Origin of the sequence: Tsukamurella asaccharolytica (assembly GCF_007858435.1) — a bacterium.
Classification (GTDB): Bacteria; Actinomycetota; Actinomycetes; order Mycobacteriales; family Mycobacteriaceae; genus Tsukamurella; species Tsukamurella asaccharolytica.
Genome location: NZ_VIGW01000002.1, coordinates 110,527 through 166,519, shown reverse-complemented (window position 1 = coordinate 166,519; position 55,993 = coordinate 110,527). Strand labels below are relative to the sequence as shown.

Annotated in this window: 58 protein-coding genes and 1 riboswitch (1 of these 59 cut by a window edge); of the genes, 44 read left to right on the top strand and 14 right to left on the bottom strand. The window is 69.1% G+C overall.

Annotation, left to right across the window (positions count from 1 at the left end):
* A protein-coding gene (locus tag FK529_RS04000) for a pirin family protein (RefSeq protein ID WP_146559737.1) crosses the window boundary here: on the bottom strand, positions 1–776 show its 5' portion. The gene continues 196 nt to the left of window position 1, outside the view; 776 of the gene's 972 nt are visible here — the first part of the coding sequence; the start codon lies at positions 774–776; its stop codon lies beyond the left edge, outside the window.
* Between the two features lie 265 nt (positions 777–1,041).
* Between FK529_RS04000 and FK529_RS03995 the strand changes: the two genes are divergently transcribed.
* From FK529_RS03995 to FK529_RS03985, 3 genes are read left to right on the top strand one after another with little or no spacing between them, the layout of a single operon-like run.
* Positions 1,042–1,911 carry an alpha/beta fold hydrolase gene (locus tag FK529_RS03995; protein ID WP_158635043.1) on the top strand — a complete coding sequence of 290 codons (870 nt, stop codon included), beginning with the start codon at positions 1,042–1,044 and terminating at the stop codon, positions 1,909–1,911.
* Positions 1,912–1,921: 10 nt separating this feature from the next.
* Positions 1,922–3,235, top strand: coding sequence for a D-inositol-3-phosphate glycosyltransferase (gene mshA / locus FK529_RS03990; protein WP_146559735.1), 1,314 nt, complete (start codon positions 1,922–1,924; stop codon positions 3,233–3,235).
* Positions 3,236–3,240: 5 nt separating this feature from the next.
* Positions 3,241–3,747 (top strand): type III secretion system chaperone family protein, encoded by a 507-nt coding sequence (locus FK529_RS03985; RefSeq protein ID WP_438947173.1) that lies wholly within the window; start codon positions 3,241–3,243, stop codon positions 3,745–3,747.
* Here FK529_RS03985 and FK529_RS03980 read toward each other — a convergent pair.
* Positions 3,695–5,182 carry an MFS transporter gene (locus tag FK529_RS03980; protein ID WP_231702911.1) on the bottom strand — a complete coding sequence of 496 codons (1,488 nt, stop codon included), beginning with the start codon at positions 5,180–5,182 and terminating at the stop codon, positions 3,695–3,697. The genes FK529_RS03985 and FK529_RS03980 overlap by 53 nt on opposite strands.
* A gap of 141 nt (positions 5,183–5,323) precedes the next feature.
* Here FK529_RS03980 and FK529_RS03975 point away from each other — a divergent pair, with 141 nt between their 5' ends.
* The 3 genes from FK529_RS03975 to FK529_RS03965 all read left to right on the top strand — a co-directional run bounded on the left by FK529_RS03975 (position 5,324) and on the right by FK529_RS03965 (position 7,841).
* Positions 5,324–5,824 (top strand): hypothetical protein, encoded by a 501-nt coding sequence (locus tag FK529_RS03975; protein ID WP_146559732.1) that lies wholly within the window; start codon positions 5,324–5,326, stop codon positions 5,822–5,824.
* Positions 5,825–5,888: 64 nt separating this feature from the next.
* Positions 5,889–6,668 (top strand): glucosamine-6-phosphate deaminase, encoded by a 780-nt coding sequence (gene nagB / locus FK529_RS03970; protein WP_146559731.1) that lies wholly within the window; start codon positions 5,889–5,891, stop codon positions 6,666–6,668.
* Between the two features lie 42 nt (positions 6,669–6,710).
* Entirely contained in the window at positions 6,711–7,841 is a 1,131-nt protein-coding gene (locus FK529_RS03965) for a YbfB/YjiJ family MFS transporter (RefSeq protein WP_146559730.1), read from the top strand.
* A 277-nt stretch (positions 7,842–8,118) separates the two neighbouring features.
* On the opposite strand, the gene FK529_RS03960 is transcribed toward FK529_RS03965, so the two are convergent.
* Positions 8,119–9,102 (bottom strand): aldo/keto reductase, encoded by a 984-nt coding sequence (locus FK529_RS03960; protein ID WP_146559729.1) that lies wholly within the window; start codon positions 9,100–9,102, stop codon positions 8,119–8,121.
* 244 nt (positions 9,103–9,346) lie between these two features.
* Between FK529_RS03960 and FK529_RS03955 the strand changes: the two genes are divergently transcribed.
* The 3 genes from FK529_RS03955 (at position 9,347) to FK529_RS03945 (ending at position 12,489) form a co-directional block, all read left to right on the top strand.
* On the top strand, positions 9,347–9,994 hold the full coding sequence (locus tag FK529_RS03955; protein WP_146560136.1) for an LGFP repeat-containing protein: 648 nt from the start codon (positions 9,347–9,349) through the stop codon (positions 9,992–9,994).
* A gap of 226 nt (positions 9,995–10,220) precedes the next feature.
* Positions 10,221–10,430, top strand: coding sequence for a CsbD family protein (locus FK529_RS03950; protein ID WP_146559728.1), 210 nt, complete (start codon positions 10,221–10,223; stop codon positions 10,428–10,430).
* A gap of 766 nt (positions 10,431–11,196) precedes the next feature.
* Complete coding sequence (locus tag FK529_RS03945; RefSeq protein ID WP_158635042.1) at positions 11,197–12,489, top strand: PucR family transcriptional regulator; 1,293 nt, start codon at positions 11,197–11,199, stop codon at positions 12,487–12,489.
* Here FK529_RS03945 and FK529_RS03940 read toward each other — a convergent pair.
* Positions 12,480–14,165 carry a DUF885 domain-containing protein gene (locus FK529_RS03940; RefSeq protein WP_146559726.1) on the bottom strand — a complete coding sequence of 562 codons (1,686 nt, stop codon included), beginning with the start codon at positions 14,163–14,165 and terminating at the stop codon, positions 12,480–12,482. The genes FK529_RS03945 and FK529_RS03940 overlap by 10 nt on opposite strands.
* Positions 14,166–14,400: 235 nt before the next feature.
* On the opposite strand from FK529_RS03940, the gene FK529_RS03935 reads away from it, so the two are divergent.
* Together FK529_RS03935 and FK529_RS03930 are read left to right on the top strand one after the other, a co-directional pair.
* The gene (locus tag FK529_RS03935) at positions 14,401–15,816 is read left to right on the top strand and encodes a serine hydrolase domain-containing protein (protein ID WP_158635041.1); all 1,416 of its coding nucleotides are present in this window, start codon (positions 14,401–14,403) and stop codon (positions 15,814–15,816) included.
* A gap of 38 nt (positions 15,817–15,854) precedes the next feature.
* Positions 15,855–17,102 carry a metal-dependent hydrolase family protein gene (locus FK529_RS03930; RefSeq protein ID WP_146559724.1) on the top strand — a complete coding sequence of 416 codons (1,248 nt, stop codon included), beginning with the start codon at positions 15,855–15,857 and terminating at the stop codon, positions 17,100–17,102.
* A 46-nt stretch (positions 17,103–17,148) separates the two neighbouring features.
* Here the strand turns inward: FK529_RS03930 and FK529_RS03925 are convergent, their stop codons facing one another.
* On the bottom strand, positions 17,149–17,787 hold the full coding sequence (locus FK529_RS03925; protein WP_158635040.1) for a DUF1345 domain-containing protein: 639 nt from the start codon (positions 17,785–17,787) through the stop codon (positions 17,149–17,151).
* 181 nt (positions 17,788–17,968) lie between these two features.
* Entirely contained in the window at positions 17,969–18,568 is a 600-nt protein-coding gene (locus FK529_RS03920; RefSeq protein WP_146559722.1) for a DUF1269 domain-containing protein, read from the bottom strand.
* Between the two features lie 845 nt (positions 18,569–19,413).
* Between FK529_RS03920 and FK529_RS03915 the strand changes: the two genes are divergently transcribed.
* The 3 genes from FK529_RS03915 (at position 19,414) to FK529_RS03905 (ending at position 21,529) form a co-directional block, all read left to right on the top strand.
* Positions 19,414–19,665, top strand: coding sequence for a hypothetical protein (locus FK529_RS03915; protein WP_146559721.1), 252 nt, complete (start codon positions 19,414–19,416; stop codon positions 19,663–19,665).
* Positions 19,666–19,729: 64 nt separating this feature from the next.
* A riboswitch (guanidine-III (ykkC-III) riboswitch) is annotated at positions 19,730–19,794 on the top strand.
* Positions 19,795–19,813: 19 nt separating this feature from the next.
* A complete protein-coding gene (locus FK529_RS03910) occupies positions 19,814–20,128 on the top strand; it encodes a DMT family transporter (RefSeq protein WP_146559720.1) in 315 nt (104 codons plus the stop codon).
* Positions 20,129–20,317: 189 nt separating this feature from the next.
* Positions 20,318–21,529, top strand: a complete 1,212-nt coding sequence (locus tag FK529_RS03905) for a DUF418 domain-containing protein (RefSeq protein ID WP_146559719.1) — start codon at positions 20,318–20,320, stop codon at positions 21,527–21,529.
* Between the two features lie 29 nt (positions 21,530–21,558).
* Here FK529_RS03905 and FK529_RS03900 read toward each other — a convergent pair whose 3' ends face one another.
* From FK529_RS03900 to FK529_RS03890, 3 genes are all read right to left on the bottom strand, one after another.
* Positions 21,559–22,857, bottom strand: coding sequence for an alpha/beta hydrolase (locus FK529_RS03900; RefSeq protein ID WP_146559718.1), 1,299 nt, complete (start codon positions 22,855–22,857; stop codon positions 21,559–21,561).
* A gap of 145 nt (positions 22,858–23,002) precedes the next feature.
* Entirely contained in the window at positions 23,003–24,235 is a 1,233-nt protein-coding gene (locus FK529_RS03895) for a sensor histidine kinase (RefSeq protein WP_205124353.1), read from the bottom strand.
* Positions 24,232–24,900 carry a response regulator gene (locus tag FK529_RS03890; RefSeq protein WP_146559717.1) on the bottom strand — a complete coding sequence of 223 codons (669 nt, stop codon included), beginning with the start codon at positions 24,898–24,900 and terminating at the stop codon, positions 24,232–24,234. Before FK529_RS03890 ends, FK529_RS03895 begins: the two co-directional genes overlap by 4 nt.
* Before the next feature lie 231 nt (positions 24,901–25,131).
* Here FK529_RS03890 and FK529_RS03885 point away from each other — a divergent pair, with 231 nt between their 5' ends.
* Positions 25,132–26,127: an alpha/beta hydrolase family protein gene (locus tag FK529_RS03885; RefSeq protein ID WP_146559716.1), complete on the top strand. Its 996-nt coding sequence runs from the start codon at positions 25,132–25,134 to the stop codon at positions 26,125–26,127.
* A gap of 12 nt (positions 26,128–26,139) precedes the next feature.
* Positions 26,140–26,913: a methyltransferase domain-containing protein gene (locus FK529_RS03880; RefSeq protein WP_146559715.1), complete on the top strand. Its 774-nt coding sequence runs from the start codon at positions 26,140–26,142 to the stop codon at positions 26,911–26,913.
* Here the strand turns inward: FK529_RS03880 and FK529_RS03875 are convergent.
* The gene (locus FK529_RS03875; RefSeq protein ID WP_146559714.1) at positions 26,895–27,794 is read right to left on the bottom strand and encodes a LysR family transcriptional regulator; all 900 of its coding nucleotides are present in this window, start codon (positions 27,792–27,794) and stop codon (positions 26,895–26,897) included. The genes FK529_RS03880 and FK529_RS03875 overlap by 19 nt on opposite strands.
* A gap of 71 nt (positions 27,795–27,865) precedes the next feature.
* Between FK529_RS03875 and FK529_RS03870 the strand changes: the two genes are divergently transcribed.
* Both FK529_RS03870 and FK529_RS03865 read left to right on the top strand, forming a co-directional pair.
* A complete protein-coding gene (locus FK529_RS03870) occupies positions 27,866–29,092 on the top strand; it encodes an MFS transporter (RefSeq protein WP_166436374.1) in 1,227 nt (408 codons plus the stop codon).
* A 14-nt stretch (positions 29,093–29,106) separates the two neighbouring features.
* Positions 29,107–29,883: an LLM class F420-dependent oxidoreductase gene (locus tag FK529_RS03865; protein ID WP_146559712.1), complete on the top strand. Its 777-nt coding sequence runs from the start codon at positions 29,107–29,109 to the stop codon at positions 29,881–29,883.
* 46 nt (positions 29,884–29,929) lie between these two features.
* Here the strand turns inward: FK529_RS03865 and FK529_RS03860 are convergent, their stop codons facing one another.
* On the bottom strand, positions 29,930–30,283 hold the full coding sequence (locus FK529_RS03860; protein ID WP_146559711.1) for a hypothetical protein: 354 nt from the start codon (positions 30,281–30,283) through the stop codon (positions 29,930–29,932).
* 41 nt (positions 30,284–30,324) lie between these two features.
* Here FK529_RS03860 and FK529_RS03855 point away from each other — a divergent pair, with 41 nt between their 5' ends.
* The 6 genes from FK529_RS03855 to FK529_RS03830 all read left to right on the top strand — a co-directional run bounded on the left by FK529_RS03855 (position 30,325) and on the right by FK529_RS03830 (position 35,029).
* Complete coding sequence (locus FK529_RS03855; RefSeq protein ID WP_146559710.1) at positions 30,325–30,504, top strand: hypothetical protein; 180 nt, start codon at positions 30,325–30,327, stop codon at positions 30,502–30,504.
* Positions 30,501–31,247 (top strand): phosphoglyceromutase, encoded by a 747-nt coding sequence (locus FK529_RS03850; protein ID WP_146559709.1) that lies wholly within the window; start codon positions 30,501–30,503, stop codon positions 31,245–31,247. Before FK529_RS03855 ends, FK529_RS03850 begins: the two co-directional genes overlap by 4 nt.
* A gap of 97 nt (positions 31,248–31,344) precedes the next feature.
* On the top strand, positions 31,345–31,641 hold the full coding sequence (locus FK529_RS03845) for a GNAT family N-acetyltransferase (protein WP_146559708.1): 297 nt from the start codon (positions 31,345–31,347) through the stop codon (positions 31,639–31,641).
* A 63-nt stretch (positions 31,642–31,704) separates the two neighbouring features.
* Entirely contained in the window at positions 31,705–32,901 is a 1,197-nt protein-coding gene (locus FK529_RS03840; protein WP_146559707.1) for a sensor histidine kinase, read from the top strand.
* Complete coding sequence (locus FK529_RS03835) at positions 32,898–33,587, top strand: response regulator (RefSeq protein ID WP_146559706.1); 690 nt, start codon at positions 32,898–32,900, stop codon at positions 33,585–33,587. Before FK529_RS03840 ends, FK529_RS03835 begins: the two co-directional genes overlap by 4 nt.
* A gap of 197 nt (positions 33,588–33,784) precedes the next feature.
* A complete protein-coding gene (locus FK529_RS03830; protein ID WP_500482045.1) occupies positions 33,785–35,029 on the top strand; it encodes a hypothetical protein in 1,245 nt (414 codons plus the stop codon).
* A gap of 16 nt (positions 35,030–35,045) precedes the next feature.
* On the opposite strand, the gene FK529_RS03825 is transcribed toward FK529_RS03830, so the two are convergent.
* On the bottom strand, positions 35,046–35,861 hold the full coding sequence (locus FK529_RS03825; protein WP_146560134.1) for a DUF3109 family protein: 816 nt from the start codon (positions 35,859–35,861) through the stop codon (positions 35,046–35,048).
* A gap of 48 nt (positions 35,862–35,909) precedes the next feature.
* On the opposite strand from FK529_RS03825, the gene FK529_RS03820 reads away from it, so the two are divergent.
* The 9 genes from FK529_RS03820 to FK529_RS03780 all read left to right on the top strand — a co-directional run bounded on the left by FK529_RS03820 (position 35,910) and on the right by FK529_RS03780 (position 43,741).
* Entirely contained in the window at positions 35,910–36,881 is a 972-nt protein-coding gene (locus FK529_RS03820) for a Ppx/GppA family phosphatase (RefSeq protein ID WP_146559704.1), read from the top strand.
* A 148-nt stretch (positions 36,882–37,029) separates the two neighbouring features.
* Complete coding sequence (locus FK529_RS03815; RefSeq protein ID WP_146559703.1) at positions 37,030–38,280, top strand: Rv0497 family membrane protein; 1,251 nt, start codon at positions 37,030–37,032, stop codon at positions 38,278–38,280.
* Positions 38,281–38,294: 14 nt separating this feature from the next.
* On the top strand, positions 38,295–39,146 hold the full coding sequence (locus tag FK529_RS03810) for a sugar phosphate isomerase/epimerase family protein (protein WP_231702910.1): 852 nt from the start codon (positions 38,295–38,297) through the stop codon (positions 39,144–39,146).
* A 43-nt stretch (positions 39,147–39,189) separates the two neighbouring features.
* Positions 39,190–40,017, top strand: a complete 828-nt coding sequence (locus FK529_RS03805) for a thioesterase family protein (protein WP_146559702.1) — start codon at positions 39,190–39,192, stop codon at positions 40,015–40,017.
* A gap of 46 nt (positions 40,018–40,063) precedes the next feature.
* A complete protein-coding gene (gene proC, locus FK529_RS03800) occupies positions 40,064–40,873 on the top strand; it encodes a pyrroline-5-carboxylate reductase (RefSeq protein ID WP_146559701.1) in 810 nt (269 codons plus the stop codon).
* A 128-nt stretch (positions 40,874–41,001) separates the two neighbouring features.
* The gene (locus FK529_RS03795) at positions 41,002–41,247 is read left to right on the top strand and encodes a helix-turn-helix domain-containing protein (RefSeq protein ID WP_068523814.1); all 246 of its coding nucleotides are present in this window, start codon (positions 41,002–41,004) and stop codon (positions 41,245–41,247) included.
* Positions 41,248–41,408: 161 nt separating this feature from the next.
* Positions 41,409–41,510, top strand: a complete 102-nt coding sequence (locus FK529_RS03790; RefSeq protein WP_003402602.1) for a 30S ribosomal protein bS22 — start codon at positions 41,409–41,411, stop codon at positions 41,508–41,510.
* Between the two features lie 75 nt (positions 41,511–41,585).
* Positions 41,586–42,647, top strand: coding sequence for an NAD-dependent epimerase/dehydratase family protein (locus tag FK529_RS03785; protein WP_146559700.1), 1,062 nt, complete (start codon positions 41,586–41,588; stop codon positions 42,645–42,647).
* Positions 42,648–42,673: 26 nt separating this feature from the next.
* The gene (locus FK529_RS03780) at positions 42,674–43,741 is read left to right on the top strand and encodes a lysophospholipid acyltransferase family protein (RefSeq protein WP_146559699.1); all 1,068 of its coding nucleotides are present in this window, start codon (positions 42,674–42,676) and stop codon (positions 43,739–43,741) included.
* Between the two features lie 40 nt (positions 43,742–43,781).
* On the opposite strand, the gene FK529_RS03775 is transcribed toward FK529_RS03780, so the two are convergent.
* On the bottom strand, positions 43,782–44,669 hold the full coding sequence (locus FK529_RS03775) for an HAD family hydrolase (protein ID WP_146560132.1): 888 nt from the start codon (positions 44,667–44,669) through the stop codon (positions 43,782–43,784).
* A gap of 89 nt (positions 44,670–44,758) precedes the next feature.
* Here FK529_RS03775 and FK529_RS03770 point away from each other — a divergent pair, with 89 nt between their 5' ends.
* The 7 genes from FK529_RS03770 (at position 44,759) to mce1N (ending at position 51,373) form a co-directional block, all read left to right on the top strand.
* Complete coding sequence (locus tag FK529_RS03770) at positions 44,759–45,016, top strand: glutaredoxin family protein (RefSeq protein WP_146559698.1); 258 nt, start codon at positions 44,759–44,761, stop codon at positions 45,014–45,016.
* A gap of 206 nt (positions 45,017–45,222) precedes the next feature.
* Positions 45,223–46,560 (top strand): glutamyl-tRNA reductase, encoded by a 1,338-nt coding sequence (locus FK529_RS03765; RefSeq protein WP_146559697.1) that lies wholly within the window; start codon positions 45,223–45,225, stop codon positions 46,558–46,560.
* Between the two features lies 1 nt (position 46,561).
* Positions 46,562–47,503, top strand: a complete 942-nt coding sequence (hemC, locus tag FK529_RS03760; protein WP_193559659.1) for a hydroxymethylbilane synthase — start codon at positions 46,562–46,564, stop codon at positions 47,501–47,503.
* A gap of 26 nt (positions 47,504–47,529) precedes the next feature.
* Positions 47,530–49,227, top strand: coding sequence for a bifunctional uroporphyrinogen-III C-methyltransferase/uroporphyrinogen-III synthase (locus FK529_RS03755; protein WP_146559696.1), 1,698 nt, complete (start codon positions 47,530–47,532; stop codon positions 49,225–49,227).
* Positions 49,228–49,273: 46 nt separating this feature from the next.
* Entirely contained in the window at positions 49,274–50,266 is a 993-nt protein-coding gene (gene hemB / locus FK529_RS03750; RefSeq protein ID WP_146559695.1) for a porphobilinogen synthase, read from the top strand.
* Positions 50,267–50,324: 58 nt separating this feature from the next.
* Positions 50,325–50,903 carry a hypothetical protein gene (locus FK529_RS03745; protein WP_146559694.1) on the top strand — a complete coding sequence of 193 codons (579 nt, stop codon included), beginning with the start codon at positions 50,325–50,327 and terminating at the stop codon, positions 50,901–50,903.
* Positions 50,900–51,373, top strand: coding sequence for a transport-regulating membrane protein Mce1N (mce1N, locus tag FK529_RS03740; protein WP_146559693.1), 474 nt, complete (start codon positions 50,900–50,902; stop codon positions 51,371–51,373). Before FK529_RS03745 ends, mce1N begins: the two co-directional genes overlap by 4 nt.
* On the opposite strand, the gene FK529_RS03735 is transcribed toward mce1N, so the two are convergent.
* The gene (locus tag FK529_RS03735) at positions 51,370–51,900 is read right to left on the bottom strand and encodes an NUDIX hydrolase (RefSeq protein WP_146559692.1); all 531 of its coding nucleotides are present in this window, start codon (positions 51,898–51,900) and stop codon (positions 51,370–51,372) included. The genes mce1N and FK529_RS03735 overlap by 4 nt on opposite strands.
* A gap of 160 nt (positions 51,901–52,060) precedes the next feature.
* On the opposite strand from FK529_RS03735, the gene FK529_RS03730 reads away from it, so the two are divergent.
* From FK529_RS03730 to FK529_RS03715, 4 genes are all read left to right on the top strand, one after another.
* Positions 52,061–52,267, top strand: a complete 207-nt coding sequence (locus tag FK529_RS03730) for a heavy-metal-associated domain-containing protein (RefSeq protein ID WP_146559691.1) — start codon at positions 52,061–52,063, stop codon at positions 52,265–52,267.
* 48 nt (positions 52,268–52,315) lie between these two features.
* Positions 52,316–52,939, top strand: coding sequence for a CYTH domain-containing protein (locus FK529_RS03725; RefSeq protein WP_146559690.1), 624 nt, complete (start codon positions 52,316–52,318; stop codon positions 52,937–52,939).
* A gap of 108 nt (positions 52,940–53,047) precedes the next feature.
* On the top strand, positions 53,048–55,213 hold the full coding sequence (locus FK529_RS03720; protein WP_146559689.1) for an MMPL family transporter: 2,166 nt from the start codon (positions 53,048–53,050) through the stop codon (positions 55,211–55,213).
* A 4-nt stretch (positions 55,214–55,217) separates the two neighbouring features.
* Positions 55,218–55,934 (top strand): TetR/AcrR family transcriptional regulator, encoded by a 717-nt coding sequence (locus tag FK529_RS03715; RefSeq protein ID WP_146559688.1) that lies wholly within the window; start codon positions 55,218–55,220, stop codon positions 55,932–55,934.
* Positions 55,935–55,993: the final 59 nt, after the last annotated feature.

The following is a 55,993-nucleotide window of genomic DNA, read 5'->3' as shown; positions in this document are numbered from 1 at the left end:
TCGGCGGCCACGGTGATCCGGTCGCCGGGGCCGAGCTGCGCGAGCTGCCCCTGGTGGATCGGGTGCCCCGCGGGCCCGACGGAGCCCTTGCCGCTGAGGACGTACACGAGTGCGTTGAAGTCGCGGTTCCAGGGCACTGAGGCCTCGGCGCCGGGCGCGATGGTCGCGTGTACGAAGTTGATCGGCGTGCGGGTGGATCCGGGGCCGGCGTGACCGTCGACCTCCCCTGCGACGATGCGGAGCAGCGCGCCGCCGTCCGGGGTGGTCACGAGCGTGGTCTGGCCGCCCTCGAGGTTCTGGTAGGCGGGCGTCGTGAACTTCTCCGCGGCGGGCAGGTTCACCCATAGCTGGATGCCGTGGAAGGTGCCGCCCGATTCGACCAACTCGGCCGGCGGGGTCTCGATGTGCAGAATGCCGGAGCCGGCGGTCATCCACTGGGTGGCGCCGTCCTGGATGAGGCCTCCGCCTCCGTGGCTGTCCTGGTGCTGGAACAGGCCGTCGATCATGTAGGTCACGGTCTCGAAGCCGCGGTGCGGGTGCCAGCTGGTGCCCTTGGGTTCGCCCGGCTCGTACTCGACCTCGCCCATCTGGTCCATGTGGATGAACGGGTCGAGGTCGCGGGGGTGCACCCCGGCGAAGGCGCGGACGACGGGGAAGCCCTCGCCCTCGTAGCCGCGGGGGCCGGTGGTGATCCTCCGGACCGGGCGCTGGGTGTCCGACGGTGCCGCCGCGGCGATCCGCGGCAGGGTCAGAGTGTCTGCGGTGACGGCGGGCATGTCGTCCTCCTCGGTTGGCTGGTGGCGCTGACAATACCATCAACCGGACTGCAGTCCGATTAATTCCGGACGCGGGGCGTACGGCCGGTTCCGCCGCCGCGCGGCAATGCGGCGGGTCGCCGTTCGATGCACTCTCGAATCCTGTCCGAGTCGGACAGCGCGTCCATCTCGGTCAGAATCCGAGAGCCGTTGGAATAACAATGACCGAAGTGCGGCGCCGCTGTGGCCGTCCCTCGGGCGGGATGTGGGCGCTAGGGTCGGAGCCGTGACTCGATCAGTGGGCTTGGCCGTCTCGTACGACGGTACGGAGATCTTCTACGCCGACTACGCGCCGAACGGCGACGACCCGTCGAAGCCGGCGTTCCTGCTGGTCCACGGCTGGTCGGCGAGCTCGGATTCGTGGGGTGCGCCGTTCATCGGTGCGCTGACCGCCGCCGGGCACCGCGTGGTGGCCGTGGACAACCGCGGCCACGGTCGCAGCTCGGTCCCGGACTCCGAGCATCCCTATTCCACCGAGCGGTTCGCCGACGACCTCGCGGTGATCCGTCGCGATCTGGACCTGTCCGACGTGATCCCGGTGGGCTGGTCCTACGGCGGCCTGATCATCGCCGACCACCTTGCGACCCACGGCACCGACGGTGTGCGCGCCGTCGGCCTCATCGGCGCCATCACCTCCATCGGCGGCTCCCAGGAGACCGGGCCCTTCGCCGGCGGCGTCACCGGCGAGGGCATGAACGCGGCCCTCCCGGCCGCCCTGTCCGCGCACCCCGGCAAAGCCATCACCGCGCTCGCGAAGCTGCGGATGCTGCCGCGCGGCTTCGACCAGGACGCGCTCGGCCCCGTCGCCCAGCAGCAGTTCGGCATCGCCCTGGCCACCGCCCCGGCCGTGCGCGGCGGCCTGTTCCGGCGCACCGTCGACCACGACGCGGACCTGGCGGCCTGGACCTTCCCCGTCCTGGTGCAGCACGGCCGCGACGACGAGGTGGTGGCGCCGTCGACCGCTGAGCACCACGCGCGCATCCTGCCGAACGCGACCCTGTCCTGGTGGGACGGCGGCGGGCACGCCCCCTTCGTCGTGGACCCGGCCCGCAGCGCCCGCGAACTCCTGGCCCTGGCCGCTTCGCGACGGGGTTAAGCTGGACGACGTGCCTACTGGGAAGTCCGCGGCCTCCGTGCCGCGCCGGATCGCGGTGCTATCGGTGCACACGTCGCCCCTGGCCCAGCCGGGTACGGGCGACGCGGGCGGAATGAACGTCTACATCTGGCAGACCTCCCTCGAGCTCGCGAAGCGCGGCATCGAGGTCGAGATCTTCACTCGCGCCACGTCGTCCGCCGATCAGCCGGTCGTGGAGGCCGCGCCGGGGATCCGAGTGCGCAACATCGTCGCGGGACCCTTCGAGGGCCTGGACAAAACGGACCTGCCCGCGCAGTTGTGCGCCTTCGCGGCGGGCGTGCAGCGCGCCGAGGCGCGCGAGCAACCCGGTTATTTCGACCTCATCCACTCGCACTACTGGCTCTCGGGGCAGGTCGGCTGGCTCGCCCGCGACCGCTGGGGGGTGCCGCTGGTGCACACCGCGCACACTCTCGCCGCCGTGAAGAACGACGCCCTCGCGGTCGGCGACACCGCGGAGCCGCAGGCCCGCCTCATCGGCGAGCAACAGGTCTCCGACGAGGCGGACCGGCTCATCGTCAACACCGAGGTCGAGGCCGGTCAGCTGACGCGGATCCACGGCGTGCCACCCGGCCGCATCGACATCGTCCACCCGGGCGCCGACCTGGGCACCTACACCCCCGGCGACGGCGCCGCGACCCGCGCCGAGCTCGGCATCTCCCCCGACGAGCTGGTGCTCACCTTCGTCGGGCGCATCCAGCCGCACAAGGCGCCCGACTTGCTGCTCCGCGCCGCCGCGCCACTGATCCACGCGCATCCTGAGCGCCGCATCCGCGTGCTGGTCGTCGGCGGACCGTCGGGCACGGGCCTCGAACGCCCCGACGCGCTGATCGCGCTGGCTCGCGAACTCGGCATCGAGCACGCGGTCACTTTCGGGCCGCCGCGCCCGCCCGCGGGCCTCGCCGAGGTCTACCGCGCCTCCGACGTGGTCGTCGTGCCCAGTTACTCCGAGTCCTTCGGCCTCGTCGCCGTCGAGGCGCAGGCGTGCGGCACGCCCGTCGTGGCCGCGCGGGTCGGCGGGCTCCCGGTCGCCGTCGCCGACGGTGTCTCGGGGCGGCTCGTCGACGGGCACGAGCCGCAGGTGTGGACCGCTGTCCTCGACGAGATCACCGCGGATCCCGGTCTGCGGCAGCGGCTTTCCGACGGTGCCGCCGCGCACGCCCAGCGGTTCTCGTGGGCGCGCACGGCCGACGGCCTGCTCGACAGTTACGGGAAGGCCATCGCGGCACGGAACGTCGCAGTGCGGACAGTGCGCCGGCGCCGGCGCAGGACGGGAGCGAGGGTATGACCAGAATGACCCCCGAGCAGATCGAGAATGCGCTCACCGAGCGGGAGATCGAGTTCACGCGCAAGGAGGAGGCGGGCAAGGACGTCGCGCACTTCGTCATCGAGCTGCCCGGCGAGAAGAAACTCAAGACCACCACCCTGCTGACGCTGGGTGCGCACGGCGCGCGAGTGGAGGCCTTCGTTTGCAGGCACGTCGACGAGAACTTCGAGGGCGTGTATCGCTATCTGCTGCAGCGCAATCGGCGCCTGTACGGGGTGGCGTACACCCTTGACAAGGCGGGTGACATCTACCTGACCGGTAAGTTCGCCGAGCTGACGGAGGAGGAGTTGGACCGGATCCTCGGGCAGGTTCTCGAGGCCGCCGACGGCGACTTCAACACCCTGCTGGAGATGGGCTTCTCCACCGCGATCCGCCGCGAGTTCGACTGGCGCGTCTCCCGCGGCGAACCGCTGTGGAACCTCAAGCCTTTCGAGCACCTACTTCCGGAGTTTCCGGAAGATCTTCCGCAGTAGCGGTTCCGCTCGCTCCGGCGCGAGCGCGCGGGATGGCCAGGGCCACCGCGGCGGCGACCGCGGCGACGACCCCGGCGATGACGAACGAGCTGGTGAACGCGGACTCGGCGGGCAGCTCGACGGCGCGCGGGGTCCCGGCGCCCACGGTGATGGTGGTGCGGGTGAGCACCGTCGCCATGACGGCGGAGGCGACCGCGGTGCCCATGGAGCGCATGAGCGAGTTGAGGCCGTTCGCGGCAGCGGACTCGGTCTCGGGAACGTTGCCCATGATGAGCGCCGGCATCGCCGAGTACGCCACGCCCACACCGCCGAAGACGATCATGGAGCCGAGCGACATCTTCCACGTCGCGTCGGTGAGGCCGAGCAGCGCGAAGTAGCCAACGGCCGACAGGGTGGCACCGATCGCCAGTGTGAGTCGCGCGCCGATCCGCTTGGTGAGCAGCGCGGAAACAGGGGAGAGAGCCATCATCACCAGACCGCCCGGCACCATCCACAGCCCGGCGTTCAGCATCGTCAGGCCCAGCCCGTAGCCGGTGGCCTCGGGGATCTGCAGCAGTTGCGGCATCGTCAGCATGAGCGAGAACATCGCGAAGCCGACCATGACTGAAGCGAGGTTGGTCAGCAGGATCGGGCGGCGCGCCGAGATCCGCAGGTCCACCAGGGATTCACGGGTGCGCAGCTCCCACCATCCCCACAGGATCAGGACGCCGGCTCCGCCCAGGGCGCAGCCGAGCGTGGCCGCCGAGGTCCAGCCCCAGTTCTGCCCCTTGGTGATCGAGAGCAGCACGGAGACGAGGCCGATGCTGAGCCCGACGGTGCCGACCACGTCGAACCTACCCGGGTTGAGGTTGGTCGATTCCGGGACCACGACGTACACCAGGCCGAGGGTGATGACGCCCAGCGCGAGCGAGAACCAGAACAGGGTGTGGTAGTCGAAGTGCTCGGAGATGTAGGCGCCGAACGGAATACCGATCGCGCCGCCCACGCCGAGCATCGCGGACATGAGCGCGACGGCGCCGGGGATCTTGCGCGCGTGCAGCTCGTCGCGCATGAGCGAGATGCCCACGGGCACCAGGCCCATCGCGAAGCCCTGGAACGAGCGTCCCACCACGGTGAGCAGCAGCGTGTGCGAGAGCGCGCAGATCAGCGAGCCCGCGATGAGGCTCAGCAGGCTGGTGAGCAGGATGAGCCGCTTGCCGTACATGTCGCCGAGGCGGCCGGCGATCGGCATCGCGACCGACGACGCGAGCAGCGTGGAGGTGATGACCCACGAGGCGTTGTCGGCGGAGGTGTTCAGCAGGTGCGGTAGCTGGCCGACGAGCGGCACCACCAGCGACTGCATGAGGGAGGCGAGGAGTCCGCCGAGGCACAGGACGGCGATGAGGATCCCGTCCGACGGGGCCCCGGCACGGGTCTTTCGGAGCATGTCTGTCATGCCGTCAGACCGTAGTTGCAAGTTACAACTCTACGCAACCGGATGCGTCGGGCATCACCACCGCCGGGGGTACTGTGACGTGCGTTAATGTGGCGCCGCGAACCGCCCGACGCGGGACTCTCCGCCCGTAGGGTCGGCGGAGTGAACCCTGCGACGAAGCTCCGAGTCGGCGCCGCAATGATCGTTGCGGCGGTCGTGGTGCCGATCCTGCTGATCCTTCTGCTCACGCTGCCGCAGTTCCGGCTCGGCGCGCAGGTCGTCCCGCTCGACGGTGCGCCGCACGCCGTCGAGCTGCCGGCCGACGCCGAATACGCGGTCCTCGCGGCGACGCGGACCAAGGAGGGCGCGCCGTCGTGCGTGCTGACCGGTCCCGACGGTGCGCCGATTCCGCTGCGAGAGGTCTCCGGGAGTGTCACTGTGGAGAATCGAATGGTGCTGCGGGTCTTCGACACCGACTCCGGTGCGGTCACGGCGACGTGCCCGCCGACGCCGGGTTATACGGAGGTCGTGCTCGGGAAGCGGCCCGATATGACGCGGCTCCTCGGCGGAATCTTCGGCGCCTTCGGCTTCGCGCTGCTGGTGGGTGGCGCGGGCCTGATTCTGCTCGTCGGCGGCCTGCGCGGGCGCTCACGAGCGATCTGAATTGGTCATGACCAGTTCCGATGATCTGCAGCTATTCGGTGCACGCCGCGCATAGACTGGTTGCATGGAAATCGTGATCCGCCGGACTCCCGGCGACGTCGCCGTGACCGCCGCCGACATCGTGGCCGAGCACGTGCGGCGCGGTCCCGCCGTACTGGGGCTGGCCACCGGTTCCACCCCGCTCGCCACCTACCAGGAGCTCATCCGCCGCCACCGCGACGAGGGCCTGAGCTTCGCCGACTGCGCGTCCTTCAACCTCGACGAGTACATCGGGCTGCCGAAGGGCCACCCCGAGAGCTACCGCGAAGTGATCCGCAAGGAATTCACCTCGCACATCGACATTCCCGACGCCAAGGTCGAAGGTCCCGACGGGACGGCCACGGACATCCCGGCCGAGGCGCAGCGTTACGAGGACGCGATCAAGGCCGCGGGCGGCATCGACGTGCAGTTGCTGGGCATCGGCACCGACGGCCACATCGGCTTCAACGAGCCCGTCTCGTCGCTGGCCTCGCGCACCCGGATCAAGACCCTTACTGCGCAGACCCGCGAGGACAACGCCCGCTTCTTCGACTCCATCGACGAGGTGCCGATCCACGTGCTCACGCAGGGCCTGGGCACCATCTCCGACGCCGCGCACCTGGTGCTGCTCGCCACGGGCGAGGGGAAGGCCGAGGCGATCGCCGCCACGGTCGAGGGGCCGGTCGCCGCGATCAACCCCGCGTCGGTGCTCCAGTTCCACCCGCACGTCACCGTCGTGATCGACGAGGCCGCCGCGTCGCAGCTGCGCCTGCGGGACTACTACGTGCACGTGCTCGCCAACAAGCCGGCGGACCAGCCCTTCTAGCCGTTCTACCTGGGATCCAGGCCAGCTCGTTAGAATGACGTAGTGAATACGCGGCGGATCGGCTTCGGCGCCCTCGCCGGGCTCGCGGCGGCGATGGGGCTCGGCCGTTTCGCCTACACGCCGATCCTGCCGCTCATGCAGGAGCAGGCCGGCATCTCGCCCGGTTCCACCGCGATCGTCGCCACGTTCAACTACCTCGGGTACTTCCTCGGCGCGATCGCGCTGGCGATCTGGCCGCGCCTGGCCCGCAGCACGGTGTTGCTGCGGGCCTCGCTGCTGGCCCTCGTGGCCAGCGAGATCGCGATGGTGCTCGCCGTGAACGTGCCTCTCTGGTCGGTGGTGCGACTCATCGCGGGACTCGCCAGCGCGGTGGTCTTCGTGTACTGCGCGAACGCAGTCGCGGGTACCGCGGCCGCCGGGACCGCCTTCTGCGGCGTCGGCGTCGGGATCGCCGCGTCGGGGGTGCTCGTGGTCGGGCTCGGCGAGGTGGTGGGGTGGCGAGCCCTGTGGTGGGTGTCCGCCCTGGCGACGGCGCTGTTCGGCCTCGTCGCGTGGCGATTGCCGCCCAGTGCTGCGACCGCCGCGCCGCGGCCCGACGGTGCCGCCCCGCCCCGGCCCGGCATCGCCGGCTGGGCGCTCGGGACCAGCTACTTCCTTGAGGGCGTCGGCTACATCGTGCTCGGCACGTTCCTCGTGGCCGCAGTCGCGGCGGGCGGCGAGTCCTGGGAGGGCCCGGCCGCGTGGGTGATCGTCGGCCTCGCCGCCGCGATCTCGCCGCTGCTCTGGACGCGCCTGCGGCGGCACCGCTCCGCCGAGAGCCTGCTGGTGATCGCGCTGCTGCTACAGGTGGTCTCGGCGGTATCGCCCGCGCTAGTGCGCGGTCCGTCGGCGGCCGCCGTCTCGGCGGTGCTGTTCGGCGGCACGTTCATCGGTGTGGTGATGCTGTCGATGGAGGCGGGCGCGCGAATCGGCATCCCGCGCGCGGCCGCCGTACTCACCGCGGCCTACGGCATCGGTCAGATCGTGGGCCCGCTCGTCGTCGCGCCGATGCTCGGCGACGGCTACGACGCCGCGTTCCTCACCGCCGGGGGCGTGCTCGTCGCCTCCGCTGCGCTAGCCGCGGTCGCCCGCTGGACGGCGCCGGACCGGGCCGCCACCCCTGGCGTCCGCTGACGTGTCCGGCCAGCGGCGCACCCCTGCGATTCCGCGGGGTGTCCCGCTACTGGGGGACACGGGTCAGTGGGTCCGCCGAGGTCCGCCGCTCCGCAGGTGAAAGCTGGCGTCAGGCCGGAACGAAGCAGAGGGCGCTCTTCGTCGGATAGGGATGCATCGATTCTCCCGGTGGTCGGCACGGATCTTCTTGCCGACCTCCACGATTGCCGCGACCCCTTGGTGTCGCCTTGCCCGGCGGTTGGCCCGCACGCGGCCGAGCGGGCCGTCCCGCCGTGGCTCAGCGTTGCTGCAGTGTGCGCTGCGGGAGCCGGCCGCCGACGGCGGAGAGCGCGGTGAGCTCCGCGACCTGCGCTTCGGTCAGCGTCACCGCCGCGGCGCCCAGGTTGTCGGCGAGATGCTTCCGCCGGGTGGTGCCGGGGATCGGGACGATGTCGTCGCCCTGCGCCAGCACCCAGGCGAGCGCCACTTGCGCGGCGGTCACCGGCGCACCGTCGGAACTGAGATCCGCTGCGATGGCGTCGATCCGGTCGACGAGTCGCAGGTTCGCCTCGAGGTTCTCGCCCTGCCAGCGTGGGATCGTGTGCCGGAAGTCGTCGCCGCCCAGGGCCGCGGCGACGGCCTTGCGGTCGGCGGTGAGCAGGCCGCGGCCGAGCGGGCTGAAGGGCACGAGCCCGGCGCCCACCTCGCGGGCGGCCTGCAGCGGACCGTCCTCGACGTCGCGGGTGAAGATCGAGTACTCGGACTGCAACGCCGCGATCGGGTGCACGGCGGCGGCCTTGCGGATGTCCTCGCCGGTCGCCTCGGACAGTCCCAGCGCGCGGACCTTGCCCGCCGCGACCTGCTCGGCCATCGCGCCCACGGTCTCCTCGACGGGAACCTGGGGGTCGACGCGGTGCAGGTAGTAGAGGTCGATCACGTCGACGCCGAGGCGGCGCAGCGATCCGTCGACGCACTCCGCCACGCGCTCCGGGCGCCCGTCGAGGCCGACAGGCCTGGCGTTCTCGTCGTTGACGAAACCGAACTTGGTGGCGAGCACGATCTCGTCGCGGTGGGCCTGCACGAAGGGGGCGAGGAACTCCTCGTTGGCGCCGTTGCCGTACATGTCGGCGGTGTCGTAGAGCGTCACGCCGGCGGCGAGCGCGGCCTCCAGGGTGGCGCGGGCCTCGTCGGGGTCGGCGGTGCCGTAGGCATGGCTCATGCCCATGCAGCCGAGGCCGAGGGCGGAGACGCGCAGGTCGCCGAGGGTGCGGTGGGCAAGCATGTCGAACCTCCTGGGAGTGGTGGGGCTGGACGGAGCCGACCGCTCCGCGGGTGCAGGTCTTCGGTGATCCACCACGTGAGCAACGCTAAGGCTTCGACCACCCTCGAAGTCAAGGCCGATCCCGGGATTCTGTGCAGATGGCCCCCACAGAGGCGTCCGGGGTGTTCCTCACCCAGAGAATGTTGCCATCAGCTAATGTTTGATGGTCCGATTCAACAAGCGCAATTTTGAGGAGTGTCTCATGATGACGAACGCACACCGCCGCATCGCTGGTGCGGTTGCAGGCCTGGGGGCCGCTGCGATGATCGCGACCGGCTGCAGCGACAGCGGCAGCGATACCGCTTCCTCCGTGACCAGTGCTGTCGGCAGCGCGGCGTCGGATGCGACCGCCGCCGTCGGAAGCGGTGCAGCGAGCGCCTCCTCGGCTGTCGCAGGAGCGTCGAACGAGGTCAAGGTCAAGGACGCCGATGGCAAGGAGATCACCCTGACGGGCGCGATCGCAGCCAAGTACTCGGCTGCCACCGAGGCGCAGCGCACCGACCTGGGCGCAGCGCTCACCGGCGATCGCAACGCGGGTAAGCGTGACAACGGAGTGGTCTTCCAGCAGTTCAAGGGCGGTGTGATCGTCGCCAAGAACGACGATGCCGGCACTCCTGCGTACATCACCTGGGGCAAGATCCGCGACGCGTGGAACGTTGACCGCGATGCCGCGGGCAACCCGGCTGCGGGCGGAACCAACGGCTCGGCGGGACCGCTCGGCGTCCCGACCAGCGACGAGACCACCCAGGGCGCGATCAAGACGAGCACGTTCGAGCACGGCAAGATCACCTTCGACTCCACGACCGACAAGGTCGAGGTCACGGTGAACGGCAAGGTCGTCCCGGCCAGCTAGCACGTCACCGCCTACGGGCTCGCACGTGAACGGAGTCCCGGTGCCCTGTCGGCACCGGGACTCCGGTGTCTCAGTTGCCGTTTCCGTTCCTGATCGCGTCAACTGACGGAATCCGCCGTCCCGGCCGTGGCGGGGAGTGGTCGAGCGCGCGGAGCTTGGCGTGGCAGGCGTCGCGCGGAACGGGTAGCTTCGTGATGCAAACCTTTCGCACAACCAAGGAGTGACCATGGGGCTAGCTGACGACGCACGGAACAAGGCCGAGGAGCTCAAGGGGCAGGCAAAGGAGGCGGCGGGAGCTGCCACCGGTAACGATGAGCTCAAGGGCGAGGGTAAGGCCGACCAGGCCCAGGCCGAGGTGAAGCAGAAGGTCTCCGAAGTCGCCGACAAGGTCAAGGACGGCGTCAACGAGATCAAGGACAAGCTCACCGGCAAGTAGTTCCTAGCAGGACCGGGCGGCCCCTCGATGCGGAAGCGTCGAGGGGCCGCCGCCGTCCCGGGCGTTGCAGTTCCACATTAGTGAGCTAGGCTATAAGTGGCTCTGGTGCGCGCCGCCGTGGGTGGGGGACGTTGCCAGAGTGGTTGCGTGGAAGCCGTGGTTCCGAAGAAGCGCGACAGTCCCGATTCGACCAAGAGAAGGACGCAAGCCGGTCCATGACGAACTATCCTCTCCATCCCGGAGACCGGGTCAGATACACACGGGAAATGGCCTCCTTCGGTGTTGTTCTCTCAGTCGTGAAGGGCGCGGCGTCGATCCGCCTCGATGACGGTCGGGCCATCACTGCTCCTCTCGACGCCGTGCACCAGTTGCGCCCCGAGCCCGTCAAACGCGTCCGGTAAGTCCCGCCGGGCGAGCGTCCGGGCCGGGCGCCGTCGATTTCGTCCGGGGCGAATCACCGGCTATCCCTCTGCCAAGAGAAACGTGAAGACTCCGCACCACTGAATAACAATTCGCACTGAGAATACACAGCGAAGCAACCGTGCAATCGAATGGTGCGAACGAGTGAAAACATCGGCGATCGTTGAGAACTCGGCCACCTGGGTTCTCCCGAATCGACCTCACGCCCCCGTCATCTGTGAAAGCCTGCGTATCGCAGCGGGTGTGCCATCCTGGCCGACGTTGCGGCAGAGACGGGTTCGAGATGGGCGGCGCGGTGAACACTGATATGTCTACAGTGAGAACAAAAGGTAGAAAAAGTAACAGGGTGGCGAATCCGACGATCGTCGACAACGACCGCAATGACTCTGCAACACCCACGTACGTGGCATCGGAATTGCAAAGGCTGGTCGACTCCCTCGCGCAGCGATTGGGCCGATCCGTCGCGATCGACGACGCGCACATCCGCATCCTTGCCTACAGTGCTCACGTCGACGAAGTCGACACCGCACGAACCAGTTCCATCCTGTGTCGCACCGTGCCGACCGACCTGTACAACCACGTCGTCGACCACGGGGCGTCGCGCGCCCACGACGTCTTCACCGTGCCGGCCCGGCACGAGTACGGGATGTCGGTGGACCGCATCGGCATGCCGATCAGGCACGGACGCAATCTGCACGGATATCTGTGGCTGTTGGGTTCCGACGGGCCGGTGAGCGATCGGAACGTGGCCGTCCTGCGCGAGGCGTCGTGCCAGGCGGCGCTGCTCCTTCACCGGGGCAGCAACTTCGGGGAGGGGATCCGGGCGAGAGAACGCGAACTGGTCCGCGACCTGGTGGCGAGCGAAGAAGCCCTGCGGTTCGAAGCAGCGGACGCCCTGATCGAGGAGGAGCTCGTGACGGCGGGCACGGTCACGGCGCTGGTCGTCACCGTCGACCACGAGTACGGGACCCCGTTGGGGGACGAGACGCGCCAGGCGCTTCGTACGACGATCGAGTATGCGCGGCGACGCCTTCCACCGGGCCGCACCTTGACCCTTGACCGGCCCGATCACTCGCTGTTGCTCGCGGTCTTCCCGCCGGGTCGGCAGTCGAGCATCGACCATTCGGTTTGCGAACTCGCCTCCGCGATGTACGACCGGCTCGCAGTCGAGGCCCCCGCCGTCGGGTTCGCGAGGGCATGTGTCGGCATCGGCACCACGCAGGAACGTCTATCCGACGCGGGTCACAGCTATACCGAGGCACGGCAGGCCGCCACAACCGGGAACATCACCGGATCGCTCGGCAACACCGTCGCCTACTCCCAACTGGGGGTTTACGCGTTGCTGGCGAAAATCCCGCGCGCCGAGCTCGCCGAATGCCTCCATCCCGGCGTACAGCTGCTCCTCGATCCGGCGGCGAAGCACGATGAGCTCGTCGTCACGATTCGCGCGTATCTGGACAACGCCGCAGACGTGCAGCGCACAGCGCAGCAACTCCATATCCATCGCGCGACGCTCTACTACCGGCTCAAACGAGTCGAGGAGATCACGGGGCTCGACCTATCCGACGGGAACGACCGGCTGTCGGCGCACCTGAGCCTGAAACTCGCGCTTCTGTTCAGCGGCCCGGATCACCCGTGATCCGGCGCGACGGTGCCGCCGAGCACCCCCGCGATCCAATCGTCGACGTTCTCCGCCACGATCCCGAACGGAAGTGATCCCGGGGCGAGCAGCACCTCGTGGAACTCCTTGATGTCGAATCTCGCACCCAGCTGGTTCTTCGCCAGCGTGCGCAGCCTTTCGAACTCGATCCAGCCCAGCCGGTAGGCAAGGGCGTGCGCCGGGATGTCGGTCGAATAGCGCAGCGTCTCGCTGGCGATCTGCACGTCGGAGTCCATCGTGTTCACTCGCATGTAGTCCCGCGCCTGATCGAGACTCCACCCGAGGTCGTTCATCCCGGTGTCGACGACCATCCTGACGGCGGTGAAGCGCTCCTGCACGAGGCGGCCGTACGCGTCGTACGGGTCGGAGTACAGGCCCAATTCTGAGCACAGCCCCGACGCGTACTCCGCCCACCCCTCGGCGAACGCCCAGAGCGCCGAGGGATCACGCCTGAGCTCAGGCAGATCCGGATTCTCGAGTTGCCGGGCGATGTGGAAGTGATGGCCAGGAGCCAGCTCGTGGAAGATCAGCGCTGCCGCAGACAGCAAGGAACGCTTGTCGAGTTCCGAGCCGTTGTACCGGTAGCGCCCGACGGGATCCGTCGCAGTCGGCCATTCGTAGAAGCCGAACGTGAGAGTCGGCTCCAACTCGGGCGCAACGCGAGCAACACCGTAGGGCGCCGCCGGCAGCACCGAGAAGTATTCGCTCAGATGCGGGGCCAACGCCTCCATGTGGCGCAGGTACAGAGCTTCGACCTCCTCGGGACTCCGTGCGTAGAAGCGTGACTCAGTGGCAAGGGCTTCCCGCAGGCTCACCCGGCCCGACTCACTGACCAGCCGCGATTCCAGCTCTTCCATACGTTCGCCCAGGTCCGCCACCTGCGCCAGCCCGATTTCGTGGATTTCGCTCGGACCGAGCGAGCTCGTGGTCAACCGCCCGATCAGAGCTCGGTAGTTCTCCGCGCCGCGCTCGTACTGTCCCAGACCGACCCGATCCGGAGCCGCGCTCTCGTAGCGCTCGTCGAATGCCGAAGCCGCGGAGACGTAGGCGTCGCGAATCTCTTCGGCGAGTGGCTCCAACTGAGTGCCGAACGCACTGGACAGCGTGTCGCCGTCGCGCTTGCACGACACCCGGTCGAACGCGGTCTCAGCCGCCGCGAGCAATGCCGATCGCACCCCCGTGATCGCCGGGCGCGGCAGGAAGATCCCGTTGTCGGCCTGCTCGCGCAGGTCGACCCGCAGCTGATCGACAGCGGCCCGGTAGTCCGAAACGAGAAGCAGGTACCGGTCGGCATCGTCGGGCCCCTCCAGAGCGTGGGCTTTCAGTGCCTCGTACAAGGGGGCGAAGCGGAACAGCCTGGCATACGGGGTGATCGAGAAGTTCAGGAGCCGGTACTCGTCCGTATCGATCCAGCCGGTCGCCAGATGCCTCAGGTAGCCGGCGGTGTTGCGCTGATCGGTGGTGAGCGTACGCGTGTCGGTCTCGCGCAGCCCGCGCAGGACTTCCCGGCCGAGGCGCGCGTCCTCTGAGAAGTCCGCCGCACTCCGAGTACGGAATCGCGAGATCCTCCCGCGGTTCCGCAGCTGGTACGAGGCGTCGGATTCCATGAGGTGTTCCGATACGCGGGTGGCGAGATCGTTCAGTGTATTATTCATCGAATTCTAGAGGAATAAGAGGCGTATTCGCCTCGGGCTCCCCGTATCCTTTCCCGGGTGGCGCAGTGCTATCTGCTCTACGATTCTATCGGCGCGCAGACCCGGAGCCGTGCGCTGTCGGGCGATACCTTTCTCGAAGATCTGCGACCGGCTATTCGACACTTGTATGAAGACCGCCGTCGGTGAGGCGAACTAGAGTCGGGACTTCACAGTGGTCGAGACGGGGAGTCCCAGCGTGGCCTTAGCCGATATCCGAAACGAACTCGAACTCCTGCTCGCCGAGCAGAAGTCGAATCCGGGCGTGACCGGTGCGGCGGTGGCTGTGCGATCCGGCGACGAGACGTTCGAACTCGCTCACGGCATCGCGAACATCAACACCGGCGAGGCCTTCCGAACCGACACCGCGTGGCTGCTGGGCTCGGTGACCAAGGTCCTCGTGACCACGGTCGTCCTCCGGCTGGTCGAGCGCGGCGCGATCGCGCTCGACGCCCCTGTGCGGCGGTACCTTCCAGAGTTCGGCCTCGTCGATTCCGCAGCCGCCGATTCCATCACCGTGCGAATGCTCTTGAATCACACCAACGGAATCGATGCCGATACCTTCGTGCCTGCGTCCGTGAGCGGACCGCAAGCGCATCGGTCGTACGTAGACGCCCTCGTCGCTCGAAGCGTCCTGTTCGACCCAGGATGCGGAATCCACTACTCCAACCCGGGTTTCGTGCTGGCTGCCCGGCTGATCGAGTCGCAGACGGGCCTCGATTTCGAGCAGGCGATGGACCGGGAGCTCTTCGGACCAGCCGGGATGGCGACCGCTACCAGCGCACGGCACCCTACTGCGGGCACGGCCATCGGTTCCTACCCGGACAGTACGGGCCGGATGCGCGCGAGCACGTCCTTCGCCATGCCGGATTCCTGCGCCGGCGCTGGCGCTACGACGCTGGTCACGCTCGCAGACATGCTGGCCTTCGGCCAGGTGATACTGAATCGCGGAATCGCCTGTACCGGAGAGCGAATCCTGTCGACCACGTCCGTTGTGCACGCCCAGGAGGAGTCCTACAGCCTCGCCGTCCCGCACTTGCCTTCGGTAGGCCTCGGTTGGTGGCGCGTGCCGATCGCGGACACCGTGGCACTGTGGCACGGCGGCGGTTCGCCGGGCGGTACGTCCAGCTTCACCGTACTGCCCGAACACGATACCGCCATCGTGAGTTACGTGAGCGGCCCCGATAAGCTCCTGCACGACCGGCTGCACAACACGGTGATCGAGCGCACCGTGCGTGGTCGTGCGCTGTCGCCCGAATTCGACAGATCAGCCGGTATCGACCCGAATGCAGCCGGTACCTACCGGCAGTTCCAGTTCGAGACCAACCTAGAGGTTCTCGAAGAGCGATTGGTGCAGAGGACTCGGTTCCTGCCCCACGACGAGGAGCACTCGCGCACGCTGCGCGGATTCGTCGGGGGAGAGCCCGATCTACCGCCGATCACCTACCGCAGCGCCGGGCCGGGATTGTTCACCCCCGCCGCTGCTCCCGACTCCGCGCTCGAGGGCTTCTACGGCCGGTTCGCGATCCTCGGCCTCCTCGCCCCCGCTGCAGGCAGGCCTGCGGGGATCTTTCAACGGCTGCGCTTCGAGCCGCGAGTGCGGCGCACCACCTGACCGGCACTACCGACCGCAACTGAGATCGAGGAACCTCAATGACCATTGCAGATCCCGCCGATACCGACTACTGGATCGTGGGCGCACGAATCGTGGACGGCACGGGCGCCGAACCCGTGGACGGGTGTGCCGTGCACGTCGAGAACGGGACCATCACGGAAGTGGGTCGCGCGCCGAGCCGCGGCGCCACCCTGGATGCGTCAGGCCTGACGCTCACCCCCGGTCTGATCGACGCACACGTGCATCTGGGGCTCAGTAGTGACATCGCCGCGAGCATGGGGCAGCTCTCGGTGGCCGAAATCGCGGCCGACATGTTCGATAATTGCTCTCAGACACTGGATTCCGGCTTCACGACGGTGCGCGATACCGGCGGAATCGACGCGGGCCTGGCGAACGTCGTGGCAGCAGGGAAGGTCCGCGGGCCAAGGATCCTGCAGTGCGGACCGATCCAATGTCAGACCGGTGGCCACGGTCATTTCGCACCGGGGTGGGAGCCCGCCGACGAGTGGCACCGGCGGGCGATCCCCGGGCTGCGAGACCTCTCCATGCTGTCGGACGGCGTCGACGAAATGCGCAAGAACGTCCGCGAGGCGTTCCGCCGTGGCGCCCAGTTCCTCAAGCTCTGCGTCACCGGCGGCGTGGTCTCGATGCACGACAAGCTGACCGACGTGCAATTCAGCCAGGACGAGATCGCCGCCGCGGTAGCGGAGGCGAAGGATCGCGCCACTTACGTGACGGTGCACGCCCACAACAACGACGGAATCCGGCGTGCTGTGGCCGCCGGCGTCACATGCGTTGAGCACGGCTCCGACATCGACGAAGCCACTGCCGCTGTGATGGCGGACAACGCAGTGGCCCTCGTGCCCACCCTCTCGGTGACGCATGCTCTCGCGAACGGCGTAGAGCGATCCGGATTGCCCGAATCGATCGGCGAGCGCCTGGGCAGCGTCATGCAGGGGCAGATCGACGGACTACTCGCCGCGCGCGCCGCGGGCGTGCGCGTCGGCTCCGGCTCGGACCTGATCGGCCCGGACCAGCGTAACCGGGGGTTCGAGCTGCAGCTGCGGTCATCGATCGAGACGCCGCTGCTCGCACTGCGATCCGCCACCCAGATCAACGCCGACATCCTGGGTATCGGCGATCGGGTCGGCACCATCGAGGCCGGCAAGCAGGCCGACCTGGCGGGATTCTTCGGCGATCCGATCGAGCGTCCCGAGGTGTTCGGTGACCCGGCCGCGGTGCGACTTGTCATCCAGAACGGGCGAATCGTCAAGAACCGTCGATGATCTGCGCCACGGAACTGCCAGCTCGCCGATGACGGTCGGAGCGCGGCTATGCGGTCAGTGAGGCTACGGCTACGGCGACGGTGACGGTGTTGAACAAGAAGGCGATGCAGCCGTTGACCGCGACCGAGTTCCGGGCCGACCGCGTATTGACAGTGGTGTCGGTTGTTCCGAATGTCGCCATCACGCTCACCGCGAAATAGCAGTAGTCACTCCATGAGCGCTTGACTTCGCTTCCGCTGAATGTGAGCGAGGAGTAGTTGCTCGAGACATCGTCCACGAGAAACTTGACAGCGAACGCTAGCGCGATGCAGGCCCAAGCAATGCCAATCAGGCCACCACCGATGATCTTCCTCGTCAGCATCGAGAACGCGCTCTCTGATGACCCCGGAATCCACACCGACGCGACGAGCAGTGAGGCGAAAGACACTACGAATATCGAGACCAGGGCCGGCATCTCGGTTCTCAGGCTGCGCCGGAACGAGTCGGCCGGGGGAAACGATCGGGTCCAGTCGGCGACAGTGTCGAGACGAGTTGTCGAGAAGACGATCAGAGTTGTCAGCAGGTATGTCACCAGAAAGAAGCCGAAGAGCACGACGCTCGCATCGTGGAGCGTGAGGGCGTTCGCGCGATTACGGGTGAACCACAGGAGAAGGAAGGAAAAGACGACAGCGCCGACGAGCGACACTCCAATCCGGGTCGCACCCGGTAGCAGCCATCTTCGGTACATTCTAGAGACCAATTCAATCTCTCATTGTGGAAGCGGCATGTGGAGCAGCTTGTCACGACTGACGGGCAGAAAGGGACTGGTGCGGCAGTAGTCGTGCCCTCAGCGCGGGCGCGACTACTGCCGCAGCAGTGGTGGGCTGTTATCCCTTGAGCTTGGCCTTGAGCTTGGCCACGCGCTCGTCGCGCTTCTCCTTGCGCTCTTCCTTCTTGGCCTCGTGAGCCTTCTGCCGCGCCGCGTCCGCCGCCGCGTCAGCGGCATCCTCAGCTGCGGAGATCTCGCCGAGAACCTCGTCCTCGTCGCGGCGAATCAACGCACCTCCGCTGCGCAGAGCGAAATCATCGAGGGCCGACTGATCGCTCTCCTCGACCTCGGCGATGATCGCCGTCGTTCCCGCCGGCAGTGCGCTGCTCAGATGCGAGATCACATCGTCGCTGTCACCGCCGCGTGCCACATCGAATCCCGCTCCGACGAGGGAACCGCCCGCCAGGCCCAGCAGCACGCCGAGGGGTCCGCCGAGAATTCCGATCAGCGTGCCCAGTCCGGCGCCCCCGAGGGTGCCGAGCCCGATCACGTTGTCCTGACCGTCGGTGACCTTGAGCTGGCCATCGTCCTGGCGTTCGACGACAGCCGAGCCGTCGATGGTGATCGAGCCCGAATCCAGGTCCTTGAACTTGCTGAACGCCTCGTACGCCGGTCCCGACTCGGGCCAGCTGATGAGGATGATGTTTTTCGATCCCACGGTGCGCCTCCATTGATTTGACTGGTCAGTCATTCGAAAGCGGTGTCTGATGTGACCCGCGCCGTGGACGCTACCAAGCCGAGCTCTGGTTAGCTGTAAAAACAATCAATTTCGGCAAGCGCTTGCGCCGGTTGCAAAGCTCTGATAACCAGGGGGTTCTCGCGAACTCATCCTGAAGTGCATCAGGGTTGAGTTTGGACCCGCCGCTTCTCCGGTTGACAGGTCCTGCCAGGGGCGCTGCTGACGGTAGGTGCGCTGCTCCTTCTTGCCCCGCGGGGCGTGGTGAGTGGTCTCGGTTGTAGTCGTCAACCGAAGAGTGGAAAGTCTGACGATTCGGGATGAAGTCAAACTCAGCGACTATGTCGAGCGAGATAGCGAAATAGTCGCATTTCGGCCTTTTCTGTCCCGTCGCCGACTATCCGAGCGCAACGTCATCGCCTGGTGCCGAATGTTCGACTCGGGCGGCCGCGCGGCGATCTGCGCTGAGCCGCGCGGACCGCGGACCGACCGGTTGGGCATTTCAGAATGCCCTGTTGCACAGCCAGATTCAATGCTTCTGCGAATCCGCGGCCGGTACGCCGGGGGTATCGCAGGCAGCTGCTGGTCGGATGCGAAGGGGTGGAACGCGGAGCCCGTTCAGTGCGCCGCGAGGACCGTTTGTGGCAATTGTCTTACAGTGTTCAGTTCACCTGCTGGGAAAACCGTCAAGCTCCTGTTCAGCATGAGATCTGTGATCGGCGCCCTGTGGCGAGGTTTCGGGCTGTGAAAACGCGCTCCCCTGAAGCGGATCGGCCCTGACGCGGCGCATTTTGGCCTGTCGAATGGTGCCGGTCTAGAATTCTGACGTGGATGGATTGCCGCGAGTGCGCAGTGTTGTCGCGCCGACGGGGTGGGACCGTGAATCGGTGACAGCGTATGCCGAGCATGTGATCGCGCGAGAGGATCGGCTGAGCAATCTGGTGGCCGTCCGCGTCAAGTTGCGGGACAAGGAACTGTTGCCGAACTTGACCACACGATGGACCGTTCTCTACGTCACGCACAGGAAGCGCTCGTTGCGTCGCGATCTGTCGGTAGTCACGGAGGAGCGTCGCGGCTGAGTTCGCCCAAGCCTCTATTGGCGGTCACTCCGTCTTGCGAGTTCACCCTTTCCGTGTATGGTTCTAAGCGTCGCTAGTGACATCCCGGACGAGGCACACCGTACCCGGCCAGCGAAAAGACGGTGTGTACCTGAGGAGGGTACTCACCATGGCGTGGATCATCCTGATCGCTTCCGGAATCATTGAGGCCGTGTGGGCCACGGCACTGGGCAAGTCGGAAGGATTCTCCAAACTTACTCCTACGGTCGTCTTTGTCGTGGCCCTCGTAGTAAGCATGGTCGGTCTCGCCCTCGCAATGCGCGACCTTCCGACTGGCACTGCGTACGCGGTGTGGGTGGGCATTGGTGCGACCCTCACGGTGATCTACGCGATGGCGACGGGCGCGGAAACTGCCTCGATAGCAAAGATTCTCTGCATCGTCGCGATCATCGGCGGGGTCGTCGGACTGAAGCTCGCTCACTAGAAGGAGGCGGGGCTGCTGCACGGATCCGTAATCCTTTCCGGGGGTGCAGCAGTCCCTCCACCGCCCGCCCCTGAGCCAGGGGGTTGATCACCTCGCTGCCGCGATCGAGGCGGGATTCCAGCCGCTCGGCTGGTGATTTCAGCGAGGTCGCCAGTACCGGGCGGCCGGCGGTCCGCCGAGTCTTGAGGTATGAGTTCCCCGCCTCTGCTCGACCCCGCCGCTGAAGAGCGATCGTCGGATCCCGGGCGCCGCCTGGCAGCACTGGATGTCCTGCGTGGCATTGCGATCCTGGGCACCCTGGCGTCGAATATCTGGATCTTCACCACCGCTGCGCGCGACCCTTCGGATCACGGACCTGATCTCGCGGGGCTCGCGCAGTGGTTCCCTAATGGAAAATTCCTAGGGCTGCTGACCATCATGTTCGGCATCGGTCTGGCGATCCAGCATCGATCTGCGGTGCGTCGGGGCAAGCGGTGGCCGGGCAAGTACCCCATCCGCTGCCTGCTGCTGTTCATCGACGGTCTTCTGAACTACATCCTCGTCGTGCAGTTCGACGTCTTGCGCGCGTACGCCGTGGTCGCCTTCGTGGTGGCATTCCTGGTCCTGTTCGCCGACCGCTTTCAGATCTGGTTCGCCCTGTTGTTCATGGTGATTCATGACGGGTACATGGCGCACCTCAGCCTGTCGTCGCAGGATTCGGCGTCCGACGGGAGCGCCCGCCCGAGTCGGACACCGAATCCGGAACCGGAGGCGATGGGCCACGCTGATCCGGCGACGGGGACGTGGTGGGACCTCGTGCTGAGCAACCTGCGTAGCTTCCCTGAACCCCTCATTGTGAATGCAGAGTTCACCACGGTGGTGTTCATGGCTGGGGCGCTCTTCCTGGTGGGTGGTCTGCTCTACCGGCATGGGGTGTTCGAGCCGCACCGGCGCAAGTTGCGCTACGTCCTCATGGTCGCAGGCTTCGGTCTCGCACTCCCGTTGGACTTCGTGACCACGTACTTCCTCGCTCCCGAGCACGGCCACTGGGCGCGCTACTTCTTCGCGTGGGGCGTGTCGTTCGGTCTGCTCGCCCTGGTCGCCGAATACGCCGTCCGGCGAGAGTTCGGCCGAGTCGGGCGCACCGTGTCGCATGTCGGGCGAATGGCGTTGAGTTGCTATCTCTTGCAGAACATTCTCGGTGTGCTCGGGTCGCGGACATTCTTCGATCAGCCCTGGTTCGCGCAGCTGCCCCATCTCGCGGCCACCACCGTGGCCATGGTCTCGATCTCGGCAATACTGATCGCGTTCTCGTGGCTGTGGCTGCGCCACTTCGACCGAGGGCCCGCCGAGTGGCTCTGGCACGTCATGTACAACTTCCTGGCGAGAGAAGGGCCCGCCGCGCCCACAGTGCCACGATGAACCCCGTTGCCCCTGAAGGACCGTGTGCGTCAGGGTGCCGTGATGCCCAGGCGGGCAACGAGCCAGGGCAAGGATTGCCGTAGACCGCCGGCCCAGGCTTCCCAATTGTGCGCTCCTGAAACCTCGAGCAGCCGGACATCCATCCCGGCCCGCCGCGTCGCCGCGAGAACCGTCCGCTGCTGGGGGATGAACTCGGTGTCGTCGCGGCCCACGGTCAGCACACCGGCCACACCAGCCGGCGCGGGGTCATTGGCCAAAATCTCGAGGGGGTTCACCTTTTTGTAGGACTTGGTGTCGCCGTTGAACGCTGCACGGACGGTCTTGTCGCGACTTCCGAGCGACGGCTCAGCCTCGCCTGAGATGTCGACGAACGTCGGGTACGCAGAGGGCCTGCGGAGAGCCAGTTGCAGCGCGCAGGTCCCGCCGTACGACAGTCCGGCGACCGCCCAACGGCGCGGGTTCGTGTCGACCTGCAAGTTGCTCCGGATCCACGCCGGCACATCGTCTGCGAGGTACGTCTCGCTGTTGCCCAGGCGGGAGTTGACGCAGAGAGGATTGCGCAACGCTGCCCCCGTCGAATCAGGCATGACGACGACGGGGGCCAGTCCGTTGTGCGCCGCCGCGAAACGATCCATCACCGCGGCGATCTCGCCCCCGCTCACCCAGTCGTAGGGCGTCCCCGGGTGGCCGTGGAGTAACACCAGAACGGGCAGTAGCGGGCGGCGGGGATCCAGGTAGGCGGGCGGCAGGTAGATGAAGGCGCGTCGAGTCACAGGGAAAGAGGAAAGCCTTCCGGGAATGTCCGCCTGCGCCAGCGTGCCGTGGACACTCGGCCGCTTCGTGGGGGTCCAGTTCTCGTGAAGGCTGCGGCCCGCGATCGCGCGCTGCGGATCGCGGACCGGCCCCCCGATCGACGTGAAGTCGCTTTCGCCGGAGATCGGGAGAGAGAGCGCGAATCGAAGAGTGGGATAATGACCGTAGTACCGGTTGACCTCGCCCGCTGCCACGGTGAGAACGATCAACACCGACACCGCCGAGGCGATCCAGCGTTTCCACGGCGCTCTCCGCGCTCGAAGGACGCCGAGGCCGATCGATCCGAGTCCGACGCCGATCCATACGACAACCAGGATGGGTGTGGGTGTGTACAGGTGGTAGTCGATCAGCCTGTTGACGACGATGGCGCCGGTAGCGGCGAATACGCCGACGAGGGGAAGCGCTCGTAACCACCAGCGACGACCCCGGCCGTACAGCAGATACAGCCCGCAGAGGCCGCCCAGCACGAGCGCGGTGAGCGGTAGCGGTCCGCGCAGCAGCGACCAGTCAAGCATCGAACTGGCTCGTCAGGTGCCGTACCCGCCGCGGTCCTTCATGCACGCCCACCACTCAATGGTCGGTCGGGCCGGCCGGACTGTACACGGGCTCCTGGCGGGAGGTCCGCATCCATCCGGCTGGAATCCCTTCGCCGACCGGATGTCAGAGTTGTTCCTGGCTCGAATCGCTCCGACGCCGTTGCTCGGACAACGGCCGACGGTCTCCGTCGGCACCCGGCGCGGCTGTAGTCTCCTGCGTGCTGGTCCGGGTGGGCAGTGACACGCTGAGGCGGAAGCCGCCGTCGGACGTCTCCTCGGTCGACATCACACCACCGAGCAGTGCGGCTCGCTCCTGGAGACCGATCAGGCCATGCCGAGCACTGGGCAGAGCGAGTACGGGCCGAGTCGGCCGCGTATTGGTGATCGTGACGTTGAGTGCAGTCGCCGTGTGGTCGATCTTCACCACGGCTGAACTGCCTGGAGCGTGCTTCCTCACATTGGTCAGCGCTTCTTGAACGGTGCGATAGACGGCGCGCTGCAATGCCGGATCGAGGTCTGATCGTGCTGCATTGTCGTCGAGACGCGTCTCGATTCCGCTCGTGTCGATCAGGCGCTCGAGGTCGGTCAGTGTCGGCTGAGGGTGAAGGCCGGAACCGGTGCCCCCCGAGGCGCGGAGCAGGTTCACCATGTGGCGCAGTTCCTCGAGGGTGTTCACCGCGAGGCGTCGAAGCGTGCCGGCAGTCTCTTTGGCGGCAGGGTCCGGTGAACTGACTTGTAATGCCGCGGCCTGAACCGCGATCAGGCTGACCTGGTGCGAAACCACATCGTGCATTTCTCGCGCGAGCTGATTCCGTTCCTTCGCCAGTATCGCCTGCGCGTCGAGTTGCCGTTCGTGCTCGCGGACCTGCTCGATGTCGATCAGCCGTTCGCGCAATTCCTCGCGGGTGCGGACGAGCCTGCCCATGACGATCGGTGCGACTGCGGTCATCGTCGCGTACAGCCCCACGATGACGGCGTCCGACGCCGTATAGACGGAGAAATCAATGGCTGTCTCGGTGATCTGAAGGGTGGTCCAGATGTATCCGATTGCAGCTATCGCAGCGAAACTGCCGAGTAGTCTTCGCTGATCGAACCTGGTTGCCACGTTGAAAAGAGTGATGACGACAGCGATCATCGCGCTCGACGCGAAAAGCGCGAAAATGCTCCCCAGGAATGCGGCGATCGGCCATCGCCTGCGAACGGCGACAGCGATGACTGCCACGGATACGGCGAACCACAGGTGCACTGCGGAGGCTGGAGTGAGTGCGGCGTCCGCACCCGCTGCCGTGATGAGCACCCCCTCCGTGAGTAGTTTCCTCTTCGTGGAGGAGGAGGCGCCCGCGGGAACGATCGTCACGATTTCTGGTTGCCTACGGAGTTGCCCGACAGCATGCCCGCTTGCTGCGCGATGATTGCGGCTTGGACTCTGCTCCCGACGGAGAGTTTCGCGAAGATCGCACTGATGTGATCTTTGACGGTGCCGACACTGACGTGGATCCGCTTACCGATTTCAGCATTGGAAAGCCCCTCGGCGATGAGAACCAGCACGGCGCGTTCGCGGTCGGTCAAGCGGCTCACCTGATGGGCGGAATGGGAACCTGCCCCGGCCCCGAGGTACCTGTCGACGACGGTCTGGGAGACCTGCGGCGACAGCACCACCCCGCCGTGGGCCAGCGTGCGCACCAGCTGCGCCAGCTGCTCCGGGCCGGTGTCCTTCAGGATGAATCCCGCTGCCCCGCTGCGCAGAGCGGTGGCGATGTACTCGTCCGAGTCGAAGGTGGTCAGCATGGCCACCGTCGGGGGAGACTTCAGCGCCCGCAGTTGGCGCAAGACGGTCAGACCGTCCACGTCCGGCATGCGAATGTCGAGCAGAACCACATCCGGGCGGTGCATGCTGGCCGCCCGTACGCCCTGCGCCCCCACCGCGGTGGCGACCACCTCGATGTCGGCAGCGGCATCGAGGATGAGCTGGAAGCCCGACCGCACCAGTTCCTCATCATCGATGACCACGACGCGGATCATGCGTACCCCCCAAATGCCACCGGTCTGTGAACTCTCAGTGTGCCCCGATCTCAGCTGCGATTCCAGTGAATCCGAACGGGTGCCCGATACGTCGGCCTGGTGGCCGGTGCATCTCCGCCGATCGGCAGGAGGTCCAGCCGGACCGCAGGTACCGCCCGGCGCCATCCGGCGGTTCGATCGACGGGGTGCTGACGCGGCGGTCGGCTACCCCAGCGAACGAAGGACCCGAACGTGCCCTCCGAGAGAGACATCCTCCGTCGCCTTCGTCGGAGCGCCCGCACGCCGTGGTCGATCCTGCTCGCGCTCGTCGTCATTGCGGCGACCGCCGGATCCGCTCCGCCCCAGCCTGCGGTGGATCCGCTCGCAACTCGGCTACTACCCCCGGGCTCCGTGACCACTATCCCGTATCTCCGTGTCGGGGCGGACGATCAAACACAGGGCACGCTCTATTTGCCCACAAGCACGGTGCCCCTCCGATCGACGGTCGTCCTCATTCACGGGGGAGGCTGGAAGGCGTGGTCCAGCGCGGACCTTCTCGAGCCGCTGGCGCGGGCGCTCCAGTCCCGTGGGCATCCGGTGTGGAACATCGAATACCGCAGGGTCGGCAGCGGTGGCGGTTGGCCGACGACCTTCTCGGACGTCGCCGCGGCGGTCGACTTCGTCTCCTCATTGGCCAGGAGAACGACTCAGGTGCGCGTTCACGACGTGATCGCGGGCGGGCATTCGGCCGGTGGACAACTCGCGGCCTGGACCGCGTCGCGGGCTGTGGATCCGTCCGCCGGACCGGGCCCGCCTCCGCGCGTGGTCCCGCGCGCCGTGGTCGCGCTCGGCGCTGCACTCAACATGGCCGCGACCGGACGGATCACCACCAACGCGCGCGACGTCCTCGGCGGTGAGCGCAGCGTCGTTCCCCGCCGGTACGAGCTCGTCAACCCCATCGAGCGGATCAACGCGAGCGTGCCGATCACGATCGTGCACGCGGCGGACGACCGGATCATCCACTACTCGGTCGTGACCGAGTACGCCGACGTCGCCCGGCAGCGTGGCACCCCGGTGAACGTCGTCAGATTACCGTCCGGCGGACACGGTGGCCCGCTCGATCCGGGGCCGGGGTGGAATGAGACATTGCGCGCCTTCCGGGCACACTCTCCGCTCCCCGGACCGACACTGCAGCCCGGCGTCGTCTCGATGAGGAACGTCCACGGCCCACCTCTGCCGCCGAGCTGATTGGATAGCACTATGCCTTCCCACCGGTGGGATCCGTCCCAGTACCTCCGTTACGGCGACGAGCGCACCCGGCCGTTCTCCGACCTGCTCGCGCGCATCCCCGGCGACGCGCGCACCGTCGTCGATCTCGGGTGCGGCCCGGGCAACGACGTCGCGCCGCTGCGCGCCCGCTGGCCGGAGGCGGCGATCCACGGGGTGGACTCCAGCGAGGAGATGATCCAGCGCGCCCGCGCCGACGTGACGGACTCGAGGGTCACCTTCGAGACCGGGGACGCCGCCGCGTGGCGGCCCGATGGCGAGCGGCCCGACGTGATCGTCTCGAACGCCATGTACCAGTGGGTCGACCGGCACATCGACCTGCTGCCCGCTACCGCCGACGGTGCCGGCCGCGCGTTCGCCTTCCAGGTGCCGGGCAACCAGGACGCGCCCTCGCACGCGCTGTTGTGGCGCCTCGCCGCAGAGCACGGCGTCACCGACTTCCGCCGCATCGACGTGCGCGAGCCGGCCGAGTATCTTGCAGCGCTGCAGCGCCCGGGCTGGCAGGTGGATGTCTGGGAGACCACCTACCTGCACGTCCTGCAGGGGCCCGACGCCGTCTTCGAGTGGATCTCGGGCACGGGTGCGCGTCCCGTGCTCGCGCGGCTCGACGGTGCCGCGCGCGAGGACTTCGTCGTCCGGTACAAGGCGGAGCTGAACATCGCTTACCCGCCACAGGATTTCGGGACGGTCCTACCTTTCCGCCGGATCTTCGCCGTCGCCCGCCGTGATCAGGATTCGAACGCGTAGTCGCGGAAGGCGCGCACGGCTCGGGGGAGGGCGGTGTCGGGCCGCCAGATGAGTCCCACCTCGCGGGTGGGTGCGGGCCCGGACATGGGCACCAGCACGAGGCCCGGCGGCCACAGCGGATCCTCGTCGACCGGCAGCAGGGCCACCCCGAGCCCAGCCGCGACCAGGCCCGCCACGGTGAAGGACTCGGACGATTCGAAGGCGATCCGCGGCCGGAAACCTGCCGCGGCACAGCGTTCCTCGAGAATGCGCCGCAGGCCGAACTCGGGGTGCATCGTGATGAAGTCTGCGTCGGCGGCCTCGGAGAGGTGCACCGACGGGCGCTCCGCCAGGGGATGCCCGTCGGGGACCGCGAGCGCCAGGCGCTGCACCGCGAGCAGGCCGAAGGCGACGGCGCTCGTAGCCGGTCGGGGCGAGACGATCGCGAGGTCGGCCTCGTCGGCGAGCACCCGCTCGGTGACCGTCCCGGCGGCGAACTGCGACAGCTCGAAGCTCACGCGCGGCTCCCGCGCGCGGAAGCCGGAGACGAGCCGCGGCACCAGTGCGACGCCGAAGGAGTGCAGGAAGGAGAGCCGGATCGTGCCCTGCGACGGGTTCCGCAGGTCCGCGATCTGCGCCCGCGCCGCTTCCAACTCGGCGTGCGCCCGCCGGGCGTGATCGAGGTAGATCTCGCCGCTCGCGTTGAGCACGAGGCGTCCGTGCCGCCGGTCGAAGAGCGGCTCCCCGATCTCCGCTTCGAGGCGGGCGAGGGTGCGCGAGAGCGTGGGCTGAGTGATCCGCAGCGTCGCCGCCGCGTCGGTCATGTGCTGGGTCTCGGCCAGTGTGATGAACCGCACGAGGTCGTCCAACGTACTGGGCGCGGGCCTGTCACCTGGGGGCATGCGTTCTTTCTATCACTGTGGTCGTATCCATGCATTTTTCACATCGGTGCTTCGGGGGCACCGTGGGCGCTATGACCGCCGCTGTCGAGAGCACCGGGACCGCGCCGCTCCGCGCAGGGACGCCCGCGTACCGTCGGACGACCCTCGCGTTGTTCGTCGCGGGCCTGACGACCTTCGGCTCGATGTACTCGACCCAGGCGGTGCTCCCGGAGTTGACCCGGGTGTTCGGCTCCGCACCCGCCGTCTCCGCGCTCGCGGTCTCCGTCACCACCGGTCTGCTGGCGATCGCGATCATCCCCGTCAGTGCGCTCTCCGAGCGCTTCGGCCGCACCCGGGTGATGACGGCGTCGGCCGTCGCCGCCGTCCTGCTCGGCCTGGTGATCCCGCTCGCGCCGACCTTGCCCGTTCTGCTCATCCTCCGAGGGCTGCAGGGGATCGCGCTCGCCGGCGTCCCCGCCGTCGCCATGGCCTACCTGGCGGAGGAGGTCGACGGGCGCGACCTGGGCGGGGCGATGGGGCGGTACGTCGCGGGCACGACGATCGGCGGTCTGCTCGGCCGCGTGGTCACGGCGGTCGGGCTCGACGTGATGGCCTGGCGCGGCGCCATGGAGCTCTTCGCGGTGGCCGCCGCGGCGCTGACCGTGGTGATGATCCGCACCCTGCCCGCATCGAGATACCATGTGCCGAAGCCGGTCTCGGTGGGAACGACGATGCGCGGCATGGTCGGTCACCTCCGCAGGCCCGAGCTCGTAACACTGTTCGTGCTCGCCTTCCTGCTGATGGGCGGCTTCGTCAGCGTCTACAACTTCCTCGGATTCCGGCTGCTGGCCGAGCCCTTCGCGCTCGCGCCGAGCGTCGTCGGGCTGGTCTTCCTGATCTACCTCGCGGGCACCGTCTCGTCCGGGGCGGCGGGCCGGCTCGCGGACCGCCACGGCCGGCGCCGCGTGCTGCTCGCGTCCATCGCGACGATGGGTGCCGGCCTGGTGGGCACGCTGCCGGACTCGACGCCCTCCGTACTCGCGGGGATGGTCGTCTTCACCGCGGGCTTCTTCGCGGCGCACAGCGTGGCCAGCGGCTGGGTCGGCCGGCTCGCGACCGAGCACCGGGCGGAGGCCTCGTCGGGGTACCTGTTCTGCTACTACGCCGGCTCCTCGGTGCTCGGGGCATCGGGCGGCGCGGCGTTCGCCGCGCTCGGGTGGACGGGGCTGGTGGTCGCGGTGTCGGTCGCCATCGCCGCCGCATTCGCTCTGGTCATCGTGGTTCTCCCCGGTTCGGCCAGCGCGCCCGCTGTCCGCTGAGTAGCGTCGACTCCATGCGCATCGGAGTCCAACTTCAGCCCCAGCATTTCACCGAGTACCAGCAGTTCCGCGACGCCGTCGCCAAGCTCGAGGAACTGGGCGTCGACGTCGTCTACAACTGGGACCATTTCTTCCCGCTCTCGGGCGACCCCGACGGGACCCACCTCGAATGCTGGACGATGCTGGCCGCGTGGGCGGAGCAGACCTCGCGGATCGAGATCGGCGCGCTGGTCACCTGCAACAGCTACCGCAACCCCGATCTTCTCGCCGACATGGCGCGCACCGTCGACCACATCTCGAAAGGTCGCCTGATCCTGGGCATCGGCTCCGGCTGGTTCCAGCGCGACTACGACGAGTACGGATTCGAATTCGGCACCGCCGGCTCGCGCCTCGACGACCTGGGGGCGGCCCTGCCGCGGATCACCGAGCGGTGGAGCAAGCTCAATCCCGCTCCCACCCGTGATATCCCGATCCTCATCGGCGGTGGCGGCGAGAAGAAGACCCTCCCACTGGTGGCGCAGTACGCCTCGGTGTGGCACTACTTCGTGGACCTGGAGACCTATCGGCACAAGTCGGCGGTGCTCGCGGAGGCGTGCGCGAAGATCGGCCGCGACCCGAAGGAGATCGCGCACAACGTGGCCATCCCGCGCGGTGTCGGCGTCGACGAGGCGCTCACCTTCGCCGACCAGCTCGTCGCGGAGGGCGCGACGGAGTTCACCGCCGAGCTGTCTGCACCCGGCTTCGACTACACGGTCATCGAGGCCCTGCTGCGCTGGCGGAATTCGCAGTAGCTACCGGACTGCTGGGATCGATCCACTCCGTGGAGTGTTGGTCCGATCACGCCCGAGGCGAGTACGTCACGACGCCGCTCCACGGGGCGTGGCCCGGATCGCGCGGGTCGGGCTGCGGCCCCGCGGCCAGACGGTGGGCCTCCGTCCAGTCCAGGCGGCCGAGGGCCACAGCGGCGGGGAACAGTGGTGAGATCTGATCCGCGTGCCACCCACGAGCCTCGATGTGGGCGACGCCGTCCGCGGGCAGGAACCGCCACGGCGCGTGCCGCAGGATGCCGCGGTTCCGCTCGGCCATCACCGAGCCCACGCCCGCGGCGCTGAGGTCCAGGCACCAGCGGCCGACGCCCGCGGCCAGCAGGGTGTCCGCGAGGGCGTCGGCCTCGTCGGGGGAGAGGTACATGATCAGGCCCTCAGACAGGACCAGAACCGTGCGCGGTGGTCGTGAGCAGAGTCGGCACCGTCGACCCCGGCCGGGCCGCGGCCGACCTGGTCAGCCTGCTTGAGGGGCTCCTCTTCGACCGACTCCACGGCGCCCGGTCGCTGGCTCCGCCGCGCACGCCGGAGGGCAGCGTCGCGGACCTGCGTGGGCCGATCCGGCGGGCGTTAAACTACGGCGCATGACCTACGGCACCCTGATCCTGCTCCGCCACGGCGAGAGCGAGTGGAACGCGTCCAACCAGTTCACCGGCTGGGTCGATGTGGCGCTGACGGAGAAGGGGCGCGGCGAGGCCGTCCGCGGCGGCGAGTTGCTCAAGGAGGCCGGCCTGCTGCCGGATGTCCTCTACACCTCGCTCCTGCGCCGCGCGATCACCACCGCGAACCTCGCCCTCGACGCCGCCGACCGGCACTGGATCCCCGTGATCCGCGACTGGCGCCTCAACGAGCGCCACTACGGGGCGCTGCAGGGCCTGAACAAGGCCGAGACCAAGGAGAAGTACGGCGACGAGCAGTTCATGCTGTGGCGCCGCAGCTACGACACCCCGCCGCCCGCGATCGACCCGGAGAACGAGTACAGCCAGACCGGCGATCCGCGGTACGCGCACCTGCCGCAGGTCCCGCTCACCGAGTGCCTGCTCGACGTGGTCAAGCGCTTCATCCCGTACTACCAGGCCGTCATCGAGCCGCAGGTCGCGCAGGGGAAGACGGTGCTGGTCGCCGCGCACGGCAACTCGCTGCGCGCGCTGGTCAAGCACCTCGACGGCATCTCCGACGCCGACATCGCCGCGCTCAACATCCCCACCGGCATTCCCCTGACCTACTCGTTCACCGAGGACGGCGCCGTGGCCAACCCGGGCGGCACCTACCTCGACCCGGAGGCCGCCGCCGCGGGCGCCGCCGCGGTCGCCAATCAGGGCGCCAAGTAGTCCCACGATCGACGACGGGGCGGTACCGACAAAATCGGTACCGCCCCTTAAGTTATTCCTCAGGCCCCGGTGGCGCCCAGGCGATAGTTTGGACTACATGGCTGAGGTGACTGTGACCAAATCCCCGGAGCAGGAGCGCTACGTGCTCACCGTCGACGGCGAGCAAGCGGGCTTCCTCGACTACGTCGACGAGGTGGACGTGCGACTGCTCACCCATACGGTGGTCGACGCCGAATACGGCGGCAACGGCTATGCGGCCGTGCTGACCAAGACCGCTCTCGACGACATCGTCGCGTCGGGTAAGCAGGGCCGCGCCGTGTGCTCGTACGTTGCGAATTACGTGGCCACGCACCCCGAGTACGCCTCCGTTGTCGAGGTGGACGCCGACCGGTAACTCGTTGTTCACCAACCGTTCCCGATGTGAAGAATCGGTGGAGAACCTGGGTACACTGACCGCGTGACTGTGGCCCTCTGTGTGGTGTTCGCCCTGGCGGGCGCCCTCATCGGATGGTTCGCGCAGCGCCTCCGGCAGCGGGTGACGACCGCCGCCCCGGAGAGCCCGACCCGCATGACGGTGGCCGAGCTGCAGCGGGCGGTGATCCGGGAGTCGCCCACCGGGCTCGTGGTCGTCGACCGCTTCCGCGACGTCATCGCCTTCAATCCCCGCGCCGAGGAGTTCTCGCTAATCCGCGAGCAGCTCCTCGACGACCGCGTCTGGCAGGCCGCCTCCCTGGTACTGGAGACCGGGGCGCCGCGCACCGTCGAACTGACGGTCTCGCGCCGGTCCGACCGGGCGAGCATCGCGGTGCGCTGCCAGGTGGACCTCATCGAAGGTGCCGAGCCCGACGAGCGGTACGCCGTGGTCTACGCCGACGACGACACCGAGAACCAGCGCATGGAGGCCACCCGCCGCGATTTCGTGGCCAACGTCTCGCACGAGCTCAAGACCCCTGTCGGCGCGATCGGCCTGCTCGCCGAGGCGTTGCTGGAATCCGACGACGACCCGGAGGCGGTGCGGCACTTCGGCTCCCGTGTCCTCGTCGAATCGACGCGCATGGGCAACATGGTCAACGAGCTGATCGCGCTCTCCCGCTTGCAGGGCGCGGAGAAGCTGCCCGACCTCGGGAGCGTCGAGGTCGACGACGTGGTCGGCGAGGCCGTGGCCCGCGCCCAGGTCTCCGCCGAGGCGAACAACATCTCCCTCATCGTCGACGAGCCCTCCGGGCTGGAGGTTCGCGGCGACGACACGCTGCTGCTCACTGCGCTGTCGAACCTCATCTCCAATGCGATCGCGTACTCGCCGCAGCACACCCAGGTCTCGATCAGTCGTCGCCTGCGCCCCGCCGCCGGGCCCGACGACGCCGCATCGGTCGAGATCGCGGTCACCGACCGGGGGATCGGCATCGCCGCCGACGATCAGGAGCGCGTCTTCGAGCGCTTCTTCCGCGTCGACAAGGCGCGGTCCAGGATGACGGGCGGGACCGGACTCGGTCTCGCCATCGTCAAACACGTCGCCGCGAACCACGGCGGCACCATTAGGCTCTGGAGCAAGCCGGGCATGGGTTCGACCTTCACGCTGGTGCTGCCGGCGCCGGTCGAGCCGGGCGCGGTACCTGCAGAGCGCAATGACCACAGTGAGGATGTACTGCGGTGACACACGTACTGATCGTCGAGGACGAGGAGTCGCTGGCCGACCCTCTGGCGTTCCTGCTCCGCAAGGAGGGGTTCGAGACCACCGTCGTGACCGACGGTGCCGAGGCCCTGCGGCATTTCGACTCCGCCGGCGCCGACATCGTCCTGCTCGACCTCATGCTGCCCGGCATGAGCGGCACCGACGTGTGCAAGCAGCTGCGGGCCCGCTCGTCCGTGCCGGTCATCATGGTGACCGCGCGCGACAGCGAGATCGACAAGGTCGTGGGTCTCGAACTGGGCGCCGACGACTACGTCACCAAGCCCTACTCGGCCCGGGAGCTCATCGCCCGCATCCGCGCGGTGCTGCGCCGCGGCGCCGACACCGCGGCGGCCGACGGCCTGGACGACGGGGTGCTTGAGGGCGGCCCCGTCCGCATGGACGTCGAGCGGCACGTGGTGACCGTCGGTGGCGAGGCCGTGACTCTGCCGCTCAAGGAGTTCGACCTGCTCGAGTACCTCCTGCGCAACAGTGGCCGCGTGCTCACTCGCGGGCAGCTCATCGACCGCGTCTGGGGCGCCGACTACGTGGGCGACACCAAGACGCTCGACGTTCACGTCAAGCGCCTGCGCGGCAAGATCGAGGCGGATCCGGCCAACCCGAAGCACCTGGTCACCGTCCGCGGCCTCGGCTACAAGCTCGAGCCCTAGTCGCCGCTGGCATTAGTACCCGCGTGCGGTGAGATTCTGCGATGAGGTCCTACCGATGAGTAGGTAGCAGCGGATGCAGTTACCCGTGAGTAGCAAGCATTCGATGCACATGTTTCCGCAGGACGCGTTATGGGCTAGTGCTGTTAAGTTCCGGCAGGCCAGTGCGGCGGGCACATCGGTACGATCCCGGCGTGGGCATGTACGACGTGAACTGCGCCATCACCGGGGTGAGCCTGACGTACACCGAGGCCGCGATGGTAGTCCTCAGCCGGGAGCCGGGCGGCGTCTATCGTCCTGCGGCGCTGCCGATCGTCGGAGACTACGACTACTACGGTGGCATCACTCCGGACGACAGCCGGAACACCGAGCTGATTGCGGCCGGAATCGCGCAGGCGACGAAGTCCGGGAGGTACTGGACGGACGACGGGTGGCCGTCCGGCGGCTGGGATCCGTCCATCCACGACGTCATCAGCAACCTGGTTCGCAACATGTCCGATTGGCTAGGGCTCTACGAGGAGGCTGAGCCGGCCTCGGATTCCGGCACGACGTTCGACGGCGTACCGCTCGTCTTCGCTCTCATCGCCCGCCCCGTGTGGGATGCGATCGTCGATGACGGTCAGGGGGCGATCGACCTCGACCGCGCCTTCATCGAGGTCTTCGGCGACGGGGCGTTGCCGCGTGCGCTGTACGGCTGCGGGGGTGGGGCACCGAGCTCCGAGCTGAAGGCGCTCGCCGCAGTCGACCGTTTCCTCGCCACGCGCGGCATGCGCTGGCAGTCGCATGCGGACGGGCTTGCCGCCGAAGGCTTCGGACGGCAGCACTCGGACGAGGAGATTCTCGCCTGGCTGGGCCGAGCCCGCACCGAATTCGAAGATGACCCTGTGCTGTTCGCCGGGCTCGGCGCATATGAGGCGGATCTGACGGCCTCGATCGCCGAGCTCGAGGAGAGTGGTCCGCCCGCTTCCGCCGAGTCGCGCGATGCGCCGGGCGCGCCTGATGGGGCGAGCCCGTCCGCTGACCTGAGGCCGACCGCGTCTGTCACATGCGGGGTGCACCATCTGAACGGGCTGAGCGCGTGGATGCCGACGTGGTCCGTCGAGACGGATCTGAATGCGCCCAACGGTGAGGCCCAGGCCACTCGCGCGGGGCTGACGGTTCGGGTTACCGGGATGTACCTCGTCACCGCACAGATGCCGTGGGAGGGCGCCTCTGGGGGCGAGAGCCTCATGTGCAAGGTGTACGCCGAGGGGATGCAGATCCTGGAGTCAACGAATATCGCCATGACGTGGGAGAACGTCAGCGTCATCTCCGGCCTCGTTCCACTCACTGCTGGCCAGCGGATCTTCCTGAGTCTCATCCATTCCGGACCCCGCTCCATTGCCGTCGGTGGGCCGATCCAGGGCGGGGTGCAGGCGCGCCTGGCCATGACCAGGATGGCGTAGAGCCGATAAAGGCGGGCTACAGCTCCACGTACTTCATGTCGAAGGACTGCCGCTCCGTCGCGGCGGCGGTAGCGGGGTGCACGGCGACCAGGCGGTCCTGGCGCGCCGCGCACTCGCGGGCCAACGCGGCGTACGCCTCCTCGCCGAGCAGCTCGGTGAGCTCGGGAGCGTAGCTCTGCCACACCTGCTGCGCGCCGACGTGCGCCTCGGGTGAGCCCGTGCAGTACCACTGCAGGTCGAGGCCGCCGGCGCCCCAGCCGCGCCGGTCGTACTCGCCGATCGTCGTGCGCAGGATCTGCTCCCCGTCGGGCCGCTCGATCCACTCCTGGGTGCGCCGGACGGGCAGCTGCCAGCAGACATCGGGCTTGACGGTCAGCGGCTCCACGCCGGTCCGCAGGGCCATGGCGTGCAGGGCGCATCCCTCCCCGCCCGGGAACCCCGGCCGGTTCAGGAAGATGCAGGCACCGTCGTACCGGCGCGTCCGCAGGGCGGGCTCGTCGTCGAGGTCGTCCTCCTCGAGGTAGCCCTTCTTCCCCAGTCCCTTACCGCGGAACTGCCAATCGTCGTCGGTGAGCTCGGCGACGGCCTTCTTCAGGCGCTTGCGGTCGTCGGTGTCGGAGAGGAACGCGCCGTGGCTGCAGCAGCCGTCCGTGTCGCGGCCCGGCTCGATCCCGTGGCACGACGCGGTGCCGAACATGCACGTCCAGTAGGAGAGCAGCCACGTCAGGTCCGCGGCGATCAGGTGCCGGGGATCGGCGGGATCGATGAATTCCAGCCACTCGCGCGGGAAGTCCAGGGGGACTTCCGGGACGGGACGCCGCACGCCGGGCATCGGAAGGTCGGTCACAGGGGCCACCGTAGTCGGGTCTAGATTGGCGGGGTGAGATTGGGAGTCCTCGACATCGGGTCCAATACGGTGCACCTACTCGTGGTCGACGCCCACTGGGGCGCGCATCCGACGCCGATGAGCTCGACGAAGGCCACGTTACGGCTCGCCGAGAAGATCGAGCCCAGCGGCCGGCTCAGCCAGGCCGGCGAGGACGCCCTCGTCGACTCCGTCGAGGAGTTCACCAGGATCGCGCGCAGCTCCGGCTGCTCCGAGGTGATGGCCTTCGCGACCTCCGCGGTCCGCGACGCCAGCAACACCGACACCGTGTTGGCGCACGTCAGGGAGGCCACCGGCGTCGTCGTCGAGGTGCTCTCCGGCGCCGACGAGTCCCGACTTACCGCGCTCGCGGTGCGCCGCTGGTACGGCTGGAGCGTGGGCCGCGTGCTCAACATCGACATCGGCGGCGGCTCGCTCGAGATGAGCAACGGTGTCGACGAGGAGCCGGACGTCGCGCTCTCGCTGCCGCTGGGCGCCGGCCGGATCACCCGCGAATGGCTGCCCGACGATCCGCCCGGGCGCCGCCGCGTCGCCATGATGCGCGACTGGCTCGACGCCGAGATCGCCCCCGCCGCTGCCCAACTGCAGGCCGCCGGCACCCCCGACCTCGTCGCGGGAACGTCGAAGACGATGCGCACACTCGCCCGCCTCACGGGCTCGGCGCCCTCGTCGGCCGGACCGCGGGTCAAGCGCACGCTGACCGCGCGCGGACTGAGCCAGCTCATCGCCTTCATCAGCCGGATGACGGAGGCCGACCGTCGCGAGCTGGACGGGCTCAGCTCCGACCGTGCGGGACAGATCGTCGCCGGCGCGCTGATCGCCGAGGCCGCGATGCGGGCGATGAAGGTCGAGGAGCTCGACATCTGCCCGTGGGCCCTGCGCGAGGGCGTGATCCTGCGGTATCTGGATACCCAGGCCGGCTTCACGCCGAGAGCAGTGGTTAAGCTCAATAAAGGCGCGAAGTAACATAATGGACCGCCGCGCGTGCCGCCACGGATGCGCCACGGTGTACAAGTAGAATCTTCTGAGACCACACAGGGCGTGAGTGGCGGATGTGACAACTCCGCCACGCGCAGCGCCCACGAGGGCGACGAGCCATAGGACGGTGACGTGCATGAGCGAGGAGCGAAGGATTTCGCTGGCGGAGCTGCTCGCCAGAGACGGCGACACCCCGCCCCCGCCGGCGGGCGGACGCCGCCGACGTCATCGCGGCGGCGAGAACTCGATCACCGTCGCCGAGCTGACCGGCGAGATCCCGGTCGTCCGCGACGACACGCCTCCGCCGGACGCCGTCGACGCCGCTGAGCAGGCGGCCCCCGTCGAGCAGGCAGCGCAGGAGGCCCCGCAGCGGCCGGCCGCCCCGGTGCAGCCGGCGGCGTACCAGCAGGTCGCCGACACCGTCGAGCCTCAGCCCGAGGCCGCGGCGCCCGCGGCCCCGGCTGTCGAGCCCGATCCAGCGCCGCAGCAGGAGCAGGACGACGAGCCGGTCACCTCGTCCTTCCTGGCCGCGGCCGTCGCCGATGCCGGTGCCTCCGCCGCGCCCGCGCAGCCGGAGCCCGAGGCTTCCGCCGCTGACGAGGCCGCCGACGGCGCCCAGGCGCCCGCACCGCGCCGCGGGCTGTTCCGCCGCGGACGGGGCGCGCAGGCTCCTGCGGCGTCGCAGGAGCCGGAGGCCACGCCGCAGGCCGACGACTTCGCCGCCCCGGCCGAGTCGGCCGACGCGGCCGACGTCGCGCCCGCCCAAGCCGCACAGTCGCAGCAGGACCAGGACTTCGCCTGGTCGCGCTGGGATCAGGCCGACGCCCCGATCATGGCGACCGCCGACTTCAACACCGCTCAGGTCCGCGAGCGGCAGTCCCGGTTCGCCGAGGTCGAGTCCGAGGACACCGTCGACGTCAAGCCCGTCCCCGGGCCGGACCCGGACGTACGCGAGGCCGCCGCAGTGCCCGCGACGCCCGATACCGCGGCGCTGAGCGCCCAGCGGTTCGACGACGGGCCCGCCGGATCCACCACCCCCGACTTCCTCACGAAGCCGGGCGACGCCGAGGACACCGACGAGGACTCCGACGAGCAGGTCGAGCCGAAGGGCAAGGGCCGCGGCTGGCTCGCCCTCGTCGCCGAGGTCGTGCTCGGCCTGGTGGCCGGTGCCGGCTTGTTCTTCGGCTTCTTCAAGCTGTGGAACTGGGGCGGCGGCTGGCCGACCATCGCGCTGACCGTCGTGCTGGCGTTCATCGTGATCATCGGCATCGTCACCTTCACGCACTACCTGCGCAAGACCACCGATTACCTCACCCTAGGACTCGCGCTGTTCGTGGGCCTGGTGATCACTTTCGGCCCGCTGCTGATGGCGCTCGGCTCGAGCTGAGTACGCTCAGCGGCGTGAGCGGGATTCCGGTCGGACTGTCGACGGCCTCGGTCTATCCCGAGAAGCTCGAGGACGCCTTCCGGTACGCCGCGGAGACCGGCTACGACGGGGTCGAGCTCATGGTCTGGCACGAGTCGGCGAGCCAGGACATCGCGAACGTCGCCGGCCTGTCGATGCGCTACGACGTTCCGGTGCTGTCCGTCCACGCGCCCTGCCTGCTCATCAGCCAGCGCGTGTGGGGCCCCGACCCCATGGCGAAGCTCGGTCGCGCGGTGACGGCGGCGGAGGACCTGGGCGCCGACACCGTCGTGGTGCACCCGCCCTTCCGCTGGCAGCGGCGCTACGCCGAGAACTTCATCGACCTCGTCAGTGAGCTCGAGGACGGCAGCCACGTCGCGGTCGCCGTGGAGAACATGTTCCCGATGCGGCTCGACGCCTTCTTCGGGCGCCGCGGCGAGGCTGCCGAGCGGCTCAAGCGGCGCGGTCACCCGGGCACCGCCGTCTCGGCGTTCGCACCGTCGATCGACCCGACGGACGTGGGCTACGCGAATTACACCCTGGACCTCTCGCATACCGCGACCGCGGGGGTCGACGCCCTCGAGCTCATGGATCGGATGGGTGACGGGCTGCGGCACCTGCACCTCACGGACGGCCTCGGCGCGGCCGTCGACGAGCATCTCGTGCCCGGCCGCGGCACCCAACCGGCCGCGGAGGTGTGCCGTCGGCTCGCCGCGTCGGGCTTCGACGGGCATGTGATTCTGGAGATCGCGACGGGCTCGGCGAAGACGCCGGAGGAGCGACGTGCGATGCTCACGGAGGCGCTGGAATTCGCGCGGGAGCACCTGCGCGCCGACCCGGTCGCCTGACGTCGAGCGCCCGCGCGGGTGCCCGGGTAAGGAGAGCGCACAGATGGCCTCGTTCGCGGACCTCGTCTCCGTCGCGAAAGCCGCCGGCGGGTACACCGCCGACATCGATCCCACCTGGACGGTGGGCAGCAAGGTGCATGGCGGCGCGCTCCTCGCCGTCCTCGCCTCGGCGGCGCGAACCGCCTACCTCGACGACGGGGGAGAACCCGACGCCGCGCCCGTGGTGATCTCCGCGGAGTACCTCGGCGCGCCCGACCCCGGCCACATCGAGCTGCGCACCGACGTGCGTAAACGCGGCCGCACCACCTCCTTCGTCACCGTCGAGGCCGTGCAGGGCGACCGCGTCTACGTGCAGGCCGCAGTGACCCTCGCGCGCCGCGACGCGGGCGAGGAGCGCTACGCCGAGCCCCTCCCGGTGGACGCGATGCCGCCCACGCCGCCCGCGGATGCGCTCGCGTGGGATCCGGAGCATCCGGCGGCCAAAATCTTCAAGGTCGGGCGCGTCGCCGAGGTGCGGTACGACGCGTCGACGCTGCCCGTGATCGAGGGGCGCACCGGCCCCGCCGAGACCCGCGGCTGGGTGCGGCTGCGCGAAGAGCCCCTCTCGGGCCTGTTCGCACTGCTGGCCACCGATATCTCGCTGCCGGTGGTCGCGAACCTCGGCGGCATCGGCTGGGCGCCCACGATCACGCTGACCGCGTCGGTGCGACGCGAGCCCGTGGACGGCTGGCTGCGGTTCCGGGCGTCCGCGCCCGTCGTCGGGCAGCGGTGGTTCGAGGAGGATCACGTGCTGGTCGACGAGTCCGGGCACGTCGTCGCGACGTCCCGGCAGCTGGCGATGGTGCCGGCGCCGCGGCCGCCGGAATCCTGAGCCCCGAGGTCACCGAGCCCTGAAGAACCGAGCGAGGAGTACGAAGATGGATGGTCGGATCACGCTGATCGGCGGCGGACGGATCGGCGAGGCCCTGCTGGGCGGCCTGATCGCCGCCGGGCACGAGCCCGGCGCGCTGACGGTGGCCGAGCCCCACGAGGGCCGCGGCGGCGAACTGGTCGAGCGGTACGGGGTGTCGACGGTGACGACCGTCGGCGAAGCGGTCGACGGCGCGGACCTCGTAGTGATCGCCGTCAAGCCCGACGTGGTGACCGCGATCCTGCCTCAGATCGCCACCACGCTGCGTCCGGGTGCCGTGGTGGCCTCGGTGGCCGCGGGCGTGCCCACGGCCGTCTACGAGGCCGCTCTGCCCGCCGGGACGCCCGTCGTGCGCGTCATGCCCAACACGGCGATGCTCGTCGGCAGGTCGATGAGCGGGATCTCGGGCGGGCGGGACGCGACCGAGGCGCACGTGACGCAGGTGCGGGAGGTCATGGACGCGGTGGGCCAGACCCTCGTCGTGCCCGAGGCGAAGCTCGACGCGCTCACGGCGTTGTCCGGCTCCGGGCCCGCCTATGCCTTCCTCGTCGCCGAGGCGCTGATCGACGCCGGTGTGGATCTGGGGCTCACCCGGGACCAGGCGACGACCCTCGCGACGCAGACGATCGCGGGTGCGGGTGCACTAATGGTTGAGACTTCCTCGTCGCCCGTGGAGCTCCGGGCGGCGGTGACTTCTCCGGGCGGCACGACGGCGGCCGCGATCCGCGAGCTGGAGAAAAATGGCCTCCGAACTGCGTTTTACGCAGCGACGAGGGCGTGCGCCGAGCGATCGGCTGAGCTCGGTCGCCTCGCGTAGAAGGTTCGGTTAGCTCACTCCCGTCGCATTATTCCCATTGGTACCGCTAAGCTGCTCGAAGCACGTGCGTGTCAGGTCCGCCGGAGGGGAAGCCGGCGGCGCGACACGTGCCGGAGGTTAGGGATTACATGGCGTCTGCAAATAAGAACACGAAGCCCGCCGAGATCGGTGCCGGGGCCCAGGCTCCCCAGGCCGCCGGCTCGTCGTTCCTGACGGTGGCCGAGGTCGCCACCCTCATGCGGGTGTCGAAGATGACGGTCTACCGCCTGGTGCACAACGGGGAGCTCCCCGCGGTCCGCGTGGGCCGGTCCTTCCGGGTTCACGAGAAGGCCGTCCACGACTACCTGCAGACCTCGTTCTTCGACGCCGGCTAGGCCACGTCGGACAGCTCCAGCGGCAGTGGCGGCACGGGCGGATTTCGCCTGGGCCACCGCGACGGGTAAAGTAGAAGCCTGCTGCGTGGACGCGGGGGCTCATCGGTACCCGGCCGCCGCGCACCGGACATGGCAATTCGATAGAGAGACGTGAGGAACCCATGGGTTCAGTGATCAAGAAGCGCCGCAAGCGCATGTCGAAGAAGAAGCACCGCAAGCTGCTCCGCCGCACTCGAGTGCAGCGTAGAAAACTCGGCAAGTAGGCCTTCTGGTCACACTTTCATGAGAGCCCGCCCAGGATCTGGGCGGGCTCTCGTGTTTCCGGTTACTCTTCAGTAATGAGTGAGTCGGTGGTCACAGCGCCGCGCGTCGTCATGGTGACGGGCGCGTCGACCTTCGTGGGCGGCTACCTCGTGCGCCGGCTCGCGCAGCGTCCCGACATCGAGCGCGTGATCGGCGTGGACGCCGTCCCGCCGACAAAGGCGATGCACCGGCGGATGGAGCCCGCGGAATTCATCCGTGTCGACTACCGCAGTCACATCTTCGGCAAGATCATGGCGACCAATGAGGTCGACACCGTCGTGCACTGCTCGACATCGGTCACCGATAACCACTTCCCGTCCGCGTCCACCAAGGACGCGATCGTCTTCGGCTCCATGCGGGTGTTCGCCGCGTGCCAGAAGTCGGAGACGGTGAAGCTGGTCGTGATGCGCTCGTCGACCCAGGTGTACGGCTCCCGCTCGCGCAACCCCGCCCTCGTCACCGAGGATCTGGTGAGCGGCAGCGCGGCCAGCGGACACCCGCGTGATCTGCTCGACGCCGAGGCGTACGCCCGCAGCATGGCCCGCCGCCGCAGCGACATCGACCTCACGATTCTGCGTCTCGCGCCCATCCTCGGCCCCAACATCGAGACGCTGCTCGGCTCGCTGTTCGAGCGGCCCGTCGTGCCGTCGATCATCGGCCGTGACGCGCGGCTGCAACTGTTGCACCAGGACGACGCCCTGGGCGCCCTCGAGCACGCGGTGGTGGCGGGAAAGCCCGGCACCTACAACATCGCGGGCGACGGTGCGATCTCGATGTCGCAGGCCATCCGCCTTGCGGGGCGCGTGCCGCTGCCGGTCACGAATCCCGCCTTCGGCCCGGCCGTCGCGGCGATCCGCGGCCGGGGCCGCGGCACCACCGACAAGGTGCAGCTCGCGTATCTCAGCTTCGGCAACGCCTTCGACACCACCCGGATGCGGGCGGAGCTCGGCTTCGAGCCGCGCTTCACCACGCGGCAGGCGATGGAAGACGCCGCACGCCACGGGCGCGCAGAACCTACAATCGGTGTGGACTCGATCGTGGCCGTCGAGCAGCGGGTCGCCTCGCTAGCACGACGGTTCGCGGGAATCGCTCCTTGAGCACGGCACGGCTGGACGGTAGACACATGACCAACGCTTCAGGCTCACAGCACGCGAAGGTGCTGCAGCTGCCCGTGTCCATTGACACCGCTCGCACCGAGGGGCGCGAGCGCGCGCAGCAGCGGCATCCGTCCGCGCTCACCGGCACCCCGGCGTCCGCCGCCCCGCGGCGCGACGCCACGGTGCACGCCCTCAACCCCGACTACATCGCCGCCGCGCAGCCCGACGAGCCCGGCCCGGGCTGGCGCGAGCGCGCCGCGGAGTCGGTGGCCGACGGTGCCGCCTTCGTCCGCGAGCGGCTCACCGGCGACTACGACATCGACTCCTTCGGTTTCGACCCGCACCTCACCGACGCGCTGTTCCTCCCGGCGCTGCGGCCCGTCTACGACAAGTGGTTCCGCGTGGATTCCACCGGCGCCGAGAACCTGCCCCGCGAGGGCGGCGCGCTGCTCGTGGCGAACCACTCGGGCGTCATCCCCCTCGACGGGTTGATGTCGGCGGTCGCGGTGCACGACAACCACCCCGACGCGCGGCACCTGCGCCTGCTGGCCGCCGACCTGACCTTCGAGTACCCGTTCATCGGCGAGGTCGCGCGCAAGCTGGGCGCGACCGTCGCCTGCAACGCGGACGCAGAGGCCCTGCTCACCCGCGGCGAACTCGTCGCCGTGTGGCCGGAGGGCTTCAAGGGCATCGGCAAGCTCTACCGCGACCGGTACAAGCTGCAGCGCTTCGGCCGCGGCGGCTTCGTGACCGCCGCGATCCGCGCGCAGGTCCCGATCATTCCCGTGTCCATCGTGGGCGCCGAGGAGATCTATCCGATGCTCGCCGACGTGAAGCCCGTCGCACGCCTGCTGGGCCTGCCGTACGCGCCGATCACGCCGCTGTTCCCGTGGCTCGGCCCGCTCGGCATGATCCCGTTGCCGTCGAAGTGGCACATCGAGTTCGGCGAGCCCATCGCCACGGATCGCTTCACCGAGGCGGACGCCGACGACCCCATGGTCGTCTTCGAGCTCACCGACAACGTTCGCGAGACCATTCAGCAGTCGCTGTACCGCATCCTCGCGCGCCGCAAGAACATCTTCCAGGACTTCTGACCCGACGGGGGCGGTCGGGTGGCGGCCGCCGGTGATCGGCCTAGTCGTCGCTGAAGTGCTTGATCAGCGCCGCGGCACCGCCCACGGCCATGCCGACGCCGATGGCGGTGGGGACGCCGATCTTGGCCGCCTTGCGGCCGGTCCGGTAGTCGCGGATCTCCCAGCCCCGCACGCGCGCGACGTCGCGCAGGTCGGAGTCCGGGTTGATCGCCACGGCGGTGCCCACCAGGGAGAGCATCGGCACGTCGTTGTGCGAATCGCTGTAGGCGGTGCAGCGCTTGAGGTTCAGGCCCTCGCGGATCGCCAGTGAGCGGACGGCGTGCGCTTTGCCGAGGCCGTGCAGGATGTCGCCGACGAGCTTGCCGGTGAACACCCCGTCCTGCGACTCCGCCACCGTGCCGAGCGCACCCGTGAGCCCGAGCCGGTCAGCGATGGTCTGCGCCAGCTCGACCGGGGTGGCCGTCACGAGCCACACCTGCTGGCCGGCGTCGAGGTGCATCTGCGCCAGCGCGCGCGTCCCGGGCCAGATCTTGTCGGCGATGATCTCGTCGTAGATCTCCTCGCCGACGGTCTTGAGCTCCTCGGTGGACCGGCCGGCGATGAAGGACAGTGCCTTCTCCCGCCCGGCGGCCACGTCGTCGCTGTTCTCCTTGCCCGTGAACCGGAACTTGGCCTGCGCCCACACGGCCGAGGCCAGGTCGGAGTAGGAGAAGTACTTGCGCGCGGCGAGGCCGCGGGCGAAGTGCACGATCGACGCGCCCTGCACCATCGTGTTGTCGACGTCGAAGAAGGCGGCCGCGGTCAGATCGGGCGGCACCTGGCCGTCCTCGCGGCCCTCCTTCTCGAGCAGCAGCGAATGAGCCGCGTCCGCGCTCGCCTCGCCCGCGGCACTCTGCCGTTGTTCATCGGCGTTGGCCTGGTCGGACAAGGGCACCTCCCCACTCGCGTGATCCCACGTGCGTGATGTCCCCTCAACCTTAGCGGCGCGCGCCGCGCTCGGGGTGGGACACTCGGCACATGTCCGTGATCACGCTGCTCACCAGGGAGGGGTGCGGGATGTGTGCCCGCGCCCACGACGAGCTCACCGCGCTCGTCGAGGAACTCCGCGCCGCCGAACGCCCCGTCGAGTACCGGCAGCTGGACGTCGACGCGCCCGGCAACACCGAGTATCGCGGGGAGTACGGCGACATGCTGCCCGTGGTCCTGCTCGACGAGGCCGTGCACAGCTACTGGGACGTGGATGCCGCAGGACTGCGGGCGGAACTCGGCCCGTGAGTGGTCCGCGCCCGTTCGGAGCGTGCGCTCCGCAGGCCCGGGCCGATATCCTGGGCTGAACGATCCGCGCGGGTGATCCCCGTCACCTCTGCGGGTGAGGCGAGGCTGTGCGCGTTTTCCCATTTCAGGGGATGCGAGGTACGGTGCCTTAACGGGAAACTACGGACCGTAGTTCTCCCGTCATGATCTTCGAAGGAGCGTCGAGGGTGTCGGTTCTGCTGTTCGGCGCGTCGCACCGCAGTGCGCCGGTGTCGATCCTCGAGAAGCTGGCGATCACCGAGACCGACCGTCCCAAGGTGCTGGCGCAGCTCATGGAGTCGCCGCACATCGACGAGGTCATGGTCGTCACCACGTGCAACCGCGTCGAGATCTACGCCGTCGTCGAGGCCTTCCACCCCGCGCTGGAAGCCGTCTCCGATGTCCTCTCCGCCCGCTCGGGCCTCACGATCAACGAGCTCAGCAAGCACGCCTTCGTGCGCTACTCCGAGGCCGCGGTCCAGCACCTGTTCTCCGTGGCCTCGGGCCTCGATTCGATGGTCGTCGGCGAGCAGCAGATCCTCGGCCAGATCCGCGGCGCCTACGCCGCCTCCGACGAGCACAGGGTCGCGGGCCGCGTCGTCCACGACCTCGCGCAGCGCGCCCTGCACGTGGGTAAGCGCGTACACACCGACACCGGCATCGACAAGGCCGGCGCCTCCGTCGTCTCCGTCGCCCTCGATCGCGCGCAGGCCATCCTCCGGGCGCAGGGCGGCTCGTTGCAGCGCGCCGTCGTCGTGGGCGCGGGCGCCATGGGCGGCCTCGGTGTCGCGCACCTGGCCCGCGCCTGCGTCGTCGACGTGACCGTCGCCAACCGCACCGAGGACAAGGCGGCGCGGCTCGCGCAGGCTGCCCTCGACGCCGGGGTCGACGATGCGCGGTCCATCCCCATGGAAGGCCTCGTCGCCGCCCTCGCCGACGCCGACGTGCTCATCGCGTGCACCGGGGCCGTCGGCAGCGTCGTCAGCCTCGCCGACGTGCACTCCGCGCTGGCGCAGCGCACCGTCGGCACCGATCTGGTGGTGTGCGACCTGGGCCTGCCCCGGGACGTGGACCCGGCCGTCGCCGGCCTGCCCGGCGTGGCCGTCATCGACATCGACGCGCTCTCCCGCGAGCCGGGCACCCAGGCCGCGGAGGAGGATGCCGAGAACGCCCGCCGGATCGTCTCCGACGAGCTGGCCGAGTACCTCTCCGCGCAGCGCTCGGCCGAGGTCACGCCGACGGTGACGGCGCTGCGTCGCCGCGCCGCCGAGGTGGTGGAAGCCGAACTGCTGCGGCTGGATTCGCGTCTTCCGGGCCTGGAGGGCGCGGACCGGGACGAGGTGGCGCAGACGGTGCGCCGCGTCGTCGACAAGCTCCTGCACGCCCCGACGGTGCGCGTCAAGCAACTGGCCGCCACTCCGGGGGGCGACTCCTACGCGGAGGCGCTGCGCGAGCTCTTCGAACTCAAACCGGGCGCTACGGGCGCCGTCTCCGCGACCGAAGGATCCGACGACCGAAGTGTCTGAAGTGACCTCCACCCCGATTCCCGACCTCATCCGCATCGGCACCCGCGGCTCGCTGCTGGCGACGACGCAGGCCGGCACCGTGCGCGACGCCCTGATCGCGGCGGGCCACCCCGCCGAGCTGGTCATCGTGGCCACGCCGGGCGACCTGAGCTCCGATCCGGTCGAGAAGATCGGGGTGGGCGTGTTCACCTCCGCGCTGCGCGACGCGCTCGCGAACGGCGAGGTCGACGTGGCCGTGCACTCGTACAAGGACCTGCCCACCGCGCCCGACGAGCGGCTCTCGATGCCCGCCGTGCCGCCCCGCGAGGACGCGCGCGACGCCCTCGTGGCGCGCGACGGCCTGGTGCTCGGGGAGCTGCCGGCGGGGTCGGTGATCGGTACCTCCAGCCCGCGGCGAGCCACGCAGCTTAACGCACTGGGTCTGGGTTTGGAAATCCGCCCCCTACGAGGCAATCTTGACTCTCGGTTACGCAAAGTAGCGGACGGCGAACTCGACGCGATCGTGGTCGCCCTCGCCGGACTCAAGCGGATCGGTCGCCACAACGAGGTGACGGAGGCGCTGGATCCGGTGCAGATGCTGCCGGCGCCCGCACAGGGCGCGCTCGCGGTGGAGTGCCGACGCGACGATGCGGAACTGCATTCCGTGCTCTCCGGCCTGGACGATCCGGTCACGCGCGCGGCGGTCACCGCCGAGCGCGCCCTCCTCGCCGAGCTGGAGGCCGGGTGTACCGCACCCGTCGGTGCGATCGCGGAAGTCGTCGAATCCCTCGACGACGACGGTCGGATCTTCGAGGAGCTGTCGTTGCGCGGCATCGCGCTCGCGGCGGACGGCTCCGATTCGGTCCGCGCCTCCGTGGTCGGTCCGGTGGGTGACGCCGGCGCGCTGGGCATCGCGCTGGCACGGGAGCTGCTCGACCTGGGCGCACGCGACCTGCTCGCGTAGCACCCGCAACTACTGGGAGCCGATACATGAGCCGCACTGCACAGTCCGCGAAGGCCGACACCGAGACGGTGTCCACCCGCGGCGCCGCGAAGTCGAACAAGCCCGCCCGGGGCCGGGCGGTGGCACCGGGCCGCATCACCTTCGTGGGATCCGGACCGGGTGATCCAGGGCTCCTCACCCTGCGCGCTGAGCAGACTATCGCGGGCGCCCGGACGGTCTACACCGACCCCGACGTTCCGCAGGCGGTCATCGACATGGTGGGTACGGCGCTGCCGCCCGAGCCCGTCGAGGCCGACGAGGACGCCGCCGAGACGGCCGCGAAGGGCCGCAAGGGCGAGCCCGCCGTGCGTAACCCCGCCACCGTCGCGCCCGCGCTGGGCGAGCCCGCGGAGGTCGCCAAGACCCTGCTGGCGCAGGCCCGCCACGGCCTCGACGTCGTGCGCCTCGTCGCCGGCGATCCGCTGTCGTCCGACGCGGTGCTCGCCGAGGTCAACGCCGTGGCCCGCACGCAGATCGCCTTCGAGATCGTCCCGGGCCTGGCGCCCGCGACCGCCGTCCCCACCTACGCCGGTATGGCGCTGGGCTCGGCGCACACCGAGGCCGACGTGCGCGGCGAGGTCGACTGGGCGGCGCTGGCCGCGGCCCCGTCGCCCCTGGTCCTGAGCGCGACCGCCGAGCACCTCGCCGACACCGCCTCCGCGCTGGTCGAGAACGGCCTCGCTCCGCAGACCCCGGTCGCCGTCACCGCGCAGGGCTCCACCTGCAAGCAGAAGACCGTCGAGGCGACCCTCGCCACGCTGAACGAGGCCGGGGCGGGCCTGCCGGGCCCGCTCGTGGTCACCGTCGGCAAGGTCGTGGGCCAGCGGAACAAGCTCTCCTGGTGGGAGTCGCGCGCGCTGTACGGCTGGACCGTGCTCGTGCCCCGCACCAAGGACCAGGCCGCCGAGATGTCGAACCGGCTGCGTGCCCACGGCTCCATCCCGATGGAAGTCCCGACCATCGCGGTCGAGCCGCCCCGCAGCCCCGCGCAGATGGAGCGCGCGGTCAAGGGCCTCGTCGACGGCCGCTACCAGTGGGTGGTCTTCACCTCAACGAACGCCGTGCGCGCCGTCTGGGAGAAGTTCATCGAGTTCGGCCTGGACGCCCGCGCCTTCTCCGGCGTGAAGATCGCGTGCGTCGGCGAGCAGACCGCGGCCAAGGTCCGCGCCTTCGGCGTCGAGCCGGAGCTGCTGCCGACGGGCGAGCAGTCCAGCCTGGGCATGCTCGAGGTCTTCCCGCCCTTCGACGACGTCTTCGACCCGGTCAACCGCGTCCTGCTGCCGCGCGCCGACATCGCTACCGAGACCCTCGCCGAGGGCCTGCGCGACCGGGGCTGGGAGATCGACGACGTGACCGCGTACCGCACGGTGCGCGCCGCGCCGCCGCCCGCAGCGACCCGCGACATGATCAAGTCCGGCGACTTCGACGCGGTCTGCTTCACCTCCAGCTCGACGGTGCGCAACCTGGTCGGCATCGCCGGCAAGCCGCACGCCCGCACCATCGTCGCGTGCATCGGCCCGAAGACGGCCGAGACCGCGATCGAGTTCGGCCTGCGGGTGGACGTGCAGCCGGAGACCGCGTCGGTGGAGGCGCTCGTGGAGGCCCTCGCCGCACACGCCTCGCAGCTCCGCGCGGAGGGTGCCCTGCCCCCGCCGCGGAAGAAGCCGCGTCGCTCGCGGAGCTGACGCGGCCCGATCGCCTCGCTCCCGGCGCCGTCCGTAGGCTGGAACCATGAGTTTTCCGCACGTCCGTCCCCGCAGGCTGCGCGCCACACCCGCAGTCCGGCGGCTCGTCGCCGAGGTCTCGGTGGAACCCCGGCAACTCGTGCTGCCGATGTTCGTGCGCGACGGGATCGACGCGCCGCTGCCCATCTCGTCGATGCCGGGCGTCGTGCAGCACACGCCGGACTCGCTCCGCGCCGCGGCGGACGAGGCCGTGCGCGAGGGCGTGGGCGGGATCATGCTGTTCGGCGTTCCCGACGACGCCGACAAGGACGCCGAGGGCAGCGCGTCGTGGAATCCCGACGGGGTGCTCAACCGCAGCCTGCGGGCGCTGCGTGACGACCTCGGCGATGCCACGGTGATCATGGCCGACACGTGCCTCGACGAGTTCACCTCGCACGGCCACTGCGGCGTGCTCGACGGTGCCGGGCGCGTCGACAACGACGCCACCCTGGAGCGGTACGCCCTCATGGGCGTGGCGCAGGCCGACGCAGGGGCGCATATGCTGGGGCCGTCGGGGATGATGGACGGCCAGATCGGGGTGCTGCGCTCCGCGCTGGACACCGCAGGACACCAGGACGTCTCGCTGCTCGCCTACACCGCGAAGTACGCCTCGCCCTTCTACGGCCCGTTCCGCGAGGCCGTCGGCTCGTCGCTGCAGGGCGACCGCCGGACCTACCAGCAGGACGCCGCGAACCGGCGCGAGTCGCTGCGCGAGCTGGAACTCGACCTCGCCGAGGGCGCCGACATCGTGATGGTCAAGCCCGCGATGAGCTATCTCGACGTGCTGGCGGACGTCGCCGCCGCCTCGCCGGTGCCCGTCGCCGCCTATCAGATCTCGGGCGAGTACGCGATGATCACCGCCGCGGCGCAGAACGGGTGGATCGACCGCGACGCGGCGGTCCGCGAGTCGCTTCTGTCGATCCGGCGCGCCGGCGCCGACATCGTTCTCACCTACTGGGCCGTCGAGGCCGCACGGTGGCTGACGAAGGGAACATGGTGAACGCGAGCCCCGTACACGACGATTCGGCCCGCGGCCGCCGGACAGAGGGAGCGCAGTGGTGAACATGCAGCATCAGGGTCCCGTCTGGCCCGGTCTCGGTCCGCAGCCGCCTACGTGGCCCGCGCCGCCGCCCGCGCCGAAGCCGGAGCGCGGCCCGCGACCCGACGACGTGAAGCTCTGCGTGCAGCTGTGGGTCTTCGTGCTCATCGCGTCGGCGATCTCCCGCATCGCGCAGGCGATCTCGAACCGCGGCTCCGACGCGCTGCGCGAGCAGTTCGATCGGATGCGTGAGGGCGACGGCATCATCGCGCGAACCTCCCGCGAGCAGTACACGACCTTCGAGCAGTTCGACACCACGACCTTCGTGCTCGCCGTCGTGATGGTGGTCGTGGGTGTCGCCGTCGCGGCGGTCCTTGTCTACCTCCTGTGGCGCGGGCACGGCTGGGCGCGTCTGGTGCTGCAGTTCGCCGCCGCGTTCGTGCTGGTGCAGGGCGTGCTCGCATTCTTCTCCGGGAACGCGACGATCGCGATCCCGGCGATTCTCGCGGCCATCGCCGTCGTGGGGGCGATCATCACGGCGAACAGCCGCGAATCGCTCGCGTACTTCAACCCGGGATCCGCGGCGGCCAGCCGGTGACGCCGCTGTACGCCGAACGGGGGCTCTCCCGCGGGTGGCTGCTGCTCGTGCCGCTCGCGACGGTGGGGATGATCCTCACCCAGTGGCTGCTCGCCGGTCGCACCTCGGATTGGTGGATCTGGTTGCTGCTGGGCCTGGCGACGCAGGGCTTCGTCTGGCTGCAGGTCACCGCGGGACGCACGCACGTCTCCGTGGAGCTCACCCCTGACGAGCTGCGCTGCGGCGAGGAGACGATCCCCGTCGCCGAGATCGCGCGCATCCTGCCCGGCAAGGCCCCCGACCACCCGCGCAAGGCCAAGCCGGAGGACTTCCCGGCATGGTCCTCGGCCCGTGCGATGGGGCGGCTGCGCACCGTGCCGCGGCGCCGCTACGGCATGGGGATCCAGCTCGTCGACGGCTCGATCGTGCAGGCCTGGGCCCGCAACGACTACGCGCTGCGCGCGGCCCTGGAGCCGCTGCTCGCCCGCTAACGCAGGCGATCATGCCGCCGACGCCGGCTGGACCGTAATTTCGGGACGCGGTCAGAGCCAGGCGGGGCGGGTGTCGCCGCGGAGGGCGGCGAGGCCCCGGTGCACGCGCTCGCGCTGCCGCACGGACATCGGGGGCAGCGCCTCGGGACGGACCACCCGACCTCGAGGGACTCGTCGTCGGCGACGTGCGCGTCGCCGGAGACGTACCGGCACAGGAACAGCAGCGTGAGGTACTGCGCCGCATCGCCGTTCGGGTAGCGGACGGGCTCGTCGGTGCGCAGCGCGAGCAGGTCGATCACCTCGGCCTCGACGCCGGCCTCCTCCCGGATCTCACGGACGATCGCCTCCGCGGGCTGCTCGCCGGGCTCGAGGATCCCCGCGATCGCCGCCCACTCTCCGGTGTCGGCGCGCCGGCCGAGCAGGACCTCCCCGGCGTCGTTCACCACCACCGCCGCGACGCCGGGCAGCCACAGCAGGTCGGTGCCGATCTTCTCGCGGATGCTGCGGACGTACTCGGGAATGGGCATGCTGTGAGCGTACGTACAGAACCGGTCGGGTGTGCGAGGGGTGCAGCGGGCTCGCCGACCGGATCGCCGCACCGCCGCGATGGCGAGTGATACCCCTAGGGGGTAGCGTTGACGGCGCGCGACGAACGACGATCGCGTGCGAGTGTTGAAGGAGCGAGATATGGCAGTGGAGACCACCTACACCGTGACCGGCATGACCTGCGGGCACTGCGCGTCCTCGGTGCGTGAGGAGATCTCGGAGATCGGCGGCGTCACCGGCGTCGAGGTGGACGTCGAGACCGGCGCCGTCACCGTCGCCAGCGAGGCCGAGCTGACCCGGGACGCCGTCGAGGCCGCCGTCGCGGAGGCCGGCTACACGCTGGTCTGAGCGGGCCGCTTCCCACGGATCGCGGCCCCGACCGTCTACGGTGGAAGCATGTCTGAGCAGGGTTTCGGGGACTTCGAGTTCGAGCGCAAGTTCTTCGTGCGCGAGGTTCCCGAGGCCGCTGCCCTCGACCCGGCGCCGACCCTGATCGTGCAGGCCTACCTGTTCGCCGCCGACGGCTACGCCGTCCGGGTCCGCGTGCAGGGGCCGGCACCGTCGGAGCTGACCGACGACCCCGGCGTGCTGGTCGATGCCCTCGACGGCGTGACCACCGGCACCATGACCGCGAAGGGGCCAGCGGTGAGCGGCACCCGGTACGAGGCCGAGCGCGAACTCGACGCACTCGTGGCAGGCCAGATAGTCCGCCGCGCCGAGCACGTGGTCGCGAAGGTCCGCTACTCCATGTGGCTGGGCGAGGACGGCTGGATCATCGACGACTTCCTGGGCGCCAACGCCCCGCTCGTGATGGCGGAGGTGGAGCGCGGAGGCCCCGTCGTGGACCTCGCGATCCCCGACTTCTGTGCGACCGAGGTCTCCGAGGACGAGCGCTTCCGCAATGAGTACCTCGCGCACGTCCCCTTCGGCGGCTGGTCCGAGACCTACGCCCGCGAGCTGGCCCTGCTCGGCCCGCGCTTCGTGCACAGCCTCGGCGAGAACCGTCTCGGCGGCGTGTAGCGAACCCCTCCCGCCCTCCGGCCGGAGATCTCCTTCCCGGGGCGGTTGACGCGCCTTGTATTAACGATGTTAACTTAACGTCGTTAATACAACAGAAGGGCACGCTCGATGATCGACGCACTGACCCGCTTCGTCACGCGCCGCGCGAAATCCGTGCTTCTGCTGGCCGTGGTCCTGCTCGCGGCGCTGGGTTTCGCGGGCGTCGGCGTCGCCGACAAACTGCAGGCCGGCGGCTATGTCGACCCGCAGGCCGAGGCCATGCAGACGTACAACCGTATGGCCGACGACTTCCATCGCGGCGGGCTGCCGCTGGTGCTCGCCGTCTCGATCCCCGAGGGGCAGGAGGCCGCCGCGGGCGAGTACGGCCGTGCCCTGGTGGACCGGCTGAAGTCCGACGGTCGCGTCGAGAACGTGATGGACGGCTTCACCACCCCGACGCCGATGCTGCTCAGCGAGGACAAGCGCACCGCGCTCATCGTGGCCGCGATCGCCGGCGGCGAGTCCCAGGCCCCGCTCAACGCCAAGGCCATCGTCGGCGACCTGCCGCAGCCGCCCCCGTCGATCACCATGACGCCCGGCGGACAGGCCTACAGCTACGCGCAGATCAACGACCAGTCCTCGCGGGACCTGCTGCTGGCAGAGGCCGTCGCCATCCCCATCACGTTCCTCGTGCTGGTCTGGGTCTTCGGCGGGCTGGTGGCCGCGGCGATCCCCGTACTCATCGGCGTCGCCTCGATCATCGCGACCTCCGGCATCCTGCGCGCCTTCACCGAATTCACCGACGTCTCGATCTTCGCACTCAACCTCACCACCGCGATGGGGCTCGCCCTCGCGATCGACTACACACTGCTCGTCATCTCCCGCTACCGCGAGGAGGTGGCCGCGGGCGGCGACCGGCCGGAGGCCCTGCGTCGCACCATGAACACCGCGGGCCGAACGGTGCTCTTCTCGGCGGTGATCGTCGGCCTCTCGTTGGCCGCGATGGCGCTCTTCCCGATGTACTTCCTGCGGTCCTTCGCCTACGCCGGCGTCGCCGTGGTCGTCTTCGCCGCGCTCGCGACGCTGATCCTCACGCCCGCGATCCTCACGGTGCTCGGCGACCGCGTGGACGCCCTGAAGATCGGCCGCCGCCGCGCCGAACCCGCCCCGCGCGACAGCCTCTTCTACCGGCTCACCCGCGCCGTCCTGCGCCGCGCCGTACCCATCGGCCTCGCGCTCGTGGCGCTGTTGCTGATTCTCGGAACACCTTTCCTGAGCATACATTTCGGATTCCCCGACGATCGGGTGCTGCCGTCCTCGTCGAGCTCGCACCAGGTGGGCGACACCATCCGCTCCGACTTCGCCGAGGACGCCTCGGGCCAGGTGAGCGTGGTGCTGACCGCTCCCGCCGACGACGGCGCCGTAGCCGACTACGCCGTGCGCCTGTCGCGGGTCCCGGACACCGGGGCGGTCGTGGCGCCGTCGGGCACGTACCTCGCCGGGCAGCGCGTCGCCGACGGTGACCCGACCGCGCGGGCCGCGAACGGGACTGTGCTGCTGTTGGTCTCGTCGAAGCTCGATCCGCTGTCGCAGGCCGCGTCCGATCAGCTCGACCGGCTGCACGAGGTGCAGGCTCCCGCGCCCCCGACCTTCGGCGGCTCCGCGCAGCTCAACCGGGACTCGGTGGAATCGATCCTCGACACCCTGCCGACGGTGCTCATCGTGATCGCGGTGACCACCTTCCTGCTGCTGTTCCTGCTCACCGGCTCGCTGGTCCTGCCGATCAAGGCGCTGGTGATGAACGTGATCTCGCTGTCGGCGGTATTCGGCGCGCTGGTCGCGATCTTCCAGTGGGGCTGGTTCGGCGGGCTCGACACGACGGTGACCGGCGCGATCATCGCGAACATGCCGGTGCTGATGTTCTGCATCGCCTTCGGGCTCTCGATGGACTACGAGGTCTTCCTGCTCTCCCGGATCAAGGAGTTCTGGGACCACTCGGAGACGAAGGACCACGCCGCCAACAACGAGGCCGTGGCGATGGGCATCACCCGCACCGGCCGGGTGGTGACCGCCGCCGCGCTGCTCATGGCGATCGTCTTCGCCGCCATCGGTTTCGCCGGCGTCTCCTTCATGAAGATGTTCGGCGTGGGCATGATGATCGCGGTGCTGCTGGACGCCACCCTGATCCGCATGCTCCTCGTGCCCGCGTTCATGCGCGTGGCGGGCGTGTGGAACTGGTGGGCGCCGGCCCCGATGAAGCGGCTGTACGACCGCGTCGGTCTGCGAGAATCGTAGGGCGATGGAGCAGCGACGACGACGCAACAAGCGCGGCGACGGGGAGCGGCTGGCGGCCGAGATCCTCGACGCCGCCACCGATCTGCTCATCGCGACGGGCAGCGCCGAGGCGGTCTCGATCCGGGCGGTGGCGCAGCGCGCCGGCGTCACTCCGCCGTCGATCTACCTGCACTACCCGGACAAGCACGCGCTGCTCACCGCCGTCGTCGCGCGGTACCTGGGGCAGCTCGACGACGCGCTCAGCGAGGCCGCGGCGGGCGCGCCGACCCCGCTCGACGCCGCGCGGGCGCAGGGGCTGGCGTACGTGCGGTTCGCGCTCGGGACGCCCGAGCTGTACCGGCTCGCGGCGATGACCCCGTCGGAGGACGCCTCCGACGTCGACATCGTGCTCAACACCGCGGCCTTCGCGCACCTCGAGCAGAACGTGCGCGACCTCCAGGCGCTGGGCTACTACCCGCCCGGCGATCCGCAGCCCATCGCGCTGCGCATGCTCACCGTGGTGCACGGCGTCGCCTCGCTGCTCGTCGCCAAGCCCTTCCTGCCGTGGGGCGACCCGTTGGAGTACGCCGACCGCGTGATCAGTGGCGCGTGCCTGGGGATCGCCCTCACCGCCGGGATGGACGAGCTGCCCGACGGTGCCGGCGCCCTCGCGCTCATCCGGTCACTGCGCGGTGATGAGGCCGGATCCAGCGCGGCGACGATCCCCCCGGCCGGCGCCTGACCCGGGGCGGCCCCGAATCAGGTGACCGCAACCGTTCTCTCGCCGGGGCGGGTGCCGCA

What these genes read in the sequence shown, in the direction of transcription:
- FK529_RS03985 (WP_438947173.1), top strand. Translation starts at nt 3,241, where the DNA reads ATGACCCCCGAGCAGATCGAGAATGCGCTCACCGAGCGGGAGATCGAG.
- FK529_RS03980 (WP_231702911.1), bottom strand. Translation starts at nt 5,182, where the DNA reads ATGACAGACATGCTCCGAAAGACCCGTGCCGGGGCCCCGTCGGACGGG.
- nagB (WP_146559731.1), top strand. Translation starts at nt 5,889, where the DNA reads ATGGAAATCGTGATCCGCCGGACTCCCGGCGACGTCGCCGTGACCGCC.
- FK529_RS03960 (WP_146559729.1), bottom strand. Translation starts at nt 9,102, where the DNA reads ATGCTTGCCCACCGCACCCTCGGCGACCTGCGCGTCTCCGCCCTCGGC.
- FK529_RS03955 (WP_146560136.1), top strand. Translation starts at nt 9,347, where the DNA reads ATGACGAACGCACACCGCCGCATCGCTGGTGCGGTTGCAGGCCTGGGG.
- FK529_RS03950 (WP_146559728.1), top strand. Translation starts at nt 10,221, where the DNA reads ATGGGGCTAGCTGACGACGCACGGAACAAGGCCGAGGAGCTCAAGGGG.
- FK529_RS03940 (WP_146559726.1), bottom strand. Translation starts at nt 14,165, where the DNA reads ATGAATAATACACTGAACGATCTCGCCACCCGCGTATCGGAACACCTC.
- FK529_RS03930 (WP_146559724.1), top strand. Translation starts at nt 15,855, where the DNA reads ATGACCATTGCAGATCCCGCCGATACCGACTACTGGATCGTGGGCGCA.
- FK529_RS03910 (WP_146559720.1), top strand. Translation starts at nt 19,814, where the DNA reads ATGGCGTGGATCATCCTGATCGCTTCCGGAATCATTGAGGCCGTGTGG.
- FK529_RS03905 (WP_146559719.1), top strand. Translation starts at nt 20,318, where the DNA reads ATGAGTTCCCCGCCTCTGCTCGACCCCGCCGCTGAAGAGCGATCGTCG.
- FK529_RS03900 (WP_146559718.1), bottom strand. Translation starts at nt 22,857, where the DNA reads ATGCTTGACTGGTCGCTGCTGCGCGGACCGCTACCGCTCACCGCGCTC.
- FK529_RS03890 (WP_146559717.1), bottom strand. Translation starts at nt 24,900, where the DNA reads ATGATCCGCGTCGTGGTCATCGATGATGAGGAACTGGTGCGGTCGGGC.
- FK529_RS03880 (WP_146559715.1), top strand. Translation starts at nt 26,140, where the DNA reads ATGCCTTCCCACCGGTGGGATCCGTCCCAGTACCTCCGTTACGGCGAC.
- FK529_RS03875 (WP_146559714.1), bottom strand. Translation starts at nt 27,794, where the DNA reads ATGCCCCCAGGTGACAGGCCCGCGCCCAGTACGTTGGACGACCTCGTG.
- FK529_RS03870 (WP_166436374.1), top strand. Translation starts at nt 27,866, where the DNA reads ATGACCGCCGCTGTCGAGAGCACCGGGACCGCGCCGCTCCGCGCAGGG.
- FK529_RS03865 (WP_146559712.1), top strand. Translation starts at nt 29,107, where the DNA reads ATGCGCATCGGAGTCCAACTTCAGCCCCAGCATTTCACCGAGTACCAG.
- FK529_RS03860 (WP_146559711.1), bottom strand. Translation starts at nt 30,283, where the DNA reads ATGTACCTCTCCCCCGACGAGGCCGACGCCCTCGCGGACACCCTGCTG.
- FK529_RS03850 (WP_146559709.1), top strand. Translation starts at nt 30,501, where the DNA reads ATGACCTACGGCACCCTGATCCTGCTCCGCCACGGCGAGAGCGAGTGG.
- FK529_RS03845 (WP_146559708.1), top strand. Translation starts at nt 31,345, where the DNA reads ATGGCTGAGGTGACTGTGACCAAATCCCCGGAGCAGGAGCGCTACGTG.
- FK529_RS03830 (WP_500482045.1), top strand. Translation starts at nt 33,785, where the DNA reads ATGTACGACGTGAACTGCGCCATCACCGGGGTGAGCCTGACGTACACC.
- FK529_RS03825 (WP_146560134.1), bottom strand. Translation starts at nt 35,861, where the DNA reads ATGCCCGGCGTGCGGCGTCCCGTCCCGGAAGTCCCCCTGGACTTCCCG.
- FK529_RS03815 (WP_146559703.1), top strand. Translation starts at nt 37,030, where the DNA reads ATGAGCGAGGAGCGAAGGATTTCGCTGGCGGAGCTGCTCGCCAGAGAC.
- FK529_RS03805 (WP_146559702.1), top strand. Translation starts at nt 39,190, where the DNA reads ATGGCCTCGTTCGCGGACCTCGTCTCCGTCGCGAAAGCCGCCGGCGGG.
- proC (WP_146559701.1), top strand. Translation starts at nt 40,064, where the DNA reads ATGGATGGTCGGATCACGCTGATCGGCGGCGGACGGATCGGCGAGGCC.
- FK529_RS03795 (WP_068523814.1), top strand. Translation starts at nt 41,002, where the DNA reads ATGGCGTCTGCAAATAAGAACACGAAGCCCGCCGAGATCGGTGCCGGG.
- FK529_RS03790 (WP_003402602.1), top strand. Translation starts at nt 41,409, where the DNA reads ATGGGTTCAGTGATCAAGAAGCGCCGCAAGCGCATGTCGAAGAAGAAG.
- FK529_RS03785 (WP_146559700.1), top strand. Translation starts at nt 41,586, where the DNA reads ATGAGTGAGTCGGTGGTCACAGCGCCGCGCGTCGTCATGGTGACGGGC.
- FK529_RS03780 (WP_146559699.1), top strand. Translation starts at nt 42,674, where the DNA reads ATGACCAACGCTTCAGGCTCACAGCACGCGAAGGTGCTGCAGCTGCCC.
- FK529_RS03770 (WP_146559698.1), top strand. Translation starts at nt 44,759, where the DNA reads ATGTCCGTGATCACGCTGCTCACCAGGGAGGGGTGCGGGATGTGTGCC.
- FK529_RS03755 (WP_146559696.1), top strand. Translation starts at nt 47,530, where the DNA reads ATGAGCCGCACTGCACAGTCCGCGAAGGCCGACACCGAGACGGTGTCC.
- hemB (WP_146559695.1), top strand. Translation starts at nt 49,274, where the DNA reads ATGAGTTTTCCGCACGTCCGTCCCCGCAGGCTGCGCGCCACACCCGCA.
- FK529_RS03735 (WP_146559692.1), bottom strand. Translation starts at nt 51,900, where the DNA reads ATGCCCATTCCCGAGTACGTCCGCAGCATCCGCGAGAAGATCGGCACC.
- FK529_RS03730 (WP_146559691.1), top strand. Translation starts at nt 52,061, where the DNA reads ATGGCAGTGGAGACCACCTACACCGTGACCGGCATGACCTGCGGGCAC.
- FK529_RS03725 (WP_146559690.1), top strand. Translation starts at nt 52,316, where the DNA reads ATGTCTGAGCAGGGTTTCGGGGACTTCGAGTTCGAGCGCAAGTTCTTC.
- FK529_RS03720 (WP_146559689.1), top strand. Translation starts at nt 53,048, where the DNA reads ATGATCGACGCACTGACCCGCTTCGTCACGCGCCGCGCGAAATCCGTG.
- FK529_RS03715 (WP_146559688.1), top strand. Translation starts at nt 55,218, where the DNA reads ATGGAGCAGCGACGACGACGCAACAAGCGCGGCGACGGGGAGCGGCTG.